Annotated in this window: 47 protein-coding genes, 1 pseudogene and 3 riboswitches (1 of these 51 only partly in view); of the genes and pseudogenes, 14 read left to right on the top strand and 34 right to left on the bottom strand. The window is 65.5% G+C overall.

The genetic code is table 11. The features are described 5' to 3' along the window. Positions 1–557, top strand: the 3' portion of a protein-coding gene (locus B4U45_RS29745; RefSeq protein ID WP_082275358.1) for a PPE family protein. 832 nt of this gene lie to the left of the window's left edge; 557 of the gene's 1,389 nt are visible here — the last part of the coding sequence; the start codon falls outside the window, past its left edge; it ends in the stop codon at positions 555–557. A gap of 86 nt (positions 558–643) precedes the next feature. Further along, the gene (locus B4U45_RS00545) at positions 644–2,305 is read left to right on the top strand and encodes an APC family permease (RefSeq protein WP_082275354.1); all 1,662 of its coding nucleotides are present in this window, start codon (positions 644–646) and stop codon (positions 2,303–2,305) included. 64 nt (positions 2,306–2,369) lie between these two features. On the opposite strand, the gene B4U45_RS00540 is transcribed toward B4U45_RS00545, so the two are convergent. Beyond that, positions 2,370–2,810 carry a PaaI family thioesterase gene (locus B4U45_RS00540; RefSeq protein ID WP_075546595.1) on the bottom strand — a complete coding sequence of 147 codons (441 nt, stop codon included), beginning with the start codon at positions 2,808–2,810 and terminating at the stop codon, positions 2,370–2,372. A 360-nt stretch (positions 2,811–3,170) separates the two neighbouring features. Between B4U45_RS00540 and B4U45_RS00535 the strand changes: the two genes are divergently transcribed. From B4U45_RS00535 to B4U45_RS00500, 8 genes are all read left to right on the top strand, one after another. Then, positions 3,171–3,587: a BlaI/MecI/CopY family transcriptional regulator gene (locus B4U45_RS00535; RefSeq protein ID WP_075546596.1), complete on the top strand. Its 417-nt coding sequence runs from the start codon at positions 3,171–3,173 to the stop codon at positions 3,585–3,587. A gap of 14 nt (positions 3,588–3,601) precedes the next feature. Further along, a complete protein-coding gene (locus tag B4U45_RS00530; RefSeq protein WP_075546597.1) occupies positions 3,602–4,552 on the top strand; it encodes a M56 family metallopeptidase in 951 nt (316 codons plus the stop codon). A 121-nt stretch (positions 4,553–4,673) separates the two neighbouring features. Further along, the gene (gene gndA / locus B4U45_RS00525) at positions 4,674–6,125 is read left to right on the top strand and encodes an NADP-dependent phosphogluconate dehydrogenase (protein ID WP_075546598.1); all 1,452 of its coding nucleotides are present in this window, start codon (positions 4,674–4,676) and stop codon (positions 6,123–6,125) included. A 33-nt stretch (positions 6,126–6,158) separates the two neighbouring features. Next, complete coding sequence (locus B4U45_RS00520; RefSeq protein ID WP_075546599.1) at positions 6,159–7,595, top strand: GuaB1 family IMP dehydrogenase-related protein; 1,437 nt, start codon at positions 6,159–6,161, stop codon at positions 7,593–7,595. A 200-nt stretch (positions 7,596–7,795) separates the two neighbouring features. After that, positions 7,796–9,178 (top strand): hemolysin family protein, encoded by a 1,383-nt coding sequence (locus B4U45_RS00515; RefSeq protein WP_075546600.1) that lies wholly within the window; start codon positions 7,796–7,798, stop codon positions 9,176–9,178. Next, entirely contained in the window at positions 9,175–10,224 is a 1,050-nt protein-coding gene (locus B4U45_RS00510) for a hemolysin family protein (RefSeq protein ID WP_075546601.1), read from the top strand. Before B4U45_RS00515 ends, B4U45_RS00510 begins: the two co-directional genes overlap by 4 nt. Before the next feature lie 310 nt (positions 10,225–10,534). Continuing rightward, on the top strand, positions 10,535–12,739 hold the full coding sequence (locus B4U45_RS00505; protein ID WP_075546602.1) for a malate synthase G: 2,205 nt from the start codon (positions 10,535–10,537) through the stop codon (positions 12,737–12,739). An 84-nt stretch (positions 12,740–12,823) separates the two neighbouring features. Then, positions 12,824–14,941 carry a substrate-binding domain-containing protein gene (locus tag B4U45_RS00500; protein ID WP_075546603.1) on the top strand — a complete coding sequence of 706 codons (2,118 nt, stop codon included), beginning with the start codon at positions 12,824–12,826 and terminating at the stop codon, positions 14,939–14,941. On the opposite strand, the gene B4U45_RS00495 is transcribed toward B4U45_RS00500, so the two are convergent. After that, a complete protein-coding gene (locus tag B4U45_RS00495) occupies positions 14,933–15,805 on the bottom strand; it encodes an alpha/beta fold hydrolase (RefSeq protein ID WP_082275355.1) in 873 nt (290 codons plus the stop codon). The two genes, B4U45_RS00500 and B4U45_RS00495, sit on opposite strands and share 9 nt — an antisense overlap. A 38-nt stretch (positions 15,806–15,843) precedes the next feature. On the opposite strand from B4U45_RS00495, the gene B4U45_RS00490 reads away from it, so the two are divergent. Then, positions 15,844–16,716 (top strand): haloalkane dehalogenase, encoded by an 873-nt coding sequence (locus tag B4U45_RS00490; protein WP_075546604.1) that lies wholly within the window; start codon positions 15,844–15,846, stop codon positions 16,714–16,716. Between the two features lie 14 nt (positions 16,717–16,730). Here B4U45_RS00490 and gcvP read toward each other — a convergent pair whose 3' ends face one another. From gcvP to B4U45_RS00430, 12 genes are all read right to left on the bottom strand, one after another. Beyond that, positions 16,731–19,556 carry an aminomethyl-transferring glycine dehydrogenase gene (gene gcvP / locus B4U45_RS00485; protein WP_075546605.1) on the bottom strand — a complete coding sequence of 942 codons (2,826 nt, stop codon included), beginning with the start codon at positions 19,554–19,556 and terminating at the stop codon, positions 16,731–16,733. Between the two features lie 31 nt (positions 19,557–19,587). After that, positions 19,588–19,711, bottom strand: a riboswitch (glycine riboswitch). Next, positions 19,712–19,809: riboswitch (glycine riboswitch) on the bottom strand. It lies immediately after the preceding riboswitch. Between the two features lie 62 nt (positions 19,810–19,871). Then, a complete protein-coding gene (locus tag B4U45_RS00480) occupies positions 19,872–20,507 on the bottom strand; it encodes a MerR family transcriptional regulator (protein ID WP_075546606.1) in 636 nt (211 codons plus the stop codon). A gap of 374 nt (positions 20,508–20,881) precedes the next feature. Continuing rightward, positions 20,882–21,376 (bottom strand): bifunctional nuclease family protein, encoded by a 495-nt coding sequence (locus B4U45_RS00475; RefSeq protein WP_075511557.1) that lies wholly within the window; start codon positions 21,374–21,376, stop codon positions 20,882–20,884. 106 nt (positions 21,377–21,482) lie between these two features. Then, positions 21,483–22,226: a transcriptional regulator FtsR gene (gene ftsR, locus B4U45_RS00470; RefSeq protein WP_075546607.1), complete on the bottom strand. Its 744-nt coding sequence runs from the start codon at positions 22,224–22,226 to the stop codon at positions 21,483–21,485. Then, on the bottom strand, positions 22,223–22,702 hold the full coding sequence (gene garA / locus B4U45_RS00465; protein WP_371687230.1) for a glycogen accumulation regulator GarA: 480 nt from the start codon (positions 22,700–22,702) through the stop codon (positions 22,223–22,225). The genes ftsR and garA overlap by 4 nt, the downstream gene beginning before the upstream one ends. A gap of 339 nt (positions 22,703–23,041) precedes the next feature. Next, positions 23,042–23,440 (bottom strand): glycine cleavage system protein GcvH, encoded by a 399-nt coding sequence (gene gcvH / locus B4U45_RS00460; protein ID WP_075546609.1) that lies wholly within the window; start codon positions 23,438–23,440, stop codon positions 23,042–23,044. Positions 23,441–23,464: 24 nt separating this feature from the next. After that, positions 23,465–24,346 (bottom strand): DUF881 domain-containing protein, encoded by an 882-nt coding sequence (locus B4U45_RS00455; protein ID WP_075546610.1) that lies wholly within the window; start codon positions 24,344–24,346, stop codon positions 23,465–23,467. Between the two features lie 16 nt (positions 24,347–24,362). Beyond that, positions 24,363–24,695, bottom strand: a complete 333-nt coding sequence (locus B4U45_RS00450; protein ID WP_023364046.1) for a small basic family protein — start codon at positions 24,693–24,695, stop codon at positions 24,363–24,365. 61 nt (positions 24,696–24,756) lie between these two features. Then, positions 24,757–25,680 carry a DUF881 domain-containing protein gene (locus tag B4U45_RS00445; RefSeq protein ID WP_075546611.1) on the bottom strand — a complete coding sequence of 308 codons (924 nt, stop codon included), beginning with the start codon at positions 25,678–25,680 and terminating at the stop codon, positions 24,757–24,759. Beyond that, the gene (locus B4U45_RS00440) at positions 25,667–26,302 is read right to left on the bottom strand and encodes a CDP-alcohol phosphatidyltransferase family protein (RefSeq protein WP_075546612.1); all 636 of its coding nucleotides are present in this window, start codon (positions 26,300–26,302) and stop codon (positions 25,667–25,669) included. Before B4U45_RS00440 ends, B4U45_RS00445 begins: the two co-directional genes overlap by 14 nt. A gap of 202 nt (positions 26,303–26,504) precedes the next feature. After that, complete coding sequence (gene secA2 / locus B4U45_RS00435; protein ID WP_083153840.1) at positions 26,505–28,841, bottom strand: accessory Sec system translocase SecA2; 2,337 nt, start codon at positions 28,839–28,841, stop codon at positions 26,505–26,507. A gap of 88 nt (positions 28,842–28,929) precedes the next feature. Beyond that, positions 28,930–30,573, bottom strand: a complete 1,644-nt coding sequence (locus tag B4U45_RS00430) for an acetolactate synthase (RefSeq protein WP_075546614.1) — start codon at positions 30,571–30,573, stop codon at positions 28,930–28,932. 103 nt (positions 30,574–30,676) lie between these two features. Between B4U45_RS00430 and bacA the strand changes: the two genes are divergently transcribed. Continuing rightward, positions 30,677–32,596 (top strand): vitamin B12 ABC transporter pemease/ATP-binding protein BacA, encoded by a 1,920-nt coding sequence (gene bacA / locus B4U45_RS00425; RefSeq protein WP_075546615.1) that lies wholly within the window; start codon positions 30,677–30,679, stop codon positions 32,594–32,596. A gap of 124 nt (positions 32,597–32,720) precedes the next feature. Here bacA and B4U45_RS00420 read toward each other — a convergent pair whose 3' ends face one another. The 3 genes and pseudogenes from B4U45_RS00420 to B4U45_RS00410 form a co-directional block, all read right to left on the bottom strand. Then, on the bottom strand, positions 32,721–34,193 hold the full coding sequence (locus B4U45_RS00420) for an FAD-binding protein (RefSeq protein ID WP_075546616.1): 1,473 nt from the start codon (positions 34,191–34,193) through the stop codon (positions 32,721–32,723). Next, a pseudogene (locus tag B4U45_RS00415) lies at positions 34,190–34,689 on the bottom strand (VOC family protein). Before B4U45_RS00415 ends, B4U45_RS00420 begins: the two are co-directional and overlap by 4 nt. 125 nt (positions 34,690–34,814) lie before the next feature. Beyond that, positions 34,815–35,501, bottom strand: coding sequence for a TetR/AcrR family transcriptional regulator (locus B4U45_RS00410; protein WP_075546617.1), 687 nt, complete (start codon positions 35,499–35,501; stop codon positions 34,815–34,817). A 127-nt stretch (positions 35,502–35,628) separates the two neighbouring features. Here B4U45_RS00410 and B4U45_RS00405 point away from each other — a divergent pair, with 127 nt between their 5' ends. Continuing rightward, on the top strand, positions 35,629–36,078 hold the full coding sequence (locus tag B4U45_RS00405; protein ID WP_075546618.1) for a nitroreductase/quinone reductase family protein: 450 nt from the start codon (positions 35,629–35,631) through the stop codon (positions 36,076–36,078). Here the strand turns inward: B4U45_RS00405 and B4U45_RS00400 are convergent. The 3 genes from B4U45_RS00400 to B4U45_RS00390 all read right to left on the bottom strand — a co-directional run bounded on the left by B4U45_RS00400 (position 36,075) and on the right by B4U45_RS00390 (position 38,449). Further along, positions 36,075–36,743, bottom strand: coding sequence for an Rv1815 family serine proteinase (locus B4U45_RS00400; protein WP_075546636.1), 669 nt, complete (start codon positions 36,741–36,743; stop codon positions 36,075–36,077). The two genes, B4U45_RS00405 and B4U45_RS00400, sit on opposite strands and share 4 nt — an antisense overlap. A 114-nt stretch (positions 36,744–36,857) precedes the next feature. Further along, entirely contained in the window at positions 36,858–37,805 is a 948-nt protein-coding gene (locus tag B4U45_RS00395; RefSeq protein ID WP_075546619.1) for a sterol desaturase family protein, read from the bottom strand. 77 nt (positions 37,806–37,882) lie between these two features. After that, a complete protein-coding gene (locus tag B4U45_RS00390) occupies positions 37,883–38,449 on the bottom strand; it encodes a hemerythrin domain-containing protein (protein WP_075546620.1) in 567 nt (188 codons plus the stop codon). A gap of 192 nt (positions 38,450–38,641) precedes the next feature. Between B4U45_RS00390 and B4U45_RS00385 the strand changes: the two genes are divergently transcribed. After that, positions 38,642–39,841 (top strand): NAD(P)/FAD-dependent oxidoreductase, encoded by a 1,200-nt coding sequence (locus tag B4U45_RS00385; protein WP_075546637.1) that lies wholly within the window; start codon positions 38,642–38,644, stop codon positions 39,839–39,841. A 23-nt stretch (positions 39,842–39,864) separates the two neighbouring features. On the opposite strand, the gene B4U45_RS00380 is transcribed toward B4U45_RS00385, so the two are convergent. The 14 genes from B4U45_RS00380 to B4U45_RS00315 all read right to left on the bottom strand — a co-directional run. After that, positions 39,865–40,593 carry an MgtC/SapB family protein gene (locus B4U45_RS00380; protein WP_036403108.1) on the bottom strand — a complete coding sequence of 243 codons (729 nt, stop codon included), beginning with the start codon at positions 40,591–40,593 and terminating at the stop codon, positions 39,865–39,867. Between the two features lie 238 nt (positions 40,594–40,831). Then, a complete protein-coding gene (locus B4U45_RS00375) occupies positions 40,832–41,155 on the bottom strand; it encodes a DUF732 domain-containing protein (RefSeq protein WP_075546638.1) in 324 nt (107 codons plus the stop codon). Between the two features lie 146 nt (positions 41,156–41,301). Beyond that, on the bottom strand, positions 41,302–42,717 hold the full coding sequence (locus tag B4U45_RS00370) for a PPE family protein (RefSeq protein WP_075546621.1): 1,416 nt from the start codon (positions 42,715–42,717) through the stop codon (positions 41,302–41,304). An 87-nt stretch (positions 42,718–42,804) separates the two neighbouring features. Next, positions 42,805–44,097 (bottom strand): PPE family protein, encoded by a 1,293-nt coding sequence (locus B4U45_RS00365; protein WP_122526449.1) that lies wholly within the window; start codon positions 44,095–44,097, stop codon positions 42,805–42,807. Between the two features lie 68 nt (positions 44,098–44,165). Further along, positions 44,166–44,324, bottom strand: a complete 159-nt coding sequence (locus tag B4U45_RS00360) for a hypothetical protein (protein ID WP_158006328.1) — start codon at positions 44,322–44,324, stop codon at positions 44,166–44,168. Between the two features lie 769 nt (positions 44,325–45,093). Continuing rightward, positions 45,094–46,299, bottom strand: a complete 1,206-nt coding sequence (locus B4U45_RS00355; protein ID WP_075546623.1) for a PPE family protein — start codon at positions 46,297–46,299, stop codon at positions 45,094–45,096. A 574-nt stretch (positions 46,300–46,873) separates the two neighbouring features. Next, a riboswitch (M-box (ykoK) riboswitch) is annotated at positions 46,874–47,049 on the bottom strand. Between the two features lie 373 nt (positions 47,050–47,422). After that, on the bottom strand, positions 47,423–48,679 hold the full coding sequence (locus B4U45_RS00350; RefSeq protein ID WP_075546624.1) for a PPE family protein: 1,257 nt from the start codon (positions 48,677–48,679) through the stop codon (positions 47,423–47,425). Positions 48,680–49,558: 879 nt separating this feature from the next. Continuing rightward, positions 49,559–51,394, bottom strand: a complete 1,836-nt coding sequence (eccA, locus tag B4U45_RS00345) for a type VII secretion AAA-ATPase EccA (RefSeq protein WP_075546626.1) — start codon at positions 51,392–51,394, stop codon at positions 49,559–49,561. Next, positions 51,391–52,602, bottom strand: a complete 1,212-nt coding sequence (gene eccE, locus B4U45_RS00340) for a type VII secretion protein EccE (protein WP_075546627.1) — start codon at positions 52,600–52,602, stop codon at positions 51,391–51,393. Before eccE ends, eccA begins: the two co-directional genes overlap by 4 nt. Continuing rightward, positions 52,599–54,371: a type VII secretion-associated serine protease mycosin gene (gene mycP / locus B4U45_RS00335; RefSeq protein WP_075546628.1), complete on the bottom strand. Its 1,773-nt coding sequence runs from the start codon at positions 54,369–54,371 to the stop codon at positions 52,599–52,601. Before mycP ends, eccE begins: the two co-directional genes overlap by 4 nt. Then, positions 54,349–55,860 carry a type VII secretion integral membrane protein EccD gene (gene eccD, locus B4U45_RS00330; RefSeq protein ID WP_075546629.1) on the bottom strand — a complete coding sequence of 504 codons (1,512 nt, stop codon included), beginning with the start codon at positions 55,858–55,860 and terminating at the stop codon, positions 54,349–54,351. Before eccD ends, mycP begins: the two co-directional genes overlap by 23 nt. Before the next feature lie 270 nt (positions 55,861–56,130). After that, on the bottom strand, positions 56,131–57,033 hold the full coding sequence (locus B4U45_RS00325; RefSeq protein WP_023363995.1) for an ESX secretion-associated protein EspG: 903 nt from the start codon (positions 57,031–57,033) through the stop codon (positions 56,131–56,133). A gap of 99 nt (positions 57,034–57,132) precedes the next feature. Further along, on the bottom strand, positions 57,133–57,417 hold the full coding sequence (locus B4U45_RS00320) for a WXG100 family type VII secretion target (RefSeq protein WP_023363993.1): 285 nt from the start codon (positions 57,415–57,417) through the stop codon (positions 57,133–57,135). A gap of 50 nt (positions 57,418–57,467) precedes the next feature. After that, the coding region (locus tag B4U45_RS00315; protein ID WP_219859280.1) for a WXG100 family type VII secretion target at positions 57,468–57,671 on the bottom strand (204 nt) is incomplete at its 5' end.

The following is a 57,671-nucleotide window of genomic DNA, read 5'->3' as shown; positions in this document are numbered from 1 at the left end:
TGACCGCGACCACGGCGTCGGACGTTTCTCCGCTGGCCGGGGACGGACTGGCGGGCGGGCTGGGTTCCACGCTGGTTGATTCGCATGGCTCGGGGGCGAGCGCCGGGGCGTCGGCCGGCCTGGGCCAGGCGATGTCGGTCGGCAAGCTGTCGGTCCCGCAGTCATGGGCCGGGTCCCCGGCGATCCGGCTCACCGCGAGCGCGTTGCCGACCGCCGCCCTCGACGGACTGCCGCAGGTCGCCGCGCCCGGCGGCTTCTACGGCATGCCCCCGATGGGCCCGGTGGCCAGCGTGGTCAACGCGCCACGGGGCGACCAGACGCGGCCTCGAGCCGGCTCACGTCAACCGGTGATCCCGGCCCTTGCCGGCGAGCCGGGGATGCGTGAGGATCCCGCGGCCCGGTGGGTCACGGCGAGCACCAGGGCCGACGAGGACGCCGCGGTCAGCGACCGCGATGAGCTCAACCAGCTGCGCAAAGCACTCGCCGACGTCTCTCGGCAGCGCGACGTACTCAAGCGCACGGCCGCGACATTGATCAAGGAGGCGAGGGACAAGTAGCACAGCCTGTCGCTTGTCGCGATTCGAGCGGCAAGGACGCAGCAGCACAACCGATTTGGCATATCGATGATGGGGAGTCCGTGCAGATGTTTTTCACGAAGCCACTGGCTGGGGGGCGAAGTTTGGACACCGATGTGGCGCTCGACGTAACCGGCCGAGTCACTCATGCCGCGCACAATGGCGCGGACCACCAGAAGGTCCATGCGGATAACACCGCCACGACATCCGGCAATATTCCGGAAGACGACGAGGACCTTGCCCAGCTCAAGGCGCTGGGGTTCCAGTCGGAGTTCCGCCGAGACATGAGCCCGTGGGCCAATTTCTCGCTCGGCTTCACCTACCTGTCGCCCGTGGTCGGCATCTATACGGTGTTCGCGTTCGCGTTGGCCACCGCCGGTCCGCCGATGATCTGGAGTCTGCTGATCGTCGGCGCCGGGCAGATGCTGGTCGTGCTGGTGTTCAGCGAAGTGGTGGCGCAATTCCCGGTGGCCGGTGGCGTCTACCCCTGGGCGCGACGGTTGTGGGGTCGCAAATGGGCATGGATGACCGGCTGGATCTACATGTTCTGCCTGTTGGCGCTGATCGCGGATGCGGCTTTCGGCGCCGGCCCGTATGTGGCGGCGATGTTCGGCTTCGCACCCACCGTTGAGGCCAAGATCTATTGCGGACTGGCCGTGTTGGCGGTGGCGACACTGATCAACCTGACCGGGACCAAAATTCTGGGTTACTTCGCCATCTTCGGCTTCTCCGCCGAGCTGATCGGCGCCCTGGTCGTCGGCGTCTGGCTGCTGGTCATGCACCGCCACCACGGGCTCGGCGTGCTCTTTCACAGTTTCGGTGCCGAAGGCAATCACAGTTTCCTGTATGCGTTCCTGGCTGCCGGCCTGATCGGTCTCTACCAGTTCTTCGGGTTCGAGGCGTGCGGAGACGTTGCCGAGGAGGTTCGCAATCCCGGAGTACAGATCCCCAAGGCGATGCGGCGCACCATCTACATCGGCGGGGCCGCGTCAACGTTCGTGTGCCTGAGCCTGATCCTGTCGGTCACCGACTTCGGCGCGGTGATCCGCGGCGAGGACACCAATCCGATCTCGACCGTTCTCGCCAGTGCCTTCGGCGATATCGGCTCCCGGATCGTGCTCGGCATCGTGTTGATCTCATTCGTATCGTGCGCACTGAGCCTGCAGGCCGCTGCCAGCCGCCTCATCTATTCCTATGGCCGCGACGGCATGATCGTCGGCTCGCGGCTGTTGGCACGGTTCGATCACAAACGACACGTGCCGCCGTACGCCCTGCTGGCCGCCGTCATCATCCCGGCATCGCTGATCATCGGCTCAATCGTCTCCGAACACCCGCTCAACAAGCTCATCAGCTTCGGCACCGTCGGGGTCTACCTCGGGTTCCAGATGGTCGTGCTGGCGGCCCTGCGCGCCAGACTGAAGGGCTGGGCGCCGTCCGGCAAGTACCGGCTGGGCCGCTGGGGAATGGCCGTCAACATCGGCGCCCTGGCCTACGGCGTCGCGGCGATCACCAACGTCTGCTGGCCGCGGACGCCCGAGGCGCCCTGGTACGACAACTACGTCGTACTGCTGATGTCGGGGGTCATCGTCAGCCTCGGCATCCTGTACATGATCTGCAGCCGGGCCTACGCCAACAGCGACGCCCCGCACGCTGACGCGATTCCGCGGCACCGCGAGATCGATCGGGCAGTCACAGCGAGGCCGGCAAGGCCGGCGGTGAAACATCACTAAAAGGTGAAACGCCGGACCTCGCGCGGTGTCGCGTCGACCCGTCGACACCGCGGCGACGCTGGGTTCAGGAGTCTGGCGACGGCTCCAGATTTTGCAGCCGCACCTGACCCCGGGCCACCACCCGATCGGTCTCGTCGGTGATGACGACCAACCACAGCTGTTGACGCCGGCCGCGATGCAATGGTTCGGCGGTGCCGTACACCATGCCCGACGTGATGGCATGCAGAAAATCGGTGTTGTTGTTGACGCCGACCACGCCCCCACCGCCGCGGGTACTGAGCCAGGTGAACGCCGCCACGCTGGCCATGCTCTCGATCATCGAGCAGTACACACCGCCGTGCACGAGGCCCATCGGCTGCAACAGCTCGGGTCTGACCTTCAGCTGCGCGCGTGCGCCGTCCGGGCTGAGTTCGGTGAATTGCAGACCCAGTTGATTGTCGAACGGCGCGGTGAACGTCGGCGGGCTGACACCTGTGTCCGGGTCGGGGTCAGATGGCACGTTCATGTGTCTACACCATCGGTATCGGCGGGTTCCCGCAGGTCTGCCGGCGCCATGGAACACCTCGGGGCGAACAACGGGCGAGCCCCGTGCACCAGCACGGGGCTCGCCGATCGAGTAGACCGGGGGTCACTGCAGCCCTCAGGACTCCGGCACGGTCATGTATTGCTCGACCACCCTTAGGATAGGCAAGGCTGCCCTAATTCTGCAAGCATCGAATGTGCCGAATTGCCTAAGGGTGTCGGAGGGTGTCGGAGGGTGCCGAACTCGGAGCCGGCGCTGACAGATGAATCAGGACCGCTTGGATACGACAGTCGGTAGTAAACCGGAGTACGCTTGGTGCAACGCTCAGGGAGAGAACGAACTATGGCCAAGCTGACGCGGTTGGGGGATCTGGAACGTGCAGTGATGGACCACCTGTGGTCCACGCCGGAACCCCAGACCGTCCGCCAGGTCCACGCAGCGTTGTCGGCGCGACGTGACCTTGCCTACACCACCGTCATGACCGTGCTGCAACGGTTAGCGAAAAAGAATCTGGTCTCACAGATCCGCGACGATCGGGCGCACCGCTACGCACCCGTGCACGGCCGCGACGAGTTGGTTGCCGGTCTGATGGTCGACGCGCTGGCCCAGGCCGAGGACTCCGGCAGCAGACACGCCGCACTAGTTCACTTCGTCGAGCGTGTCGGTGCCGACGAGGCCGACGCACTTCGTCGCGCCCTTGCCGAATTGGAAGCGGCACACCGCATTCCCCCATCTGCTGGCGCTCCGGCGGAGGACTGAGAGAGACTAGCAGCGTGTCCGCGCTGGCCTTCACCATCCTCGCGGTGCTGCTGGCTGGCCCGACACCAGCCTTGTTGGCACGAGCGACGTGGCCGCTGCGCGCCCCGCGGGCCGCGATGGTCCTCTGGCAAGCGATAGCACTGGCCGCGGCGCTCTCGGCGTTCAGCGCGGGCATCGCCATCGCCAGCCGGCTGCTCATGCCCGGCGCTGACGGGCGGCCTACGGCCGGTGTCCTCGACGCCCGAATCCGGCTCGGCTGGCCGTTGTGGGCGGCATATATCACCGTCTTCGCGCTGACTGTGCTGGTCGGGGCCCGGCTAATGGTTGCCATAGTTCGGGTGGCCATCGCCACTCGGCGCCGTCGGGCCCATCACCGTATGGTGGTCGATCTGGTTGGAGTAGGGCACGGCGCCGCGCTGGCCGAGCCTTGCGCGCGAACCCGGGATCTGCGCGTGCTCAACGTGGCGCAACCGCTTGCCTATTGTCTGCCCGGCGTCCGTAGCCGGGTAGTGGTCAGCGAGGGAACGCTGACGGCGCTGACCCACAAGGAAGTCGCCGCCATCCTCACCCACGAGCGGGCGCATCTGCGTGCCCGTCACGACCTGGTCCTGGAAGCATTCACCGCCGTGCACGCGGCATTTCCGCGGCTCGTCCGCAGCGCTAATGCGCTGCGTGCCGTGCAGCTACTGGTTGAACTGCTCGCCGACGACGCCGCGGTGCGCGCCGCCGGTCGCGCGGCGCTGGCCCGGGCACTGGTCGCCTGCGCCTCCTGCACAGCGCCGTCGGGCGCCCTGGCCGCCGGAGGCCCCAGCACGGTGGTACGGGTGCGGCGGCTGGCCGGACGCGGCAATAGCCGGGCGCTATCCGTGACCGCGTATCTGGCCGCGGCCGCGGTGCTGGTGGTGCCCACGGTCGCGCTGGCCGTCCCGTGGCTCACCGAGCTGCAGCGGCTGTTCGGCGTCTGACACAGGCCCAAACACCTTGGAAGACCGCGACCCCACTGTGCCACAGTGTGTCGGACCAGCCTTGCCGGACAGCTTCGGCAAGAATTCGCCAAACCTGACAGGCCCGACCGAAAGGCAGCACATGAGTTCGTCGGAATCGAGCACCGCCACCGCACAGATCGGCGTCACCGGCCTGGCGGTGATGGGTTCGAACATCGCCCGCAACTTCGCCCGGCACGGCTACACCGTGGCGCTGCACAACCGGTCCGTCGCCAAGACCGATGCGCTGCTGAAAGAGCACGGGTCGGAGGGAAACTTCGTCCGCAGTGAAACGATTACGGAGTTTCTGGCCGCACTGCAGACGCCCCGCCGGGTGCTGATCATGGTTAAGGCCGGTGACCCGACCGACGCCGTCATCAACGCGCTCGCCGACGCCATGGAGCCCGGCGACATCATCATCGACGGCGGAAACGCGCTCTACACCGACACCATTCGCCGGGAAAGGGCGATGCGAGAGCGCGGACTGCACTTCGTCGGCGCCGGGATCTCCGGCGGCGAAGAGGGCGCGCTGAACGGGCCGTCGATCATGCCCGGCGGGCCCGCGGAATCGTATGAATCGCTGGGACCGCTGCTCGAGGAGATCTCGGCGCACGTCGACGGCGTGCCGTGCTGTACCCACATCGGCCCCGATGGCTCCGGGCACTTCGTCAAGATGGTGCACAACGGCATCGAGTACTCCGACATGCAGCTGATCGGCGAGGCATACCAGCTGCTGCGCGACGGGCTGGGGCTGAGCGCACCGCGGATCGCCGAGGTGTTCACCGAGTGGAACAAGGGCGACCTGGACAGCTATCTGGTCGAGATCACGGCCGAGGTGTTGCGACACAACGACGCCAAGACCGGAAAGCCACTCGTCGATGTGATCCTCGACCAAGCCGAGCAGAAAGGCACCGGACGCTGGACCGTCAAGTCCGCCCTGGACCTGGGGGTGCCCGTGACCGGCATCGCCGAGGCGGTGTTCGCCCGTGCGCTATCGGGATCCGTGGAGCAGCGTGCGGCGACCCGCGGGTTGGCCTCCGGGCGGCTCGGTGACCGGCCGGCCGATCCCGACACCTTCACCGAGGACGTTCGACGGGCCTTGTACGCCTCCAAAATCGTGGCCTATGCGCAGGGCTTCAACCACATCCAGGCCGGCAGCGCCGAATACGGCTGGCAGATCTCCCCCGGCGACCTGGCCACCATTTGGCGGGGCGGCTGCATCATCCGGGCGAAGTTCCTCAACCGCATCAAGGAAGCCTTCGACGCCGAACCCAACCTGGCCAGTCTGCTCGTCGCGCCATATTTCCGCAGCGCCGTTGAGTCGGCTATCGACAGTTGGCGGCGCGTGGTGTCCACCGCGGCCCAGCTGGGTATTCCCACGCCCGGGTTCTCGTCGGCCCTGTCCTACTATGATGCGCTGCGCACCGAGCGGCTGCCTGCCGCCCTTACCCAGGCCCAGCGCGACTTTTTCGGCGCGCACACGTACGGGCGGATCGACGGACCGGGCAAGTTCCACACTTTGTGGGGCGCAGACCGCAGCGAGGTCCCGGCCTAGCCGGGCTGGAAGGGACTCAACCAAAGGCGAGCCATGAGGTTTCTGGACGGGCACCGGCCCGGATACGACCTGACCTATGACGACGTGTTCATCATGCCGAGCCGCTCGGAGGTGGCGTCGCGGTTCGACGTGGATCTGTCCACCGCCGACGGTTCGGGAACCACGATTCCGGTGGTGGTGGCCAACATGACGGCGGTGGCCGGGCGCCGGATGGCTGAGACCGTGGCTCGCCGCGGCGGCATCGTGATCCTGCCGCAGGACCTGCCCGTCCCGGCCGTGCAGCAGACCGTGCACTTCGTCAAGAGCCGTGATCTGGTGCTCGACACGCCGGTGACGCTGGCGCCCGACGACTCCGTGTCCGATGCGATGGCGCTGATCCACAAGCGGTCGCACGGAGTCGCCGTGGTTGTCTTCGAGGGCCGCCCCATCGGTTTAGTGAGTGAATCGTCCTGCCTGGGCGTGGACCGCTTCACTCGGGTGCGCGATATCGCCGCGGCGGACTTCGTGACGGCCCCGGTGGGCACCGAGCCGCGCAAGATCTTCGATCTGTTGGAGCACGCCCCCATCGATGTCGCGGTGGTCACCAGCGCCGATGGGACATTGGCGGGCGTGCTGACCCGTACCGGCGCGATCCGCGCCGGCATCTACACCCCGGCCACTGACGCCGGACGCCGACTTCGGATCGGTGCGGCCCTCGGCATCACCGGCGACGTGGCCGCCAAGGCTCGTGCCCTCGCCGAAACAGGGGTCGACGTGCTGGTGATCGACACCGCGCACGGGCACCAGCTCAAGGCGCTGGATGCGATAAGCGCGGTAGCGTCGCTGGAGTTGGGTGTGCCGCTGGCGGCCGGCAACGTGGTCTCGGCCGAGGGAACCCGCGAGCTGCTGGGCGCCGGGGCGAGCATCGTCAAGGTCGGCGTCGGCCCCGGTGCCATGTGCACGACTCGGATGATGACCGGCGTCGGCCGCCCGCAGTTCTCCGCCGTGGTCGAATGCGCTGCCGCGGCAAGGCAACTCGGTGGCCATGTGTGGGCCGACGGCGGAATCCGCCATCCGCGCGATGTCGCGCTGGCGCTCGCGGCCGGTGCGTCGAACGTGATGATCGGATCGTGGTTCGCCGGCACCTACGAGTCTCCGGGTGATCTGATGCGAGACCGCGAGGATCAGCCGTACAAGGAGAGCTACGGCATGGCGTCCAAACGGGCGGTGGTCGCCCGGACCACCACCGACAGCGCCTTCGACCGCGCCCGAAAGGCGCTGTTCGACGAAGGTATCTCGACGTCGCGGATGGGGCTCGACCCGGATCGCGGCGGTGTCGAGGATCTGATCGACCACATCACCTCTGGCGTGCGCAGCACGTGCACCTATGTCGGCGCCGCCAACCTGGCGGAGTTGCATGAGCGTGCGGTGATCGGTGTTCAGTCGGCGGCGGGCTTCGCCGAAGGCCATCCGTTGCCCACCGGCTGGTGAGTGCGGTCACCGGGTGGCGGGCACCGATTCGTGCCGAACGGTTTCGCTACGATATGGACTTCAGTCCCGCGACGCAGCGCCGCGGGATCGAGCGAAAGGGATGACGTGCCGCAGGCACCCGTCGAAGCCGTAGGCTTCGGGGGCGGGCCACGCCCGGCGTCGGAGCGGGCTGCGGCGACATCACGACCACCAGGCCGCCCATGATGTTCGCCGGCACCGTCGTCAGCATCGTCGCCATCTTGGCGCTGACCTTCGGCACCGCGGTGTTCGTAGCGGCCGAATTCTCGCTGACCGCGCTGGACCGCAGCACCGTCGATGCGAACGCCCGCGCTGGCGGCACCCGCGACCGGTTCATCCGGCGCGCGCATCGCCGGCTGTCATTCCAACTGTCCGGCGCACAATTGGGCATCTCCATCACCACTCTGACGACCGGTTACCTGACCGAACCCCTGGTGGGCGAGCTCCCGTACCCGGCACTCACCGCCATCGGAATCTCGGATCGGATGTCCGACGCAATCACGACGTTTCTGGCGCTGGTGATAGTGACATCGCTGTCGATGGTGTTCGGCGAATTGGTGCCCAAGTACCTGGCGGTGGCGCGTCCGCTGCGCACCGCACGCGCCGTCGTGCTTCCCCAATGGTTGTTTTCGGCGGTATTCACGCCGGCGATCCGGTTGACCAACGGAGCAGCGAACTGGATCATGCGTCAACTCGGGATCGAGCCGGCCGAAGAACTGCGCTCAGCGCGCACCCCGCAGGAGCTGGTGTCGCTCGTGCGTGCCTCGGCTCGCCGCGGCTCGTTGGACGACGCGACCGCATCGCTGATGCGCAGATCCCTGCAGTTCGGTGCCCTGACGGCAGAGGAGCTGATGACGCCGCGATCGAAGATCGTGGCGCTGCAGACCGACGACACCATCGCCGACATGGTCGCGGCCGTCGCGGCATCCGGTTTCTCGCGATTCCCGGTTGTCCGCGGCGACCTGGACGAGACGGTCGGCATCGTGCACGTCAAGCAAGCGTTCGAAGTCGCGTCGGCCGATCGGCCGCACACCCGGCTGACCGCTGTCGCCCAGCCGGTTGCGGTGGTCCCGTCGACCCTGGACGGCGATGCGGTGATGGCCGAGATTCGTGCCAATCCGTTGCAGACCGTGATGGTTGTCGACGAGTACGGCGGCACTGCGGGCATGGTCACTCTGGAGGACCTGATCGAAGAGATCGTCGGCGACGTCCGCGACGAACACGACGACGCGACACCCGATGTGGTCGCGGCCGGCACTGGATGGCGGGTATCGGGTCTGCTTCGTATCGACGAGGTGGCGATAGCCACCGGCTACCGCGCACCGGAGGGGCCCTACGAGACGATCGGGGGCTTGGTGCTGCGAGAACTCGGACATATCCCGGTGGCCGGCGAGTCGGTCGACCTTCCCGCCTTGGACCTGGACCATCTACCCGACGAATCGGTGTGCTGGCGCGCCAGGGTGGTGCACATGGACGGCCGCCGGATCGACTTGCTCGAGTTGACCGAACTGCGCGGTCACCGGCACGTCCATGGTGAACCCGGCGAAGAGCGGGGTAGCCGATGAATCCCATACTGGCCGTGGCGCTGACGTTCCTGCTGATCGGTGCCAACGCGTTTTTCGTCGGAGCGGAGTTCGCGCTGATCTCGGCCCGGCGTGACCGTCTGGAAGCGCTGGCCGAGCAGGGCCGGACAAGTGCGGTCACGGTGATACGGGCTGGCGAACAGCTCGCGCTGATGCTGACTGGTGCTCAGTTGGGTATCACGGTCTTCTCGATCCTGCTGGGCCGAATCGGCGAACCGGCGGTTGCCCAGTTATTGCACCCGCTACTGCACCTGGCAGGTATCCCTGACGCGCTGCTGCATCTGCTGTCTTTCGGGATCGCGCTATCGATCGTGGTGATGCTGCACGTGCTGCTCGGTGAGATGGTGCCGAAGAACATCGCCATCGCCGGACCCGAGAAGGCCGCGATGCTGCTTGTTCCGCCCTATCTGATCTATATGCGGGCCGCTCGCCCTTTTATCGCGCTCTACGACAAGTCCGCCAAAGCAATACTGCGTGCGCTCGGGGTGGAGCCCAAAGACGAACTCGACATCACGGTTTCCACGGTGGAGCTCTCGGAGATGATCGCCGAATCGGTCTCCGAAGGTTTGCTGGATCCCGAGGAGCACACCCGGCTGACCCGCGCACTGCGGATCCGCACCCGGGTGGTCGCCGATGTCGCGGTCCCGGTGTCCGACATTCGATCCGTGCCGGTGGCGGCGGCGGGATGGGGCCCGACGGTCGGCGCCGTCGAGCAGGCGCTGGCCCGGACCGGCTTCTCGCGGTTCCCGGTGGTGGATCGCGGCACATTCATCGGGTACGTGCACATCAAGGACGTGTTGGCGCTGGGCGAAGACGACCACACCGTGATCAAGGTGGACATGGTGCGTCCGCTGCCGCAGGTTCCCAAGGCACTGCCGTTGGCCGATGCCTTGTCGCGGATGCGTCGCAGCAACAGCCACCTGGCATTGGTAACTTCCGACGACGGCACCGTGGTCGGCATGGTGGCGCTCGAGGATCTGGTGGACGACTTGGTCGGCACCATGCGCGACCAGCGAAACCGCGACTGACCAGTTCGGCTGACCGGAACACGGACCCGGGACGATCGGCGGCCGAGCCGGCCGCCGCGCCCAGGCAGCGCGACAATGCCGCGAAAATGCCGCGAAAATGCCGCGAAAATGCGTTGCCAGCGCCCGGCCGGCGGGACCGGCTGCCTACCGTCGGCGGGGCTTTGGGCGCGCCGTGACCTGCCCTTGCGGTTGGCCCGATAGGCTCGTCAGGCTACCGATCGGTAGGCTGAGGGCCGTAGCCAGTGAGAAGCCAGTGGGGCCCAAGTACCGGCGAATACCGCCGAGTACCGGCCAATTTTGGAGGAGAACCATGACAGACCGCGTGCCGGCGGGGAACCTGCGCGTCGCTCGAGTGCTCTATGACTTCGTGAACAACGAGGCCCTGCCCGGCACCGGACTGGACCCGGACAGCTTCTGGGCCGGCGTCGACAAAGTGATCACCGACCTCACCCCGCAGAACCAGGAATTGCTCAAGATCAGAGATGATCTGCAGGCCCAGATCGACAAGTGGCATCGGCATCGGGTGATCGAGCCGCTGGACCCCGAGGCTTACCGGCAATTCCTCACCGACATCGGATATCTGCTGCCCGAACCCGAGGATTTCACCATCACCACCTCGGGGGTTGACGACGAGATCACCAGAACCGCCGGCCCGCAACTGGTGGTGCCCATACTCAACGCGCGCTTCGCGCTGAATGCGGCCAACGCCCGCTGGGGCTCGCTGTACGACGCGTTGTACGGCACCGACGTCATCCCGGAAGGCGACGGGGCCGAAAAGGGCACCAGCTACAACAAGGTTCGCGGCGACAAGGTGATCGCCTACGCACGCAAGTTCCTCGACGACAGCGTGCCGCTGTCCGGGGGCACTTACGCCGATGCCACGGGCTTCACGGTGGAAGACGGCCACCTGGTGGTTTCCCTGGGTGACTCGTCGTCAGGCCTGGCCGACGCCGGCCAGTTCGCCGGGTATACCGGCGCGGCCGAGGCCCCGACTTCGGTGCTGCTGGTCAACCACGGATTGCATATCGAGATCCTGATCGACCCGGAGTCGCCGATTGGCGCCACCGACCGCGCGGGCGTCAAGGACGTGGTCCTGGAATCGGCGGTGACCACGATCATGGACTTCGAGGATTCGGTAGCCGCCGTCGATGCGGACGACAAAGTGCTCGGGTACCGCAACTGGCTCGGCCTGAATAAGGGTGACCTGGCCGAGGAGGTCACCAAGGACGGCAAGACCTTCACCCGGATCCTCAACCAGGACCGCACTTACACCACACCCGACGGCGGCGAGCTCACCCTGCCCGGCCGCAGCCTGCTGTTCGTCCGGAATGTCGGTCACCTGATGACCAACGACGCGATCGTTGTCACCGACGGCCATGGTGACAAGAAGGGCGACGAGAAAGAGGTGTTCGAGGGCATCATGGATGCCTTGCTCACCGGCCTGATCGCAATCCATGGGCTGCGGGCCGGCGAGGCTAACGGCCCCTTGACCAATAGCCGAACCGGCTCCATCTACATCGTCAAGCCCAAGATGCACGGGCCGGCCGAGGTGGCCTTCACCTGCGAGCTGTTCAGCCGCGTGGAAGACGTGCTGGGGTTGCCGCAGGGCACCATGAAGGTCGGCATCATGGACGAAGAACGCCGCACCACCGTCAACCTCAAGGCATGTATCAAGGCCGCAGCCGACCGTGTCGTCTTCATCAACACCGGGTTCCTGGATCGCACCGGCGACGAGATTCACACGTCGATGGAAGCCGGTCCGATGATCCGCAAGGGTGCGATGAAGAACACCACCTGGATCAAGGCATACGAGGACGCCAACGTCGACATCGGGCTGGCCGCCGGCTTTACCGGCAAGGCTCAGATCGGCAAGGGCATGTGGGCGATGACCGAGCTGATGGCCGACATGGTCGAGCAGAAGATCGCCCAGCCCAAGGCCGGCGCCACCACCGCGTGGGTGCCCTCCCCGACGGCGGCCACCCTGCATGCGATGCACTACCACCACGTGGATGTGTTCGCCGTGCAGAAGGAACTGCAGGGCAAGACCCGTACCACCATCGATCAGCTGCTGACCATTCCACTGGCCAAGGAGCTGGCCTGGGCGCCCGAGGAGATCCGCGAGGAACTCGACAACAACTGCCAGTCCATCCTCGGCTACGTGGTGCGCTGGATCGACCAGGGCGTGGGCTGTTCGAAGGTGCCCGACATCCACAACGTGGCGCTCATGGAGGACCGCGCCACCCTGCGGATCTCCAGCCAGCTGCTGGCCAACTGGTTGCGACATGGCGTGATCACCAGCGAAGACGTGCGGGCCAGCCTGGAGCGGATGGCGCCGTTGGTGGACAAGCAGAACGCCGGCGATCCCGGGTACCACCCGATGGCGCCGGATTTCGATGACAGCATCGCGTTTTTGGCCGCTCAGGACCTGATCCTGTCCGGGGCGCAGCAGCCCAACGGTTACACCGAGCCGATCCTGCATCGCCGTCGTCGGGAACTCAAGGCGCAGCGCGGGTGACCATCAGCACCCACTGGAAACAGTCGCTGGCTCATTCCTGGTCGAACTCTGGGCAATCTTCGACGGAGAGGACGCTGACACCACATGGGTAGGCACAGTTTGCCCGACCCAGAGGATTCCGCTGACCAACCGCCTGACGAATACGCCGCGGAGCAGCAAGAACGGGGCGACCAGATAGCCGATCAGCCCGGTGGTGGCAGGCATTCAGACGTCGGATATCCCGGGTCGGCCGAGCCGTCGGCCGTCGAACCGCCAGGCGGCTACGGCCACGCATACTGGGACGAAGGTGGCCTATCCGGACAGGCTCCATACCCCGGCGCGGATGACCATGTCGACGATTATTCGGCCCACGGCGCAGATGAATATCCCGACTTTGGTTCGGGTCCGGCGGGTGAGGAGCCGCCGAGTCCCGAATCGGCGGCGGCTCCCCCACCACCATTGCGCACCGCCGGCCACCGAGGGCTGGGCAACTGGCAGGGCGGCCACCGCAGCGCCGACGGATGGCGCGGAGTCAGCATCGGCGTGATCGTGGCCCTCGTCGCGGTCGTCGTGGTGGTCGCCGGGGTGATTGTGTGGCGCTTCTTCGGTGACGCGTTGTACCACCGCTCCCGCACCGCCGCAGCGCGCTGTGTGGGCGGCAAGGACACCGTCGCCGTCATCGCCGACCCGACGATCGCCGAGCGGGTCAAGGAGTTCGCCGACAGCTACAACGCCTCGGCCGGCCCGGTCGGGGACAAGTGCGTGACGGTGGCCGTCAAGGCCGCCGATTCCGATGCCGTCATCGCTGGTTTCATCGGCAAATGGCCATCGGAACTGGGTGGCCAGCCCGGCCTGTGGATCCCCGGCAGCTCCGTCTCTGCGGCGCGCCTGTCCGCGGCCACCGGTAAGCAGACCATCAGCGACAGCCGTTCACTGGCGACCTCGCCAGTGCTGCTCGCGATCCGCCCCGAGCTACAGCAGCCGCTGTCAAGCCAGAACTGGGCAGCACTACCGCAGCTGCAGGCCAATCCGAACTCGATGGCCGCGTTGAACCTGCCGTCCTGGGGTTCGCTGCGTCTGGCTATGCCCGTCGCCGGCAACGGGGATGCCGCATTCCTGGCCGGCGAGGCGATCGCGGTCGCATCGGCACCGCCGGGAGCACCGCCGACCGCCGGAAGCGGCGCAGTGCGCACGTTGATGGCCGCCCAGCCCAAGCTGGCCGACGAGTCCTTGACCGAGGCGATGAACACGCTGGTCAAATCCGGCGACGCAGCGGCGGCGCCGGTGCACGCAGTGGTCACCACCGAGCAGCAGTTGTTCCAGCGTGCTCAGTCACTGTCGGACGCGAAGAAGATTTTGAGCTCCTGGCTGCCGCCCGGGCCGGTTGCGGTCGCCGACTACCCGGCGGTACTGCTCAACGGCTCCTGGCTGTCGCAGGAGCAGACCACGGCGGCCAGCGCCTTCGCCCGCTACGTGCATAAGCCCGAGCAACTGGCGAAGCTGGCCAAAGCCGGCTTCCGGGTCAACGGCGTCAAGCCGCCGAGCAGCCCGGTCACCAGTTTCACGGCGCTGCCCGCCCCGCTGTCGATCGGTGACGACGGGATGCGCGCCACCCTGGCCGACACCATGGCCACACCGTCGATCGGTGTAGCGGCGACCATCATGCTTGACCAGTCGATGCCCACCGACGATGGCGGCAAGACGCGTCTGGCCAACGTCGTCGCGGCGCTTCAAAGCCGACTGAAGACGCTACCGCCCAGCGCGGTGATCGGCTTGTGGACGTTCGACGGCCACGAGGGTCGCAGCGAGGTGCCGACCGGACCGCTGGCCGGCCCCGTCAACGGCCAGCCCCGCTCGGCGGCACTGGCCGCCGCGCTGGACAAGCAGTACTCGTCGGGCGGCGGCGCGGTGTCGTTCACCACGCTGCGGATGATCTACCAAGAGGTGCAGGCCAACTTCCGTGCCGGACAAGCCAATTCGATCCTGGTGATCACTGGGGGGCCGCACACCGACCAAACCCTCGACGGGCCGGGACTGCAGGACTTCATTCGCACCAGCGCCGACCCGGCCAAACCCATCGCCGTCAACATCATCGATTTCGGCGCCGACCCGGACCGGTCAACCTGGGAAGCCGTCGCGCAGCTCAGTGGTGGCAGCTACCAGAACCTGGCGACGTCGGCCGGCCCCGACCTCGCGACCGCACTCAGCATCTTTCTAGGCTGAGTCCACCAGCAACGACAGCGCCGCCCCGGCATATGCCCGGGGATCCTCCAGCTGCGGATAGTGGCCCAAGCCGGGCAGTTCGACGGCGGCGGCGTGCGGGCGCAGGTCCCGTAATCCGTTGAGCACGTTGGTCGTCGCCACCGGATCGGCGAGCCCCCAGACAAACCCCAGCGGCTTGGGCCAGTCGCGTACGGCGCCGTGCCAACGCTGCGCATACCGCACCCGCTCTTCGAGATAGCTGATCAGCAGGTGAGGTATCCGATGGCCGTCGTGGTAGGACAGTAGCTCCCACTGGGCCTCGGCTTCCTCTTCCGACAGCGGGTGCCCGGCGGAAAACAACCTGCCAAAACTGCGTTGGAAGGCGCCGCGGGTGACCAGGCGGGCCGCAACCGGCCCCAGCGGGCCGCGCAGCACCTTCTGGATCGGCCGCAGGCTGGCCCGTTCCAGGATCACGCTGCCGTTGCTCAGCACTGCGCGGCGCAGATCGAACGGCAGGCGCCCGTCCAGGTCCCGGGCGAGCAGTTCGGTGGTCACCGACGTGCCCATGTCGTGCGCCAGCACCACCACCGGGCCGGTGGTGGTTCGGCCAACCACGGCCTGCACCAGATCGGCCTGCTCCAGCAGGCTGTAGCGGTGCGGGCGAGGCTTGTCGGACAGACCGAAACCGAGAAAATCCATGGTCACCCACGCCTGACCAGCCAGGTGCGCAATGACCCCCCGAAAGTCGAAGGAACTGGACGGATAGCCGTGCAACAGCAACACGGTAGGCGCGTTGCCCGGCCCTGATCGGACGAACACCTTGCCTGTGGCGGTGTGCAGCCAGCGACCGCCGTCACGCCAGGCTCGAACACTCGGTGATGTCACTCCTCCGACATACCATCGTGAGCGACAAAAGGAGCGTAATGAGCCCGTATTTCAACCCGGTTTTCACCCCCGATCCCCAGTTGTATCCGTTCCAGTCGCGCTGGTTCGACAGCTCGCACGGGCGGGTGCACTACGTCGACGAGGGAGAGGGGCCACCAATCCTGCTGTGCCACGGGAACCCGACCTGGAGCTTCCTGTACCGCAATATCATCGTGGCCCTGCGGGACCGGTTCCGTTGTATCGCACCGGATTATCTCGGATTCGGCCTGTCGGAGCGCCCCGCGGCGTTCGGCTACCGGATCGACGACCACGCGCGGGTGGTCGGTGAATTCGTCGACCACCTTGGTCTCGACGGTTACCTCACCATGGGTCAGGACTGGGGTGGTCCCATCGGTATGGCGGTATCGGTGGACCGCGCCGAGCGGGTCCGCGGAGTCGTGTTGGGCAACACCTGGTTCTGGCCGGCGGACACGCTGACGATGAAGGTGTTCAGCAGGGTGATGTCCAGCCCGCCGTTGCAGTATGCGATCGTGCAGCGCAATTTCTTTGTGGAGCGGTTGATTCCGGCCGGGACCGAGCACCGCCCCAGCCCTGCGGTGATGGAGCACTACCGGGCCGTGCAGGCCAGCCCCGCGGACCGGCCGGGGGTGGCGAGGATGCCCAAGGAAATCCTGGCCGCCCACCCGTTGCTGGCGCGGCTGGCCCGCGACGTGCCGGTCAAACTCGGCGGCAAACCCGCGCTATTCGTTTGGGGTATGAAAGATTTCGCATTCCGGCCCGGCCCATGCCTGCCGCGGATGCGCGCCACATTCCCCGATCATGTCCTTGTCGAGTTGCCCAATGCTAAGCACTTCATTCAAGAAGACGCGCCGCAGGAGATCGCCGCCGCGATCATCGAGCGCTTCGGCTGAGACCTCAACTCGAGTTAGGCAAACGCCTCCACCGGAGGGCACGAGCAGACCAGGTTGCGGTCGCCGTAGGCACCGTCGATGCGGCGCACCGGCGGCCAGACCTTGGGCCGGAACCCGGCGCCCAGTGGATAGGCGGCCTCCTCGCGGGTGTACGGGTGGTCCCAGTCGGCCACCAGCAGGCACTCGGCGGTATGCGGCGCACCCCGCAATGGATTGTCGTCCACCGGCCACTGGCCGGCCCCGACTCGGTCGATCTCGGCACGGATGCTGATCATGGCTTCGCAGAATGCGTCGACCTCGGCCAGGCTCTCACTCTCGGTCGGTTCCACCATCAGCGTTCCGGCCACCGGGAAGCTCATTGTCGGCGCGTGGAAACCGTAGTCCGCCAACCGCTTTGCGACGTCGTCGACCGTGACTCCGGTTGTCTTGGTGATGGCGCGCAGGTCCAGGATGCACTCGTGAGCGACCATGCCGTTCTCGCCGGTGTAGAGCACCGGGAAATACTCGTCGAGGCGCCGAGCGATGTAGTTGGCCGACGCGATCGCGTTCAGCGATGCCGCCCGCAGACCGTCCGCGCCCATCATTCGGATGTAGGCCCAGGTGATCGGCAGGATCGACGCCGAGCCGTAGGGCGCCGACGATACCGGGTGTCCCGGTGGCAATTCAGGTGCGAACGGGTGGCCCGGCAGGAACGGGGCCAGATGCGAGCGCACCGCGACCGGCCCGACTCCCGGGCCGCCGCCGCCGTGCGGAATGCAGAACGTCTTGTGCAGGTTCAGATGGCTGACGTCACCACCGAACTTGCCCGGCCGGGCCAGGCCGACCAGCGCGTTGAGATTCGCCCCGTCGACATACACCTGGCCGCCGGCGTCGTGCACCGCCGCGCAGATCTCGGCGATGTCGTGCTCGTAGACGCCGTGCGTGGACGGGTAGGTGATCATCAACGCCGACAACCGGTCCGCATGGTCGCTGACCTTGGCGCGCAGATCGTCGAGGTCGACGTCACCGTTGTCATGACAGCCCACAACCACCACCTTCATTCCGGCCAGCGCGGCCGAGGCGGCGTTGGTGCCGTGCGCGCTGGACGGGATCAGGCAGATGTCACGGTGCGACTCACCGCGGCTGGCGTGGTAGTCATGGATCGCCAGCAAACCGGCGTACTCCCCCTGCGAACCCGCGTTGGGCTGCAGCGAGACGGCGTCGTAGCCGGTGATCGCCACCAGCCAACGCTCCAGGTCGCCGATCAGCCGGCGCAACCCGGGCGTGTCCGACGCCGGCGCAAAGGGATGCTGGCGCCCGAACTCCGGCCAGGTGATCGACTCCATCTCCGCGGCGGCATTGAGCTTCATCGTGCAGGAGCCGAGCGGAATCATGCTGCGGTCCAAGGCGATATCCTTGTCCGCCAGCGTGCGCAGGTAGCGCATCATCGCGGTTTCGGTGTGGTATTGCATGAACGCCGAGTGCGTCAGGAACGCCGAGGTGCGGTTGGCGATCCCCGCGCACATCGGCTCGGCAGGCTCCACCCCGAAGGCCTGCAGCACCGCAGCCACATGCTCGTCGGTGGTGGTTTCGTCGCAGGCCACCGACACCTGGTCGGCGTCGACCCGCCACACGTTGATGCCGTTGGCCTTGGCCGCGGCCAGCACCTGGTCGGCGCGCCCGGGCACTCGCGCCAGCACGGTGTCGAAAAACCGGTCGTGCACCAGCGCATCGCCGAGGGCAGCGGCGATGGTTGCGGCATGAGCATGCACCCGCCGCGCGATCGCGGTCAGCCCCGCGGCGCCGTGGTAGCTGGCGTACATCGCGGCCATCACCGCCAGCAGCACCTGCGCGGTGCAGATATTGCTAGTCGCCTTGTCGCGGCGGATATGCTGCTCGCGGGTTTGCAGCGCCAGCCGATAGGCCGGATTACCGTCATCGTCGACGGACACCCCCACCAGGCGTCCGGGCAACTGCCGGGCATGCTTGGCGTGCACGGACAGATATCCCGCATGCGGACCGCCGAACCCCATTGGCACCCCGAAACGTTGGGTGGTTCCGAACGCGACGTCGGCGCCGATCTCACCGGGCGGGGTGATCAGCGTCAGCGCCAACAGGTCGGCGCCGATGGCCACCAGCGCGCCACGGTCGTGGGCCTGCTGCACCAGAGCGGTCCAGTCGGTGATCCGGCCGCTGGCCCCGGGCAGCTGGGCGATAACGCCGAACAACTCCCCCTCTGGAAGACCATTACGCAGATCGGCGGTGACGATCTCGATGCCCAACGGCTTGGCGCGGGTGGCGAGTACGGCGGCGGTCTGACTGAACACATCGACGTCGACGGCCAGCCGGTTCGACCGGCTGCGGGTGGCGCGGTGCATCAGCGTCATGGCTTCGGCGGCAGCGGTGCCCTCGTCGAGCATCGACGCGTTGGCGATCTCGAGGCCGGTGAGGTCGGTGATCATCGTCTGGAAATTGAGCAGCGCTTCCAGGCGCCCCTGACTGATCTCGGGTTGGTAGGGCGTGTAGGCCGTATACCAGGCCGGGTTCTCCATGATGTTGCGTAGCAGCACGGGCGGGGTGAACGTGTCGTAGTAGCCCTGCCCGATCATCGATACCGCGACGGTATTGGCGTCGGCCAGTGCCCGCAGCTCGGCCAACGCCTCCGCCTCGCTGGCGGGCGGCGGCAGCCGGTCCAGGCCCGGTGCGGCACCGCCGTCGGTGAGGGCATCGAGGATGCCGGCGGGAACCGCTTTGGATGCTACGTCGTCGAGCGTGTCGACACCGATGACCGCCAGCATCGTTGCGACGGCGTCGTGGTCCAGCCCGATATGGCGGTCTGCGAACGTTGAATGGTCGGGCACGGTGAACTCCTGAAGGGCAAGGGACTAGCGGCCCTCTCCCTCTGTCTTCACCCGTGCACCAGGCGCCTGAGAGATTCGGTGCCAGGGCTGCGGGCACCTTTCCCCATCGGCGGGTGAGGACCCGCGTGGGTCGTCACCGCTTTCCAGAGGCATCGTTGTCCGGCGCGGTCCGGGTGCCTGAGAGGTTGACGGAGAGGTGTTGCTCCTTCGGCGTCCGTAGCTGGCGGCCACGGAACTCTCCCGCGCGAGAGCGATGCGGAAACCAGTTTACTCGGCTCGCCGATCACCGCCGCGACGGCGCATACCCGGCCCGTGTTAGCCGATCTTGCGATCGCGCTGCTTGCGGCGCGAAGCCAGCTCGTCTTCCGGGGCGGCGATGGATTCACCGCCGTCGGCGCGCTCACCGTGAAATTCGGCGATGACGCCGGTCAGCTCCCGCATCGCGCCCGAAACGGCGATACCGAACACACCCTGGCCGCCCTGGAGAAGGTCGACGACTTCCTCTGCGGAGGTGCATTCATACACCGTCGTGCCGTCGGAGAACAAGGTGATGTTGGCCAGGTCCTGGACACCACGCTGGCGCAGGTGGTCGACGGCAACCCGGATGTTGTGCAGCGAGATGCCGGTATCGAGCAACCGCTTGACGATCTTGAGAACCAGAATGTCCTTAAACGAGTAGAGCCGCTGGCTTCCCGATCCTGCCGCACTGCGGATCGAGGGGACAACCAGCGACGTGCGTGCCCAATAGTCGAGTTGGCGGTAGGTGATGCCGGCGATTTGACAGGCACTCGGTCCGCGGTAGCCGACCAGCTCATCGGGCACCGAATCGTCGGGAAACAGCCCCGGCTGAACGGGTTCGGTCGCGCCGCCATGAGCACCGTGAGCACCGTGGGTCGCGGTAGTCGCGTGGTCTGCAAGATCGAGCTGTTCTTGACGTGGCCGTTCGCTCACGGTGCTTCCTCTCGCCGATCGCGCTCTTGTCACTAGCTGCGTCATTGGCTGCCTCGGCAACCATGTGTGCTCAGGTCCGAGTGCTTGTGAGCATACGCTGTTGGACTGTTTCGGTGCGCCAGTTGATCATCAAGTCGTCATCAAAGTATCGCTGTTGTCTGACCCTCAGGGCGCCATCCGGCAGGCGTGTCGAGTTCGCATCACGTGAGATGAGACGCATCCGTGATGTAGCCGACTCGACCACGAGGTGCTCACGGCTGTGTATGCCGCCGGGTCAGGTTGCATTGCCCGACGGTCTCCGCCGCGGGTGTGGGTGTCGCCTGTGCGCCGGTGAGTGGCCGGCCACGCCCACGGGTGCGCGCGTTGTCGACAAGCTAGGTGGCCTTGAAATCGTCGGGTGACACGCTGTCGAGGAATTCCTTGAACTTCTCAACCTCGTCCTCGCGGACCGCGCTACCGGCTTCTTCGTCGCTCTCGTCGGGGATCAGCAACCCGGCCTGGGCCAGCACGGCCTCCTCGACGTAGATCGGAACTCCGACGCGCAGCGCGATCGCCACCGAGTCGGAGGGACGAGCCGACACCTTGATATCGCGGTCGAAGATCAGATCCGCGTAAAACGTGCCTTCGTGCAGGTCGACGATGCGCACCTCCTTGAGCGAATGCCCAAGTGCAGCAATGACATCCCGGATCAGGTCATGCGTCAGCGGTCGGGGAGGCTCGACGCCTTGCTGCTCGAGCGCAATGGCGGCCGCCTCCGACTGACCGATCCAGATCGGCAGATAGCGGTCACCGTCGGCCTCGCGCAGTAACAGCACCGGCTGGTTTTGCGGTTGCTCGACGCGAATGCCGACAACGCGAACTTCACCCATCTGTGTCTGCCCTCCGCCATGCCGCCGTTTCCGTTCAGCGCGGCGACGCGGTGAGTACGCTCCTTGCCGCGTCGTCGAATACACGCTGTCGAGGAAAGTCTAATCCTCAGCGATGCAGAACGTCGCGTACCGCGGACTTGATCAACGAGGTGTGCAAAGTAATCGCGAGCGCTGCGACCTCTCGGGCCAAGTCGTCGGCGCGGTCACGGGCTCCGGCCTTGTCCGCCTTGACCAACGGGCCGGCGATCTGGGCGATCAGGTCGGACTGACGATCGGCCGCGGAGCGAAATGCGCGCAGGTGCCTGGGCTCCACACCGTAGTCGGCGAGTGCGCGCGCACATTGCAGGATGACGACCGTGTGCTCATCGAAGAAGCCGCCCGGTCCGGTTTTGATCACTCCGGCTTTCAGGAGAGCGGTCAGCAGGTCGTCGTCGACCCCGGAGCGGTGCAGGAGGTCTTCGCGGCTGAGTCGAATGCGGGTCGGCGACACCGCCGCCGCGTCAGACCCCCTACTGGCGGTGCCGTCGCCGCTTACCGGGACCAATCGCGGTATGCCATAAGGGGATCCGAAGGGTGGCAGCTCACCGTCGGGCTGAGCGTCCAACTGCGCCCTAATCACCTTCAGCGGCAGGTAATGATCCCGCTGAGCCGTGAGGATAAAGCGCAGCCGCGCACAGTCGTACGCGGTGAACCTCCGGTAACCCGATGCGGCGCGCTGCGGCGTCACCAGCCCCTCGGCCTCCAAAAACCGAATCTTGGAGATCGTGACATCGGGAAAATCCGGTCGCAGCAGCTCCAAGACTGCGCCGATCGACATCCCGGCCAGGGCGGGGCTATCCGGTGCGCTCACCGGCTTCCGGCGCCCCCGTCGTCGTCACCTTGCTTGGGTCCGGTCAAGAAAACCAGGCGGAATTTGCCGATCTGAACCTCGTCGCCGTTTGCCAGCACAGCCGAGTCCACCGGCTCACGGTTGACATACGTGCCGTTCAGGCTGCCGACGTCGACGACGCTGAACTCGTTGCCTTCCAACCGGAATTCGGCATGGCGACGACTCACCGTGACATCGTCGAGAAAGATGTCGCTGTCGGGATGCCGACCGGCGGATGTGATGGGCTGATCGAGCAGAAAGCGCGACCCTGCATTGGGTCCACGCTTGACGACCAGCAACGCCGAGCCCGCCGGAAGGCCTTCCACTCCAGATACGGCGCTCTCGGTTCCCGCCTGTGCGGGAGCGTCCAGTTCGCTGAGGAAGTCGGCGCGGAAGACTGAGGTGGTCTCCACGGTGACTTCGTCAGATGTCTGGTCCTGCTCTCGTTCTGCGTCCATGTCCGTCACCCGCTGCTCCTCACTGGCCGCTGTGGCGTTGTTCGACCGGACCGATCGGCCGGTGCCTCCCTCGCGTTTACCGCCTGTATTACCTTTACCGCTTCTGGTACTGCTTCTCGTACTGCTTCACGTGCCTGCCAACGGCGTCTGACGCTGATGTCTCGACCGTACCCCGCCTGCGTCGGCCTTGGGGCGGCGACGTGCTCACCACTGCAGGATCGTAAGCCCGACACCGCGCCTTCTCCTAGCCTTCGCCGAAGCCTTCGCCGAAGCCTTCGCTGAGGCCCATCGCACGGTCCGCGCCGTGGGCGCACCCGCCGGCACGGACCTTAGCAACCGTCATTCGGTTATGGTGCCGCGGTAGGCCTCGGCGTCGAGCAGGGCCGCCAAGGCTGCGTCCACGGCGGCGGGGCTTTCGACCTGAAGGTCCAGCAGCCAGCCGTCGCCGTACGGGTCCGAGTTCACCAGTTGGGGTGTGCCTTCCAGATCGCTGTTGATCGCAGCGACCTTGCCGGATACCGGCGCGTACAGGTCCGACACCGATTTCGTCGATTCCACCTCGCCGAAGGATTCCCCCGCGGTCACCTCATCGCCCACCGCCGGCAATTGAACGAAGACGACGTCGCCCAGCGCGGACTGCGCGAAATCGGTGATCCCGATCCGCACGGTGGCGTCGGTGGTGCGGCGCACCCACTCGTGCTCGGCGGTGTAGTGCAGATCGGACGGGATATCGCTCACGGTAATCCTGTTCTGGTCGGGGGGTTATTTGACGGGCTGAGCGTATTGGTGCGGTTTCGGTTGTCGCAAGGCGGTCACATCCACCCGGTCTGCCTGTTGCACCGACATCCGTCCGCCGACGCGTTTGATGCTGTCCACCGCACCACCGGGGATGTTCATCGCCGCGGCCAGCGTCGGTGGATCGCCAATCGCCAGAACCGAATAGGGCGGGGACAACGCTTTGGTGTCGATGGTCAGCGCGCCCGGGGAACCGACCACCCAGGTGTCGACTCCGACCCGCACCGACTCGTGTGCGTCGCTGATCTGGATCGCCTCCGCTCCAGCAGCACGCAACTCGTTGATCACGTCGAGCATTGCGTCCGGGGCCACTCCGGGACCGGGATCTTCGATGTGCACCGTGACCCCGGGTCCGGTGGCGCCCACCGCGCCCACCAGGATCGACAGCGCCGCCAGTCTGGCCTGCGCGCTTTCGATGGCGGCTTGGTCGTTGTTGCCGGAGGCCTGCAATGCGTTGAGGGTGTTCTGCAGGTCGGCCACCTCGGTGTTGAGCGTAGCCTCACGCTGCCGCAAAGAATCGAGCAGCACCAACAGATCCGCGGGGCGAGCCGTGTCCAGCGAATCACCGGACTCGGTCTGGCGGACCTGAGTGACGATCGCGACCCCGAGCACCAGGCACAGCAAGATTGCCAACGCGCCGAACAGCATTCGGGAACGGCTACCCCGCAGCATCGCGGACAGTCCCGTCCGGCGCACCGGCCCGATCTCGGGGCGAGGACGGTCGGCGGGCAGTTCGTGACGGCCGCGCCGGGCCGCTTCGTGGGCGTTGCGCTCGGCTTTGGAGTGGTCGTGCTGGGTTGGTGCGCAGCGGCTTTGGTCGCCGGTGCTGTCGGGAGGGCCCTGGCTCACGCTGACCTCATCTTCGTCAGGCTCCGAACAGCCGCCGGCGCAGCGCGGCGGTATTGCCGAAGATGCGGATTCCCAGTACGACGATGATCGCCGTGGACAATTGCGTGCCAACGCCCAATTGATCACCCACATAGACGATCAATGCGGCCACCAGGACGTTGAACACGAACGACACCACGAAGACCTTCGGATCGAAGATCCGCTCGAGGTAGGCGCGCAACCCGCCGAACACCGCGTCGAGCGCGGCGACCACTGCGATCGGCAGGTACGGCTGGATCACCTCGGGCACGCTGGGGTGGAAAACCAATCCCAGCACGATGCCAAGGGCAAGGGCCGCGATACCGATCATGCCCGTCGCAGTCCCGTCCACGTCGGTCCCGCGGCAACCACTTTCACCAAAGTTCTTCTCACTAGGGCCCAATCTGTTTGGCGAACTTGACGTCCCGGACAGCGCCCGCCGGCAGCGCCAGACCGTCGGAGGCGTTGACGCTCACGCCGACGCCGTAGGAGACCTCCAGCAGCCGGAGCCGGTGCAGACCGGGACTGCGGTCGAAGACATCTTGCATCGCATGCGGTGGTCCAACCGCGAGGATGGTGTAGGGGCTGCTGGTGGGATTGTTGTCAACGAGGATCGCTCCACCGGCCTGGCGGATGGTGACATTCGGCCCGATCCGGGCGCCGTCGACCGAGATTGCCTCCGCGCCACTGGCCCACAACGAGTTGACCACCAGCTGCAGGTCGCGGTCGAGGATGATTTGCTGGCTGCCGCTGACCCGCTGTTTGGAGGCATCGGAGAGATTCGGCCCCGCTCCCGGATCGGTCACGGTCACCGTCAACCCCGGACCGATAACCGGTGTGCTGGCCGCAGCCAGGCCGAGGGCATCCAGACGGGTGAGCAGTCGCTGCCCCTCAGCGTCGTCGGCCAGCGCCAGCCGTTGCACGTCGTCGACCTTCGCCGAGAGCACGCTGCGCTGCTGCGCCAACCTAAAAGCAGCGGCCTGGGTTGACCGCACATTTGCGACAAGCAGTTGCTGGGCCGCGCGCACCCCGGGTGCCACGGAGCGGGCCTGCGCCACCGCGGCCGCGAATACCGCGGCGACCAGTGTCGCGGCCAATGCTTGCCACAGCCAGCCGAAAGCGCGGGCACGACCGTCTTTGGGTGCGACGGAGCCATCCCGTTTGGCGGCTGCCGCGGCGTAGCCGGGGTCGAGATGTTCGGACAGCAGCGCGCGAAGCAGTGACGGTATCGGGATGCGCTTGGGCCGCGTCGCCGCATGAGCGCTGTAGCCGGCGTTGGGATCATAACCGCCGAGCGCTCGGTCAACCTCGGCCATGGCCGCCCGCTTTTCGCGCGACCGGCTGATGCGTCCGGTGCTTGACCTTGGGCATCCGCCGAACCACCATCGTCATCTGCACCACGTACAGCACAAACGCCCACAGGTAGGCATACATACCCCAGATCAGAAACGCCCAGCCGCAGGCGCCGAGGACGCGGCTCCATAACGCGTCCCACTGTCCTAAGAGCAGTATCGGAAAGCCGGCCATCAGGGCAAAAGTCGCCGCCTTGCCAATGTAGGTGACCGGCAGGGCCGACAGGCCGCGGCTCCACAGCAGTGGCAGCGTCGCAGCCAGCGCGGCGTCGCGCGCCAGTAGCGTGAGCACAAACCACCACGGCACGGTCCCGCTCAGCGCCAACACGATGGGTACGGTCACCATGTAAAGCCGGTCGACTGCCGGGTCCAGCAGCACGCCCAGCCGCGACGACTGGTTGAGCAGCCGGGCGATCTTGCCGTCCGCCCAATCGGACGCACCGCTGAACACCAAGATCGCCACAGCCCAGCCATGGATGTGGGCAATGAGCATGACGTAGACGAACACCGGAATCAGCGCCAGGCGGATGGCGCTCAGCACGTTAGGTACCGTCAGCACCCGATTGTGGGTGAGTACCGGCTCCATGAGCCGTGACCTTAGCCCGGTGACGATCCGGTCCGCACGGCGGACCGGTGAGGAGCCGGGCGGTTAGGCCGGGCCCGGTGACGATCCGGTCCGCACGGCGGACCGGTGAGCAGGTACCCCCGGCCGCGGAGCGTAACGCTGTGTCGATTTCCGGCACCGATTTTCGCACTGACGTTACATTCGCGGCTCAAGCCCGACAGGCTCAGCGGAACACGCCGGGCAGGCTCAGTGTGGACAGCGTGTCGTCGGACAGTGGGTTGTCGTTGACCATGTAGGTCCACGTCGACGTCGGCCGCGCCAGCTTGGACAGATCCAGCCCGGGCTCTTCTTCGAGAACGTTGGCCGTTTCGAAGGTCTGCTGTGCGGCCTCGATCGCATCTGCGGCCAGCGACGCGAACGCATCCACCGCCAACCGGTGGAACTCGTCGAGCGGGTTCTGCCGACCCAGCGCTCGCAGGTGGATACTCTCCCGGATATCGGCCAGATACGCCAGGTGATCGGCCCAGCCGCGGTCCAGGTGGTACAGCATGATCAGCCGGCAGATCTTCTCGAGGCGCTCGTCGGACCCGTCCTCGGACATCGCCTGAGCCAGCTGCTGGTACCTCTCGGGCGCCAGTTCGGCCAGTTCCTCACGCGCGGTCGCGGTGCGCAGCAAGGTGTTTCGTCGTTCGACGATGATGGCGCGTTGTTGGGCGATCAACTGGTTGTAGCGCCAGGTGTTCGCATGCACATCCAGCAACCGGCCCTCGGCGACGCGCTGGGCATGGTCGAGCAAACTCCCGCTCTTCGGACTGACGATTCGGCCGTCCTCGTCGGTGTCCATCGGCAATTTGTTGGTGTCGAGGTTGGCCGCGACGACGTCGTCTTCCCAGCTCGAGAAGAACACCGACGACCCTGGGTCGCCCTGGCGTCCGGCCCGCCCGCGCAACTGGTTGTCCAACCGCTGGGTGTGATGGCGACCGGTGCCGACTACGTGCAGGCCACCCAGTTCGGCGACGCGGTCATGGTCGGCTTCGTCGGAGCCGCCCAGCCGAATGTCGGTGCCGCGTCCGGCCATCTGCGTCGACACGGTGACCGCACCGAATTTGCCGGCCTCGGCGATCACCTGCGCCTCCTCCGCGTCGTTTTTCGCGTTGAGCACTACCGCGGGAACGCCGCGCCGCAGCAGCCTTTCGTGAAGCTCCTCGGACTCGGCAACGTCATGCGTGCCCACCAGCACCGGCTGCCCGGTGTCGTGTACTTCGCCGATATGCGCGATGATCGCGTCGTTCTTTGCCGCCGCTGTGATGTAGACCCGGTCGGCCTCGTCTTCTCGGATGTTCGGGGTGTTGGGTGGTATCGGCGACACACCGAGCTTGTAGAACTGGCGCAGCTGTTCACCGGCGGCCAACGCGGTACCGGTCATACCGCATACCGTGGCGTAGCGGTTGATCAGCGCCTGCACCGTGATGGTGTCGAGCACCTCGCCGGTTTCGGTGGTCTCGATGCCCTCCTTGGCTTCGACGGCGGCCTGCAGCCCGTCCGGCCAGCGCTGCAGTTGTGCGATGCGCCCGCGCGAGGAATTGATCAGATGTACCGCGCCGTCCCGGACGATGTAGTGCACATCGCGCTGCAACAGGACATGCGCGTGCAGGGCGACGTTGACCTCGGTCAGCGTGGTGCCCACATGTTCCTCGGAGTACAAGTCGATGCCACCGAGCGCCTTCTCGACTTTGCGAGCGCCGGTGTCGGTCAGGTGCACGTTACGGCTGTCGGAATCGGTCTCATAGTCGGTGCCGGGTACCAACTCGGCAATCAGGCGGATGATTTCCAGCCGCGGTGTCTCCCGGTGGGTCGTGCCGGCCAGCACCAGGGGCACCAGCGCCTCGTCGACCAGCACGGAGTCGGCCTCATCGATGAGGGCCACGTCCGGATTGGGCGATACCAGGTCTTCCACGTCGGTGACCAGCTGATCGCGCAGCACATCAAAACCGATCTCGTTGACCGAGGCATAGGTGACATCACGGCCGTAAGCCGCTTTGCGGTCCTCGCTGGTCGACTCGGCGGTGATCCACCCGACCGTCAGGCCCAACGCCTCCAACAGCGGGCCCATCCACTCCGCGTCGCGGCGGGCCAGGTAGTCGTTGATGGTCACGACGTGGACATGCCGGCCGGCCAGTGCATAGCCGGCCGCCGCGATCGCGCCGGCAAGCGTCTTGCCCTCACCGGTCGCCATTTCGATCACGTCACCGGCGAGCATGCGCAGCGCACCCAGCAATTGCACGTCGAACGGACGTAGACCGGTCGCCCGCTCGGCTGCTTCCCGGGCGATGGCCAGAAATTGGGGGATGTCGGCGGCGTCCGCGAGATCGTCGAGGTTGAGCAGTCCGGCCGCGCGGCGCAGCTTTTCGTCGGTGAGGTCGGCGGCTTCTTCGTCGTAGTCGGCCGAAGCGATCACCTGGGTCAGGGACCGGTTTCGATTCTTTTCCGTACTGGCGCCGAGAAGTCGCCAAAATCGGCTGCTCAGGCGGCCTGGTTCAGCGCGTGTGGTCTTGGGCACACGTCAACGGTACGTGACCCCGCGGCAGACGCGAGCGGACGTGGTTACCGGCAACGCGCCCAGCCTCGACAGGCCGGATCTTTGCGCATCAGGCCAAGTTCGACCGCCGCGGGTACGCGACGGTCGGGTCGGTCAGCACGTTGACGACCGACGGCAGACCACTGGCGAAGGCCCGCTGCAGCGCCGGGCGCAGCTCGGCGGGCGTCGACACCAGCTCTCCGTGCGCACCCAGGGCCCGCGCCACCTCGTCGTAGCGGGTTCCCGGGCGTAGCTCGGCCACCACCGAGTAGCCGTACAGCGCCTCCATCGGGTGCTTCTCCAATCCCCAGATGCCGTTATTGCCGACGATCGACACGACCGGCACATTGTGCCGAACCAGGGTGTCCCACTCCATGCCGCTGAACCCGAACGCGCCGTCACCCTGCAGTAACACCACTTGACGCTCCGGTCGGGCCAATTTCGCGGCCAAGGCGTAACCGGGCCCCGAACCCAGACATCCGAAGGGACCGCTGTCGAGCCAGCAACCCGGCTGATAGCTGTCGATCACCCGCCCGGCGTAGGACCCGAAGTCACCGGCGTCGATCACCACGATGGCGTCGCGATCCAGTAGCGGAGCCAACTCGGCGTACACCCGCATCGGATGCAGTGGGATCCGTTCCTCGGCAAGCTCGACTTTTTCCGCGTCGCGCGCCGCGGTCTCGGTGGTCCGCAGCTCCTCGATCCAGTCCCGGTGGTCGGTGCCGCCGGGTCCGGTCAGCGCCGCCAGGATCGCCCGCAAATCCCCGTACAGGCCGGCCGCCACGGCACGCGGATGACCGCGCTCCGGTTCGGCGCGGTCGGCGACGACGAGCTGGGTCTGCGACCCGAAAACTCCGCCGAATCCCAGACGGAAATCCATGGGCACACCGACGATCAGGGCAACATCGGCCTGCCCCAACGCTTTCGATCGTGCCCGGGAAAAAGCCTGCGGGTGGTCAGCCGGCACAACGCCACGGGCCATCCCGTTCATTAGCACCGGAATCCGGCGTTTCTCGGCAAGACGCAGTAGCTCCGTCTCCGCGTGGCCCCACCAGACGTTGGTGCCCGCCATGATGACCGGACGTTGTGCCGCCGAGAGCAGGCCGAACGCTCGGTCCAGGGCTTCACCATCGGGGCTTTCGGCCGTGGGTAAGTCCGTTAGTGCGCCGGGGCGGCCGTCATCGTCGGACATGGAGAACACGTGGTCCATCGGAAAATCTACGAAAGCCACCCCCGCCGGGGCGCCGACCGCGGCCTGGAGGGCGTCGTCGACCAGCCGGCCGGCGTCGTCGGCTGACTGTGCGGTGGCGGCAAAGCGGGCCAGCGGCGCGACAAACGGTACGTGGTCGATCTCCTGCAAAGAGCCCATCCCCCACCGCAATGCCGGCGCCCGACCGCCGAGCACCACGAGCGGCGACTGGTTCTGTTGGGCGGCAGCCATCGCGCTCATCCCGTTGGTGACGCCCGGACCCGCGGTAAGTGCGGCCACCCCGGGCACCCTGGTCACCTTGGACCAGCCCTCGGCGGCGAAGGCGGCACTTTGCTCATGACGGGTGTCGATCAGCCGGATGCCCTCTTCGCGGCAGCCGTCGTAGACCGAAAACAGGTGTCCGCCCGACAGTGTGAAAACCGTGTCGATACCGCTGGCTTTGAGCCGTCGCGCTATCAGCCGTCCCGCATGCATTGTCTGGGCCGGGGCGGCGCCGGCGCTCATATCCGTCATATTTCGAAAGCCTATCTGCATCCTTCCGGTACCTTCGCCGAAGGATTTCTGTTCAGCAGCCGTCTGAACACCTCGTCCGTGAGGAGCATCGACCTTGGGCCCGAAGCCGTTTACTCCCTCGATCGACTGGTCGGGGGCATTTGTGGATTCGCTGTACTGGATCGGCAAAGCCTGGGCGATCAGCGCCGTCTGTGTCCTGGTCGTGCTGGTTCTGCTCAGGTTCCTGACGCCCTGGGGGCGACAGTACTGGCGGATCACCCGTGAGTACTTCGTCGGACCCAGGAGCATTGGGGTGTGGCTGATGCTGGGCGTGCTGTTGCTATCGGTGGTCCTGGCCGTGCGCCTGAATGTGCTGTTCAGCTACCAGGGCAACGACATGTACACCGCCCTGCAGAAAGCATTCCAAGGTGCCGCCGCCGGCGATGAGGTGGTGAAACGCTCAGGCGTGCACGGGTTTTGGATGTCGATCGGGGTTTTCAGCGTCATGGCCGTGATACACGTGGTCCGGGTGATGGCCGACATCTATCTGACGCAGCGCTTCATCATCGCCTGGAGGGTGTGGCTGACCGACCACCTCACCAGGGATTGGCTCGACGGCAGGGCCTACTACCGGGATCTGTTCATCGACGAGACGATCGACAACCCCGACCAGCGTATCCAGCAGGACATCGACATTTTCACAGCCGGAGTGGGTGGCACGCCCAACGCGCCGTCAAACGGCACGGGTAGCACGCTGCTTTTCGGTGCAGTGCAATCGATTATCTCGGTGATTTCCTTCACCGCGATCCTGTGGAACCTCTCCGGAACCCTGAATCTATGGGGTGTCTCCTTCCCGCGGGCAATGTTTTGGACCGTCCTTGGCTATGTCCTCGTTGCCACGGTCATATCCTTCGTCATCGGGCGTCCACTGATCTGGCTCAGTTTCCGTAACGAAAAGCTCAATGCCGCTTTCCGGTACGCGTTGGTGCGACTGCGAGACGCCGCCGAAGCTGTGGGCTTCTACCGCGGTGAGCGGGTCGAGGGCGCGCAATTGCAGCAGCGGTTCCGGCCGGTGATCGACAACTACCGCCGATACGTTCGCCGCAGCATCGCTTTCAACGGATGGAACCTGTCGGTGAGTCAGACGATTGTTCCGTTGCCGTGGGTGATCCAGGCGCCGCGATTGTTCGCCGGGCAAATCGAATTCGGCGACGTGAGTCAGACGGCCACCGCGTTCGGCAATATCCACGACTCGTTGTCGTTCTTCCGCAACAACTACGACGCGTTCGCCTCGTTCCGCGCGGCGATCATCCGGTTATACGGCCTGGTTGACGCCAACGAGAAGGGCCGCGCGCTGCCTGCGGTGCTGACCCGGCCAAGTGACGACGAGTCCGTTGAGCTCAACGAGATCGAAGTTCGCACCCCCGCTGGAGATCGGCTGATCGATCCGCTCGATGTGCGGCTGGACCGCGGCGATTCGCTGGTGATCACCGGCCGTTCCGGGTCCGGCAAGACCTCGCTGCTGCGCAGCCTGGCCGAACTGTGGCCGTATGCCTCGGGGACCCTGCGCCGTCCGGACGGCGACAACGAAACGATGTTCTTGTCGCAATTGCCGTATGTGCCGCTGGGCACTCTGCGGGACGTGGTGTGCTACCCGAATCCCCCATTCGTCATCCCCGACGACATCGTGCGCGACACGCTCACCAAGGTGGCCCTCGCGCCGCTCTGCGACCGTCTCGAAGAAGAACGCGACTGGGCCAAGGTGCTGTCCCCCGGCGAGCAACAGCGCGTTGCCTTCGCCCGCATCCTGCTCACCAAACCCAAAGCCGCATTTCTCGACGAGAGCACGTCGGCGCTCGACGCGGGTCTGGAATTCGCGCTCTACGAACTGCTGCGCCGCGAACTGCCGGATTGCATCATCGTCAGTGTCAGCCACCGGCCCGCGCTTGAGCGCCTGCACGACCAACAGCTTGAATTACTGGGCGGCGGGCCATGGCGGCTGAGCCCAGTGACGAAGGAGCCGGTGCGGGTCTAGTCGTTGAATCCCGCGCCGATATTGCCGTGACGGTTGTGGATTCGACGTGCGCCACGACCGTAGCCGCAATCTCGGTGAGTCGCGCCCCCGGCCCGCCGGGCCGCGTGCGCTCCGGCGCCCACACTCAACGCACCTGCGCGCCCCCGGCCCGCCGGGCCGCGTGCGCTCCGGCGCGGCGGCCGAAGTACGAGCCCTCGCCCAGCTGCGTACCACTGGCATAGCCCTTGCCATCCTGGGCGATGTTGGATGCACACGCTCCGGCCGCATACAGCCCGGGTATCACCGAGCCGTCTTCGCGCAGCACCTCGCCGTCCACCGACGTGGCCAGCCCACCGAGGGTGAAGCCGGCATACATCGCCTTACCCAGTGACATATCGAAAGCTCCCCACGGCCCTTTGTCTTGTGGCGCAAGGAATTCCGGCTGTTTGTGAAAGTCGGGATCTTCGCCGCGCGCGGCATAGGTGTTGTAGCGGTCCAGGGTCGCCGTGAGATTGCCTCGCGGAATGCCCAGCGCAGCTTCCATCTCGGCGACCGTTTCCCAGCCGTCGATCAACGGGACCAGCGGCATCGTGGGACGTTCCAGATGCGCCTCGTCGACGATCAGATACGCCGCGCTGTCCGGTTGTTCCATGATGAAACCCGCAGTCCGCGAGTGGTAGGAATCCTCGGCGACGAACCGCCGTCCGAGCTTGTTGACGATCACTCCGGTGAGCAGGATGGACGGCGGGTACGGCGGAGCCGTGATGAAAATCTGATCCATGTGCTCGGTGGCGCCGCCGGCCGAAACGCCCATCCGGATGCCCAGGCCGTCGTCATAAGTGTTGCCCAGCACGAAGGGTTTCTCGGCCAGTTTCGGGGTGTACTTGGCGACCATGTCGGGATTCATCACGAATCCCCCGGCGGCGATGATCACCGACTTGGCTTTGATCGCACCCGTTTCGGAGAATCGCTTCCACATCACTCCGGTCACTGCCCCCGAGCCGTCCACGATGAGCTCGGTGGCCCCGGTCTCGTAGCGGATTTGCACGCCCAAACTCGCCGCTCGCTTGAGCAGCAGGTCGATCACCATACTGGCGCCGCCGGTGTCGCCGGGCACGGGCACCTTATGGCCACGCGGCGCCGGCACCGCCTTCTCGAAGAAGGGCCAGACCTTCTCGTTGCCGGTGAACATCAGCCCCTCGGTGTTGGGCTGGATCACCGCCTTGCCCGGAAAGTAGCTGCGCTCGAACTGAAAGCCCAGGTCTTCCAGCCAATTGAAATGCTCCACACTGCCGTCGCAGTACGCCCGGATCTTGGCGCGATCGGGCCGCCGCGACACCGCAACCAGGTACTTATACATCTCGTCCGGCGAATCAGGATGACCGGTCGTCCGCTGGACCGCGGTCCCGCCGCCCAGGTAGAAATGCCCGCCTGCCAGCGACGTGGTGCCGCCCGCCGCGGCGGCCCGCTCGAGCACCAGCACGCGGGCGCCCGCCGCAGCCGCCGTCACCGCCGCACAGCCGCCGGCAATGCCGAAGCCGATCACCACCATATCGACGTCGTCCGACCATGACGCCACCGAGCCCGCGTTGACAGTCCCTGGTAGGTCGGTGCTCACCGTTGCTCCCGTTTGATGTAGTCGTAGAACGCCCTGATCTCCGGCGAGAAATACGCGATCTCCACAAACGGCACCCCGGCCTGCGGCGCCGCCAGGTAGGCAAACTGGATCCCGCCGGGCATCACGCCCCGCTGGACACAGTGGCGCCGTTCTCGGTCGCCTCAACCAGGGCGGCCTCCAGCCGCTCCGGGCTCTCGACTTCCATGCAAATGTGGTGCAGACCGGGACCAGAGTCACGCAGAAAATCACTATAGATATTCTCCCCGCGGACCGGGGAGAGGAGCTCTAACTGCATGTCGCCCAGGTAGCTCAGTGAGATGCTCGCGACGAAGTCGGCGGGCTTGTCGTAGTAGCTGCAAGTATCGGGAGCAAAGTGCACGTCGGGTATCCGTACCCACTTCCGCACACCCAATAGGCCGGTGAGCGCTGTTTCCGTGGCATCCAGGTCCGTGGTCACCCATGCGATCTGCCTCGGCGACGGAACGGGAAAGTTCATCGTCTCGCAGAATAGCTCAGCCCGGTGGCACCAGAAAGGGCCAGCAGGAACTTTGCCGTCACCGCCGGCAGCTGGCTCGAATGCGGCGGATGAACACGTTCTAATTCTTGGTGACTACCGCATCCTCAATGCTGAGCCAAGACGTCGACCAGTAGCCGCACCTGACTGTCGAAGACCTGGCCCGGCTCAGTCAGCGTGTCGGCGCCATACTGTCCGAACACCTCCAGGCCGATCGCACCCACCACGGCGGCCCACAGCAAGAAGCACTTGGCGACGACACGGTCATCGCCGGGAAAGTCGAACTCCCGGCGAAGCCGCTCGAAATCCGATGACATCGGCTGGGAAGCAACGTTATTCGTCAAAACGATATCGCCGGTGGCAATTGCCCCCGCAATTGCGTCGAAGAACGCTCGGACCACGCGGGTACCGACACCGACAGTGCGTTCTGGTGGCGCGTGATAGCCGGGGACGGGGCTGCCGTACAGCAGCGCCCACTGCGCCGGGTGCGCAACGGCCCAACAGCGGACCGCATGGGCGATGGCGATAACGTCGTCGCTCCATGAGTCGAGGCCGGCCGCGGCGCGAGCGCGGTCCACGGTGTCGGCCAGATCGGAGTATGCGTCGACAAGCAGCAACGTCAGGAGCTCGTCGCGGCTGGAAACGTACCGATATACCGCGGAGGACACCATGCCCAGCTCGCGGGCAATCGCACGTAGCGATAGCCCGGCTGCGCCGTGATCCACTAGGTGGCGGCGGCCGAGCTCGACGATCTTGGACTCGATCTGCTCCCTGGCCTCCTGACGTTTGCCCACGCCGCAATTCTGACATAACCGAGATCACCGCTCTTGCTTTTGTTTCGGAGTTATGGCAGCGTTTCCAGTATCGAGAGCAGTGCTCTCGGAAGGTTTCACAAGGCTCGAGAGGCTCAAAAGGAGCGCCATGACCACCCGCTACCAAACGCCCACCCGGACCGCCCGTGCCGCGAACACCGCTGTCCGTTGGCTGGCCGAACTCGGGATCGGCATCGCCGGCACCCGGGTGCTGCGCGTCCGGGGCCGCAAGACGGGCAAACTACGCCCCGTGGTGGTCAACCTGCTGACCGTCGACGATGTGGAGTATGTGGTGTCCCCCCGCGGTGACACCCAATGGGCGCGCAATGTCAGAGCGGCAGGTGTCATCGATATGGGTCCGTGTTGGCGTAGCAAGAACGCCACGGTCAGCGAACTGGCCGACGAGGCCAAACCGAAAATCCTCAGCCGCTACCTGGCCAGATGGTATTGGCAGGTCAAAGGGTACGTCGGAGGCTTGACCCCACAATCCGGCGATGACGAGTTGCGCGCGGCGGCACCGATGATCCCGGTGTTTGCCCTGGGCAAGGCCGACGGCTAGTTGGCGGCGGGGACGCCGAGATCCTGACGGAGCTGATCAGAGGCCGCTTGCCAGGAGACGGCGGCGGGATATTGCCCCCAAACGCTGTTGAAGATTCCGATGAGCTGTCCGGGCCCGTTGCCGATCAAATACACCGGTCCACCGGAATCGCCCTTCTGGCTGGCGACACCCCCGGTCATGGTGAACCACCCGTTGTTGACACTGTCGACGGTTCCGCAGGTTTCCCCGGTGCTGATGCCGAAATGGCAAACCGCTTGGCCCGGTTGGGCGACCACGCCGGGCCGCGACGTCAACTGCCGTCCGCCCGGCAGGACGTCGCTCACCCTGACGCCGTCGACCAGTGCAATCGCCTCGTAGTCGTCGATCGACTGGTCGGTGGCCACCGTGGAACCGCTCGGGGTGTTGTCACGAAACGCCCGCAAGTGCCCGATGACGTTGTTGTCGCGGTCGCTGACTGCTCCCTCACCCCGGCAGTGACCTGCGCTGAAAGCCATGTGCAGTTTGGTGTCCACATACGCCAAAGTGCAGATGTGGATATCCTGGTGGATTTCCATGCCCGGGAACACCAGCGGCGGCTCCGCATAGGCGGTCGGAGGCAGCCCGCACGCCAGCGCCGCGACAGTAGCCGATACCGCGAATGCGCGCAGTGCCAGGCGGCGCACCATGGACTCCATCCTTTCAGGGCCGGCATGCCGACCGGAATCTGAAATTACGGCGTACCCGACGGAATATTTTTCGTTATCGCCGCCGCCCGCGTTACCTTGACCGGCGGAGCGCCGCTACCGCGACGAGGCGACAGCCACGGCACCATCGGCCGCGGTGGCCGCCATGCGCGGCTGCCAGCCCGGAGGGCCGAAGACGTAGCCGAGCCGATCACGCAGCCGCGTCGCTGATCGGCAGTCGCGCGCAATCGCCAGGTATTCGTAGGTCTGCAGTTTCCAGATATTGAACGTGTTTACCTGCTTGGTCAGGCCATAATGGGGGCGGAAAACCTCGGCCTGGAAACTGCCGAACAGCCGATCCCAGATGATCAGGATGCCGCCGTAGTTCCTGTCCAGGTAGATCTGGTCCATCCCATGGTGTACTCGGTGATGCGACGGCGTGTTGAAAATGAACTCGAACCACCGCGGCAGCTTGTCGATCCGTTCGGTGTGCACCCAGAACTGGTAGATCAGGCTCACCGAGAAGGCGAAGAACACCATCCAGGGCGGTACGCCCACGAGCGGCAACGGCACCCACATCAGGATCTCGCCGCTGTTGTTCCACTTCTGGCGGAGCGCGGTGGCAAAGTTGAAGTATTCGCTCGAGTGGTGGGCTTGATGGGTGGCCCAGATCAACCGGACCCGGTGGGCGATCCGGTGATAAGTGTAATAAAGCACGTCGACACCGACGATGGCAATCACCCAGGTGTACCACTGGCCCGCCGAAAGGTGCCACGGGGCAACATAGGCATAGATTGCCGCGTAGCCCAGCAACGCCAGGCCCTTCCACCCTGCGGTGGTGGCAATCGAAACCAGGCCCATCGAGATGCTTGCCAAGGAATCACGGGTGAGGTAAGCGCCGGTGACCGGCCTGGGCCTTTCAGTGGCGCCCGCCTCGATTCGTTCCAGTTTGCGGGCGGCCGTCCATTCGAGGGCCAAAAGAAAGAGAAAAAAAGGAATGGCGAACAACGCCGGATCCCGCAACTCCGCGGGTAGCACGGACCAGAAGCCCGTCAAAGCACTCACGTGAGACAGACTACTGATAATCCAGTCGGTGGCCCAAGGATCGCTGCGCCCGCGGCCGGAAATGGATTCGGCTCGAGCTAGCCGATCGCCTTCGAGATCGCATCCCGGGCGCGGTCGAGCAGCGACGCGAACGGTCCAACGGCAAAATTCAGCTTCGCCGACTCCACGCCGGGGTGTGGCCTCGTCGGTGCGAGGGCCTCGGCCACTTGGACCGCCTTTGTCATGCGCTGACGCTCGCCGGCGTCGAGTTCCCGCTGCAATGTGGTGAACTCTTCGTTCTCCTCACGTTCGGCATGTTCGACCACCGCCTGCCGCAGCTTGGTGAGCTCGTCGATGAACTCCTGCGATGCGATGTCCAACTTTTCAATGCTCGACAGCAGCTTCTTGGCCTCGTGCTCTTCTCGTAGTCGCTCATCCGCGATGTCGTCACCGGCAGCCACCTCACGACGGACCCGGGGATGAATGATCATCTCTTCGGCGGTCTCGTGCACCGCCAAGAGCTGGCGCAAATCGTGAAAGGCGGTCTCGCGGGCTTTGTGGTCCGACGCGTGCAGCACGTCGTCGAACATGTCGTTGATCAGATCGTGCTGGGCTTTGAGAAACTTGACCACTTCTTGTGGCGTCTCGACAAGCATTTCGGCCATGCGACAGGACCTCCGGTGTGATGGGATTCGCGCTGTGGGCTGTGCGCGCATCAACTGGCCGAATACCCGCAGCGAGACCGGCCGAAACGGTCAAGCGCTCGATTCTGATCGACGGAGGTTACCCGGGTGGATGCTCTCGACCGGCCGCTGAGCCACTGCGATGTCAGCCCGGATGCCTCAGGCGCGGACCGGTTGACCCGCGTAGTGGTGATCGGCTCTGGGTTCGCGGGACTGTGGGCGGCATTGGGCGCTGCCCGACGACTCGATCAGCTCGCCGTCCCGCCGGGGACGGTGGACATCACGGTGTTAAGCGACAAACCGTTCCACGACATCAGGGTGCGCAACTACGAAGCCGACCTGAGTGCCTGCCGGATCCCACTCGCCGACGTGCTCGATCCGGCTGGCGTTGCCCATGTCACCGCGAACGTGACCGGAATCGATGCCGGCGCACGCAAGGTCACCACGTCGAGTGGCCAGACATACCGCTACGACCGATTAGTGCTCGCGGCGGGTAGTCGGCTGGTCAAGCCCGAGGTACCGGGTCTGCGCGAGTTCGGATTCGATGTCGATACCTACGACGACGCAATCCGGCTGCAGCACCAGATCAAAAAGCTCGCCGATGGCCCGGCGACGGCCGCGGCCGCGACCGTGGTGGTAGTCGGTGCGGGACTGACCGGTATCGAGACAGCCTGTGAGATGCCGAGCCGGCTGAGGGCGTTATTCGTCGGAAGTTCGGTGGCCCCCCGGGTGGTGCTGGTTGACCATAACCCGTTCGTCGGCTCCGATATGGGCGGCTCAGCGCGGCCGGTGATCGAGCAAGCCCTGGCAGACAACGGCGTCGAGACCAGGACCGCGGTCAGCGTGGCGAAGATCAGTGCATCCGGCGTATCGCTGTCGTCGGGTGAGCATATCGCCGCGGCCACCGTCGTGTGGTGCGCCGGCATGCGGGCCAATTCGCTTGCCGGGCAACTACCGGCGATCCGCGATCGACTGGGTCGTGTCACGGTCGACGACTACCTGCGGGTGGTGGGCGTACCGGCCGTCTTTGCTGCCGGTGATGTAGCCGTTGCCGAGGTCGATGACGAGCACGTGTCGGTGATGTCGTGTCAGCACGGACGGCCGATGGGCCGCTACGCCGGCTACAACGTGATCAGCGACCTGTTCGGCGAGCCGTTGTTGACGTTTCGAATCCCTTGGTATGTCACGGTTCTCGACTTGGGACCAGCGGGCGCCGTGTACACCGAAGGGTGGGATCGCGAAGTGGTGTCGTGTGGCGCCGAGGCCAAGGCGACCAAACAGACGATCAACACCCGGCGGATCTACCCGCCGCTGACCCGAAACCGCGCCGACCTGCTGGCCGCCGCCGCGCCAGAATTGCAGGCCCGGCCGTGAGCAGTCCCCGCTTGGACGTCGAATCAGTCCGACGGCGACATCGGCAACATCGGATTGGTTTGTTCGCCGGCATACCAGTGCACTGCGAATATGCCCGGTTGCAAGGATAGTTCGGCCACCAACCGCTCCAGCTTGGCCGGGGTGTGGCCGTCCATCAGCAGGTGAGCGGTCAACGCGATGTTGTCGTCGGTGGCTGTGCCGGTGTGGATTCCGCGCAGCGTGATGTCGTTTCGAGCCGTGTGTTGCACGATCTGAGCGCGCACATATTTCGCGGACTTGGGGCGGCAGAGCACCTGCAGCTGGTAGGGCCGCAGGCCTTCGTCTTCTTCGACGGTGTTGTCGTGGTCGATCAGCCGCCCCAGCGGGCGGCCGAAGAGATGGATGGTGACGACGGTGGCGGTGGCGATCAACGCGAACACCAAATGTCCAGAGGCGGCGAGCACACCGACTGCAGCTGAGCACCACAGGGTGGCAGCGGTGTTGAGGCCGCGCACGTTGAAGCCCTCCCGCAGAATCACCCCACCACCCAGAAACCCGATGCCCGACACCACATACGACGCGACCCGGGTCGGACTGCTGTCCTCGGTGGCGGCCGCATACAACACGAAAAGGGTCGCTCCGGTGGCCACCAGAGCATTGGTACGCAGTCCGGCCATGCGCGCCCGCCACTGCCGCTCGAGGCCGATCAGGGCCCCACAGCCAACGCCGACGGCGAGCCGGAGCGTGAATTCGGCGATGCTCAGGTTCTGCACGGCACTGCGTTCCCTTCTGTCCCGGCGCGAGGCGACGGCAGCTAAGCATATGGTGGTTAACGATGGGTGGCGAGCCGGCGAACCGGTTGCATTGCGGCGCTGACCAACACGCGAAATATGCTGGACCTCAAGCAATTTGAATCCCGGGCAAGGCCGCGTAAGGCGCATGCATAGTTGGCCGGAGCGGCATGGGCCGTGGCGGCCGGGCCCCCACCGGGGCTCCTCGCTCAGCCCCGTATCAGACGTGGCTCAAATGATGCGGGCAGTAGTATTTCGCTGAAATCACCGCGAATTGCGATGCGGCTTCCATATCGAATCCGGGATTGCGGACCTTGACTTCGTGGACCACTTCCAGTCCCGCTTCGCCGTTGTCCAGGCACCCGCATACCGCCTGGGCGGATCCGATGACTGCCGCCGGACTGGTATAAGTGATGCCGGCTTGTTGCAGCGCGGCCAGGAAGCCCGCGTCGTCGGCGCCGCTGGGCTCCTGCGGATCGGCATGGGCAGGCGCCGTGAGGCCGACCATGGCCGCCAGGGTTAGTAGCGCTAGCAGCTTCTTCATGATTTCCATTCCTCCGTCCCCGGCAGTCTTGCGGTTGCCCGGTCCTGACTTCGACTCCCGAACTGCCCTGTCCGGTAACGTTTTTGACTACGCCTCTGCTAGGCCCTGGCATCACGGTTGATCACCTGTATAGCTCCAGCCACGTGTCAGCCCAACTGTGAATCCGAGGGCACCACTTTGGGTTTGTCGCCCTTGGACAGGTGCACGGCGTGGATGCCCGGTTTCTTCGCCAGTTGCTCGAGCAGGCTGTCAAGGCCTTCAGGGTCGACGCTGTGATGCTGGACGCTTTCGGGCTTCTCCGATATCTGCGCGACCAGACGCTTGAGTTTGTCCGGCGAAGTGGCGTCCTTGAGGCCTTTGAACGGGGCGATACGGCCGCGGACGCCGGTGCCGCTGACGGCGCTGGGAGCGCCGGCGCCGAGGGCGCTTCCGAGCATGCCCGCTAGCGCCGTCGAGCTGAGTAGCCCTCCCTCGCCGAGGGCGGCAGCCGGCACGGCCTCCGGACCGGCGGCCGATAATGCGGCCGCCACGGTCCTGATAGCGGGGGTGGCCGTCGCCCAGCTGGGGGGAACGCTTAAGGACCCGACGAGCGTGCCGCGCCCCCAATGCGCCGTCACATCGCCCGATGTCGCGCCGGTCAGCCAGCCCCGGCCCCAGTGTGGCGCCAGTCCAAGCCCGGCGCCCAGCCCCTCTTTCGGGAACTCGCCGAGCCCACCGGCAGCCGAATGCGGGCCGAACTTGAGGAACTGCGATACGGGGAAGTTCACCAGCAAACCGATATCGTTGAATCCCGTGGTAAAACCCAGCGGACCCCTGATGGCGAGAAACAGGCGGACATAATCCGCGGCTGCGGTTGGTCCGAAGATGCCGTTCACCAGGTCGTTCATCGCCTTTGTGTAGGCGGTGCTGAGGTCGGCACCCAGTTGCAGCAACCACGAAATCGGATCGGCCGAGGCCAGCACCGACTGCGCGGCAGTGCCGGCCGAGGTTCCGGCGGCTTGGGCCGCCGCAGCGGCTTGGCCGGCCAGTCCGGCCGCGTTGGCGACTTGGGGCGGCTCGGTGAACGGCGTCAGCTGGCCGGCAGTCGCCGAGGAGCCGGCGTAGCTGTCCATCGCGACGGCGTCTTGGACCCACATCTGGCCGTATTGCGCCTCGGTCGCAGCGATCGCCGGGGTGTTTTGGCCGAAGATGTTGGTCGCCACCAGCGACGCCAGTTGGCTGCGGTTGGCCGCGATCTCCACCGGCGGCACATGTGCGGCGAACGCTGTTTCGTAGACGCTGGCCGCCGTGGCGGCCTGGGCGGCCGCGTGCGCGGCCTGGGCGGCGGTGCCTTGCAGCCAGGTCACATACGGCGCGGCCGCGGCCGCCATGGCCAGCGCCGACGGACCTGCCCACGGCCCGCTGGTCAGGCTGTCGATGACCGATGAGCACGCTGCAGCGGTGGATTGTAATTCGGCGGCCAGCGCGTCCCAGGCCGCCGCGGCCGCACGCATCGGGCCCGACCCGGGACCGGTGTACATCCGCCCCGAATTGATCTCCGGTGGAAGTGCTGCGTAGAACACGTCTCTACCCCTTACCTGGCCGGGTGCTTTGAGTGGCCCTAGCTGGGCTATGGCCCGTCGTTGCGCCGATCATCACCGTCACCGCCGTCATTCGTCGAGCGCCGGGATCACGATGATGGTGGCGGTGGCGGGGTCTGCGCCGGCGACAACGCCGCCCAATGAACTTGCCGTACCAGTGCCTGCGGAGCCAAACGTGGTAGCAGCCAGGGCGCGGCCGGCCAGGCTCGACAGGGCCATCTGGCCGAATACCCCTGCCTCGCCGGAAAATGCCGCGGCCGGGGCGGCGGCCAAGTTGGTGGGCAGCAGCGAGGAGACCAGTCGCATCGCGGGGGCAGCTTGCGTCCACCCCTGCGGCACCGACATGCTGCCCACCAGGGCCGCCCGCCCCATCGCCCCGCTGACCGGTCCACCACTACCTGCGCTGCTGGAGGTCAGGTTTGCGCCCAGCGAATCAGCGATCGGCGCCAGGGCCCCGGTGATGGGCTTGGCGGGGGCGAAAAAGGCCTGCAAACCCTGGCCATTCTGGGCGTAGGCATAGACCTGTCCGAAGGACAGGAACGGGCCGCCCGGAATGGCAGCGAGGCCCTGCAGCGAATATGGCCCGTTGAGGGCCGCCATGATGATGTTCCAGTTATCGATATCGGTTACCAGCCATGGCGGCAACGCCGGCAGCGGGAATATGGATCCCGGCAACGCCGGCGCCGCCGTCGGCAACGACGTGGTCGAGGCGAGGCTTTGCAACGCATTTGGCACCGAGGCGATCAGCTGGGACAGCTGGGGCGTGATGTCTGAGGCCGCAGCAGTGCCGGTTGCCGGTGCCACCGCGGCGGATTGGACCGCCGCTGCCGACGGGTTTGTGGTCGGTGGCGGCTCGGTAAACGGCGTCAGCTGAGCGGCCGTGGCGGAGGAGCTGGCGTAGGCATACATCGCGGCGGCGTCTTGGGCCCACATTTCCAGGTATTCGGCCTCGGTGGCCGCGATCGCCGGAGTGTTCTGCCCGAAAATGTTGGTGGCGATCAACGTCATCAGCAGCGCTCGGTTGGCGGCGATCACCGGCGGCGGCACCGTCGCCGCGAACGCCGTCTCATAGGCGGCGGCGGCCACCGTCGCCTGGGCGGCGGCTTGCTCTGCTTGAACCCCCGTCGAGTGGATCCAGGCCAGGTACGGCGCGACCGCGGCTGCCATCGCGATGGACGACGGGCCCGTCCACGGTCCCACGGTCAGACTCTCGACAATCGACCGATACGAGGCGGCCACGGACTGCAACTCGGCGGCCAACTCCTCCCAGGCCGCGGCCGCGGCCAACATCGGACCAGCACCCGCCCCGACGTACATCCGCCCCGAGTTGATCTCCGGCGGAAGCGCCCCAAAATCTATCATTTGCTGCCTCCGGTTCTTCGCTGCCCGCCATAGTAATCACGGCCGTGTAGTTCCGTACGCGAGTTAGGTCAGCTCTTACCGAACTCATTATTCATCCCCGTCGACCACTGCACGTTTGATTCCCCGTGATTGACGCCGATCTGGGCTGTCCCGGTGTGAATCTTCTGCTGGTCAAGGTGCGCCACCAGCGCGATTGTGGCGGCCCCTAATCCGGCCATCACCGTCACCCTGCACAATAATTATTTGCATTACGTTCCCGGCGTGTAATCATGACGTTAAAAGTAACTGTCACCGCATCGTTGATCGCTGGAAAACTCTCAGCTTAGCTATCACTTCAGCCGTCCAGATCACCCAGTGAGCGCCCGCGGCTATTGGCCCGAAGAACAATGAATTAAACGGTTAGATCACTCCATGCGCAACACCGGCAAAACCGTGAACAGAGGGAATCCGGCGATATTGTACGTATGTCGGTCAAAACGATTGGCCACTATTGCCGAGGAGCATCGACATGCCACCTGAATCACCAAATTATGATTTCTACCCAATCGTATCGCCCCGGAAATCAAAGACCGCAAATAATTGGATCATTACGCGGCATTCTTGGGGTAAACGCCGCCTCGCGACCTCCTGGACTTGATCCTGCTGGCAAGAAATCGATTGCTAGTTCGTCAGCAACTGAATGTCATGTCACCCGGCGGCGACTGACTGGAGTCCATCGCGCACCACCGCCGCGGCTCGGTAGACCGACCACCTTCCTGGGCCCCATGGTGTGCCAGGTGTCAGGTCGGTGACGTGGACGTCCACCGACCTGACCTCTGATCGCCATGACGTGCTCCTGTTTGCTGAAATAGAGGACGTTACCGGTGACCTCGGGAACGTACTGGAAATTTCGCTGTCACTCCGCTGGGTGGTTGCTGGAGAATCCCTGAAAGGTTGAAGGTCGCGTCGCCCTGAGGGGCAAACCCCTGCATCGGGTGCGCGCCGATGCACCGATGACTAGCCCGCGGCGGGAGGTCGCGCGACAAAGGTGGGGCGGAAGCCGTACTGGGGTACAGCACGTCCGAAGGGCTGACCGGCCATATTGCCGAACGGCATACCGGGCATTCCGGCCGCCACCGCCGGCGGAGGTGCGACCATCGGCGTGCCTCCCAAGGCCGAACCCAGCGGGCTGTGCAGTGGCGCGGCCGCGGTCCACGCCGGCGGTACCGACAGCTTGCCGACAATGCCCGCGTTGCCCAAACCGGCCGAAACGGCGCTTCCGAGGCTGCCAGCGGACGCAACCGGGCCCGCCGCCAGCCCACTGCCGACTCCAGCGGCGGCCGCACTCGCATCCTGAGCCGCATCCGCAGCTACTGCGCCGGCCAGCACGCTAGCCATGAAGGGGGCAAACGTGCTACCTGGGACGAAGAGCCCAGTCGACGTGATGGTATTCCAGACATTCGCGTTGGGCCCCCAGACGTTCCACAGGGTCTGCCACCAAGCAGGTCCAGATCCGGTGAGCAGGTCCCAGATCACCTGTAGCCATGATGTGCTGTTTGGTCCCGAAAGTCCCTGCAAAGCACTAGGAACCATGGAAATCAGCCCGGACAGCGTGCTCGACTGATTGCCGGCCGAGTTGCCGGACGCCTCGGTGACCGCAGCCGCCTGGGCCGCCAGCCCGCTGGGGTTGGTCGCCTGCTGAGGCTCCACGAACGGGCTCAGCTGAGTGGCGGCAGCCGAGGATCCGGCGTAGCCGTACATCGCCATGGCATCTTGGGCCCACATTTCGGTGTACTGTGCCTCGGTCGCTGCAATGGCGGGGGTGTTCTGGCCCAGGATATTTGTGGCGATCAAGGCCATCAGTTGAGCACGGTTGGCCGCGATCACCGGCGGAGGGACAGTCGCGGCGAAAGCGGCTTCGTAGGCTCCCGCGGCTGCCTCGGCTTGTACCGCGGTCTGTTCTGCCTGGACCGCGGTGGTGTTCATCCACGCCACGTAGGGGGCGGCGGCGGCTGCCATCGATGCCGATGCCGGTCCGTACCATTCTTCCCCTGTGAGCGCCGCGAGCACCGAATGATAAGACAGCGCGGTGGCGCGTAATTCCGCGGCCAAGCTCTTCCAGGCTGATGCCGCGGCAATCATCGGGCCCGAGCCGGGCCCCGAATACATGCGAGCGGAATTGATTTCGGGTGGCAGCATCGCAAAGTCCAGAGCGACGGTCATCGCTGGCCTCTTTTCTCATCGGCTGTGGTAGTGCTGTCGGCGCCGGTGGCCGCAACTGAACCGGCGCCGGAACCCGAAGTCGCGGTACCTGATCGGTGGACTGCCGTCATCTGTGCGGCCACCCCCAGATCCGGACTCGGGCATTGAATCGTGTTGTGCTCGAGTGTGATTCGTCGCTTGCAGGCGTTGTCCTCCGAAGTGGCAATGGGCAGTTGCCGGATGCGGGTGCGGTGTTCGGGTGGCACGGCGCCGGGGGCCCTAGACGGCACAGCTGCACGGGCGATCGCAAACGACATCGAACTACTCCAGGACGAAGGACCCAACCCGGATCAATGGTGCTTTTCGCACGCTCTATCGCCACGTCTCCGAAATGCGGAGCCGGGCAACGTAGAGAATCAGGCGAACCCGTTCAGCAGGCGAAAAAGGCGCCGGGGTCGGATCGGAACGAAATGCTCGTCGGACTCGGATACGGACTATCGCCGGGACTCATCTCGCTCTCACCTCCTCAGGGCCAGGGCACACGGGGATGCCAGGCAAACTGCACACGGGTGAGAGCCCAGCAGAACAACTGGGCACGGCACCCCTCTCGTCAGAGCTTTGGCACCACACGGCGTATCCAGCTAGCCAAAGCCGGAAGCCACTTGGGCTCAACCCTTAAGCCGGGAAGAGCTGTCCTGACCCTGGGCGTCTTTCGACGTTCGAGGTCAGTGGCCTGTATCCGTGCAGACGCCTCACCTAGCGAGGTGCATGCAAGGGCAATGGTGACACTTGTGGCGATGGGAGTCAACCCAACCCGCCGATAACGGCAATACCCTGCTGGTTAGACAGCCGGCAACTATTCGTCGTATCAGGTGGCGGTATGGCAACTCACGCATATTGCGGTGACCGGTCAAGCCGGCCGTACCGATGTCTGGTCGCAAACCGCCTGTGCGACAAGGCATCCCGGAACACTCAGGGCTGCGCTGGCGATATCCTGGCGACAACGCCGATGATGACGAGCCGGACCAACTGCCCCGGCCAGGATCCGGGTCTCGTTGCGGGACACCGGCACCGGAGCCTTGTGGACCGGCCGGCACCTGGGCGTCCTTGCCTGCGAACTTCACCGCGAACATCGGCCTCGTCGTCAGCCCGCGGCGGGGGGCCGGGACATAATCGTCGGCCTGAACCCGTACCGGGGGCCGCTGCCGAAGCTGTGTCCGTAAACACCTGGGGCGGGCATCCCGGGCACGCCAGGTGTGCCGGCTGCGGCGTCGGGGACACTGGCCGTGCTGGTCCAACCACCACCCGGGGCGGCGGCACCGGCGTGGTTCACCACCTGGGTGGCCGCCGTCCAGCTCTCCGGCACGGACAATCGACCGACCAGCGCCGCGCGATTGAGCCCGGTCACAACGCTGCTCACACTTGTCGGCGCCGGCGCCGGGGCCGACGTCGAGGCCAATGCGGGGAAGTTGAAATGGCCGCTGTCGGGTGGCGAGATGACCGGCAGCCCGCCGGCCTGCAGCGAATTGAGGTCGGCCATTGCCCCGGTGATTGCCGGGGTGATCAGGTCCGGACTTACGTACCCGGCTGAAGTGAAGCCGTTGACCAGCGAGGAGTTGAGAAAGATTCCGTAGGGGTTGCCGTCGTTGCCGTCCAGGAAATTCAAGATATCGGCGAGTATGCCGCCTGGCACCGGAAGGGCGGCCGCAGGATTGGCGGCTGCAGCGCCCGATAGGGCCGACGCCGGCGACGCGAGTCCTTGGAGCGCAGACGGCACTGCCGACATCAATTGCGGCAGCTCCGACTGTGTCAGTGTGCCCGCCGCACTGCCCGCCGCTTGTGCGACGGCCGCTGCCTGGCCGGCCGGCCCAACTGGGTTCGTAGTCTGCGCCGGCTCGGTAAACGGTGTCAGCGTCGCGGCCGCCGCGGCGCCGGCAGCGTAGCCATACATCGCCGCCGCATCCTGCGCCCACATTTCGCCGTACTCGGCCTCGGTGGCCGCGATCGCGGGTGTGTTCTGGCCGAAGATATTGGTGGCGACCAGCATCATCAACCGAGCTCGGTTGGCCGCGACAACAGCCGGCGGCACCGTCATCGCAAAAGCGGCCTCGAATGCACCCGCCGCCGCTGCTGCCTGAGCGGCAGTCTGCTCGGCCTGGATGCCCGTGATGCTCATCCACCCCATGTATGGGGTGACTGCGGCCGCCATCGATGCCGATGCGGGCCCCAGCCAGCCTTCGCCGGTCAGCTCCGAGATCACTGCGTCGTATGAGGCTGCCGTCGAACGCAGTTCCGCTGCCAGCCCATCCCAGGCCGCGACAGCAGCCAGCAGGGGCGCCGATCCCGGTCCCGAATACATCCGCAGCGAATTGACTTCCGGTGGAAGCGCTCCGAAATCCATCGCCTTCACCTCCCTTAACCGACTAGGGCTTCGGTGGCCGCGTGGGCGGCATCGGTCGTGGTGTGGCGACCAACGTCCTTCGGCGTGGCGGCCGTGCGCGATTTGTGATCAGTGGCAGCCTCCACGACTGCTCGTTGCTCGTGGGCGGCGAATCGTGTTGCGCTCACCGCGGTTACGTCGCCGGCGGTGGTGTGCAGCGATTCCGGTTGTGTGCCAAGCAAATACATCGGACTTTCTCCTCTTGGGGGATAGTCCAACCCGGCTACGGAGCCTCGCCGCTGTGGGTGGTGTCGGGGTGTTACCGAGAGCACGTACGTGTTACGTAGCGCGCGCCGGGGTACTCGGCGCCAGCCGATTCAGACGGCGGACAAAGCGCCGTGACCAGATCGGGGTGAGTGGTCATAACTTTCATGGGGCACGCGATTGATCGGGTCCGTTCAGCCCACCTCCTGTCACGATCGGGGCACGTCGGGGTGCCACAGTGGTAGCAATATCCCGGATGAAGTCACCCTCGCGAATTTGCCAGGAGCGCCACCCCGGTCGTCCGAGCTTTTAGCACCACACAGCGTATCCGGCCACAGCCGCCCCGGAAGCCAGTTGGACCTAACCCATAGGGGTAGCATCGGGAAAATCTCGACCCGCTTACCGGCGGCGTGGGTCAATATCCTTTTTCCGTGCGGAAACGCAAGCTCACACCGGTACCGCCGTCCGGCAGTGGTACCCCGGGCAGTGGGTCACCGTCGTCGTTCCACGGCGGGGTGACTCAGCAGACAGGTCGAGCTTTCCCGCACGGGAATCCGGTTACGATGGCGGCACGCTGGGCTAGTGTCCGGGTCGTAAGGTTAGCTGTTGGCGGCCAACCAGACGGCTACATCTCGGCTAACTCGTCGTCTTCTTCTCCGCCACTGCAGCGCTGAGGCCTTCGGCAAGGTCCTCGCGGGTCAGCTCCTTGAATCGGAGCATCTGGTGCTCGCTGAAATCGGTCAGATCGCTGTTCAGTACAGCATCCAGATCTGCGTCGTCCAAGCGGAAACTACGGTGATCACGGGCTTTCTCGACGACATTGCGCACGAAGCCGGCGTTGCCGAGCATGTCGATGCCCCGGATCAGATCACCGTCTTCGGAGTAGGTCTGGTCGTTGTAGAACTTGGTGTACGACGGCAGTAACACCTGGGCTGCCGCGTCGGTGATGACGTCTTCGTTCTCCTGGCCCATCAACCGGGTCAGCGCGATCAATTCTTGCGGGGTATAGCTGAAGAACTCGATTACGGTCGAAAACCGCCGTCGCAGACCCTGATTCACTTCGAGCATCTTCTCCATCGCCTTGGCATAACCGGCGCCGAAGACCACGAGCTCGTCGCGGTGGTTCTCCATGTAAATCAGCAGGGTGTTGATGATCGCGTTGCCGTAGGGATCACCCTGGGAATAGCCACGCTCGTGCAGAGTGTGCATCTCGTCGAAGAAAACCGCGCCACCCAGCGCACCCTCGAGCATTTCTTCGGTGTTCTTCTCCGCATCGGCCATGTACCGGCCCAACAACTTGGTACGACTGGTCTCCACCACCAGCGGCTTGCGCAATACCGTCAACCCGCAGAGCTGCTTGGTGAATGCCCTTGCCACCGAAGTCTTTCCAGTACCCGGCGGCCCCAATAACAAGGTGTGACGCGATGTCACCGGGACGGGAAGCCCCATCTTGGCCCGCGCCAAGTTCACCTTGGTCGTCGCCTTGATGAGTTTGATTTCTTTCTTGGCCTTTTCCATGCCGAGCATCGCATTCAGCTCGGCGTCCCCTTCAGCCAAATACTTCGCGGCCATCTCGGCATGGCGAGCAGCCTCAGTTTGGGCGCGGGTCGGCGCACTATCCGGATCCCACGGATCTTTGCGCGCCTCAATCGTTTCCGGATCGGTCAGTACCAGCCGGAAGTTGGGATTGTCCAGAGCCTCGCGGGCCGGGGTGAACTTGGGGTCGCGCGAATACACCCGGCGCAACAGTTCAACGGCTTCCTCCTCGCGGCCGACATGCCGCAAGCACATGCCCTGCGTGTAGAGCGCAATGTTGGCCGCACCGGGCACCCGGTCCCCTTCAATGGCTTCTTGCGCTCGCCGGAACGCCTCCTCGAACACGCCCAGTGACGCCAACGCGGTGGTGGCCATCGCCGCGCCGGCGGCCTTCAGTTCCGGGTGACGCCAGGGCGTTGCCTCGGGAAACTGGTTGAGCACATCGGGCCAGCGTTTGGTGCGGAAGTAGAGCACGCCCCGCACATAGCTGACCAGCTCGGTGTCGAAAGGATGGCGGGGGTCGGTGGCGTCGAGTAGTTCGGCCGCCTCCTGGTAACGCCTGTTCTCGGCGAGGACCGCAGCGTATGCGCATGCCAGCGAATCAACGCTGGTGACGGCCAGCCGCAGAAACAACCCGTCGGAGACCTCGGGACGGAACTGTAGGTCCGTCACGCCGAGACGGCGGGTCTCCCAACCGAATGTCCTGACCGCCGCCCAGGCGCCGGCGAGCACCTCGATGCTCTGGTCGCCGGCGAGGATCCGGGCCAGCCAGGCATCGCACATGCCCGGATCCAATTTGGTGGCGGTGGTGAACATTTGCGCTGCCACTTGTGGGTTGTGGCTGGGCTGCAGGCTATTGACCGAGATTCCAGAGGCGAGCAGACCGGCGACCAGGGCGTTGCGGGCATCTTCAGCGGTTGACTGCGGGCGAGTCATTGCCCTGCGGGCGAGCTCGTTGCGTGCTCCTGTACTTGATCCACAGGCAGTTCAAGCTCGTCGTAGTCACGCAGTTCGCGACTGGGCACGACCAGTCGGGAACGTTTCCCCGGCACCGGCAGGCTCGCGCGCACGGCCGCCAACTGACGCCCGGTGAGGCGGTTGAGCCCCGGCGTGAGCTCCTTGGGCAGACGTGAATCGCTGTGATAGCGAACCCACGCCGACATCTGCGGCCGACCGGCTCGCATCGTCAGCCGTACCGTGATCACAGTGGCGCCCACTTCCGGGGTGTCAGGCAACCACAGGTGGTCCAGCGCATCGGAACTGATATCTGACGGCGTCACCCAGAAACTGGTGACGAATCCGTTGAAATGCTTGAGACGACGCCAACCCGGCCGGCTCCAGGTTGGCTCCAAATCTGCCAACACCGCGCTGTCTACCTCGGCCAACTCATCAGCGGTCAGCGGCCGCGCGGCACAGGTTTGACCGTCCAGATCCTGAACCAGCCGCTCGGTAGCCGCAACCAAAGTCGCGGCCAACGAATCACGGGAGGCGACCGCGGCCACGTTGCGCTGCGGATCCATCCGTAACACCAACCAGGTACGGCGCCGGTTGGCGGCGGGTTTGTCCCCCACCATTCCCCAGTCCTCAGGACCCCACTCGTCCAACGAAGCCGACGCTTTGGCGGCCTCGGCGCCGCCGCGCACTTCCACCGACACGATGTCGATGCCATCGAGTTGGATGTCGAATTGTCGCAAGTTTTCAGCAACCGCGCTCACCGGCAACACCGCCGACTGCGAGGTCCGATGACGATGTCGGCCAGGCTGGTCGCCCTCACCACCGTCGACCTCGATCACCGTGACCAACTGGCCCTGATATTCACGCACTCCGACGGTGTCACGTCCGAAGTGGCGCTGGTGATCGATCGCCGGCGTACATCCCGCGCCCAGTGCCGTACCCGGATCGGCCGACCAGTCCCACACCCAGGTGGCGATACCCGAGGTCACGGTGATCCCGTGATAAGTGACGATCGACAACAGTGTCAGCACCACCGCAAGGCCCACCCCGACCCACCATGCGACGCGGTACTGGCCTTGCCATGAGTCCGGGAAGTGGCTGGCGACCACGAGTATGACCACGTCGGCCAGGAACACCGTCGTCAACCGCGGCCACGACAAAGCTAACCCGAACCTATGCTGAGCCTTCATCGCTGCTTCCGTGATCGTCGCATCAATGTCGCCGTACCGAACACCGCACCGCCTATCAGTAGCGCCCCGGTCAATCCCCCGGCCGCCACCCAAACCGGAACCATATTGCGTTCGGTGGGTGGTTTCGGCAGCGCCAGTGGCGCTGACAGTTGCTTCGGCGGCTGGACAGGCCCTTCTGGCACATCCCAGGTCAGGGCTGCCACCGGGTCCACCACACCGTAGCCGACCTGGTTGTCCACACCGCGGGCGGGCGGCCTGGCGGTGTGAATCAATCGGTTCTTGATCTGGTAGGCCGACAATTCGGGGTACTTCGCCCGGACCAGGGCCACTACTCCGGACACGATCGCGGCGGAGAAACTGGTGCCGGCCGGAACCAGCAACGTGTTGTCCGGGCCGTCAATCGCGTTGATCAAGCCGTCGTCTCTCGGCGAAAGGCCGACGACGTCGGTCCCCGGTGCGGCAATCGAGACCCATGGCCCCGCGATGCTCATTTGACTCATCGGCTGACCATTGGCGTCGACTGCGCCGACCGTCAGGACGTAGTCGCTGAACCACGACGGGGTCACCACCGTGGTGACCGCGTTCCAGTCACGGGGATCGCTGGGCTGCAACGGATCGAAAACCGGGTTCTGCTTGCAATCCTTCTTGCTGCTGTCGCCGGCCGCGGCCACGATGACCGCGTTCTTGTCGACTGCCGCGTAATGGACCGCCGCACCCAACACCCGTTGATCGATCACATTGCGCGCGCTCATGCAGGTCACGTCGGAGATGTTGATCACCGAAGCACCCATATTGGCAGCATGCACGATCGCTCGCGCCATGGTCTGGACATTGTCGATCTTTTGTGCCGTCTGCGGATCTTCATCGCCGGTGTACGGGTCTTTCAGGCCGAAGGCCTGACTTGATTGGCGGATGGAAATCAGTTCGACATCCGGGGCGATTCCACTGAATGCATCGGGCGGCGGAGCTGGTGCGGGCGGCGGGTCGAGCGGACGCGGACGGCTCGTGTTGTCGACACCAACTACCCGCCGGCCACCGGAGTAGCTCGGGATGGTTACGGTTCCACCACCGTGGGTTCCTGCCGGAGCTTGACCCGGAGCCTGACCTGGAGCCGCCGGAGGCACCGGCCCCGGCGCCGGGGCGGCACCCGGGGCCCCCTCCTCCGACGGTGGAGCCGGAACCACGGTGATCGTCTGGGTCTGCGGCGGGACCGGGGACAGCGTCACGGTCTGCGGCGGTGGCGGCTTCTCCGTGGTCGGGATGGTGACGGGCCGGCGCGGAACCGCCGGAGGCGGCGCCGCCCCATTGGCCGGAGCCGCGCCGATCATCGACGCCACGATGGTCCCGTGAGCATCGCAGTCCGACAAGCCGTCACCGCCGGCCATCACGTAGTCGCCGCCGGGAATCAGGTGCGGAAACCTGGGGTGCGGCGTCACGCCGGTGTCGATGACGGCGACTTTCACCCCCTCGCCCCGGCCGAACTGCCATGCCTCGGTGAGGTTCAGCATTTCCATGTATTTGGGGGGCAAGCGGAAGTCGGTGCCGGGCAACGTTCCGACTTCGGTGCAGTAGGAGTTCTGCTTCATCGGGGCGACGGGGCCGGGCGGACCATCAGGTGGCAACGCCGCCGGGTCGATCGTCGGGGGGGAAATCGCATGCGCCGGCGGCAAACCGGCTAGCGCACCCGAGGCAAGCAGAATCGCGGCGACGGCCGCGGCTGGGCCACGACCACGCCGCAACCTGTCGTTACCGGTACCGGATCGCTGCATAGACATTCATCAACCACAATGCCAGCGGGAAGATCGGCATCAAGCACAGATATTCGATCCATTCCACGAACTTGCGGAACAGCGGGCTATAGATGGTGTTGGGCACCACAGCCGCAGCTGTCAGACCCGCGGCCGGCAGCAGCACCAGGATGGCCGCGGCGATCGACACGGACAACGGCGAGGCCAACACCAGCGCATACCGGATAACCACCGCGGCGACGACGATCACGCCGGTGGCGGCCAGGGTGGTCGCCTGCCAGCGGTCGACGTATGAGCGTCCACGCAACAGCAGGAACCCGGCGGCAAATCCGGCAAGCAACAGCGGCAGCCAGCGTTGCCCGGTGTGCGGATTGCACAGCGCGGTCAGACATACCACCATCAGGACGCCGAGCCCCACCAGTAGGCCGCTCAGGAATGACCGGGCACGTTCGGCCTGCAGCACCACATCGCGTACCGACGCCGGCCCTTCGAGGGTCGCCGGACCACCACCGGACCTCACCACCGTGGTGGGCAGGTCGGGACGGGCCTCGAAGACCCACCTGCTGGTGGCGGACGGGAACACGGGCAGCCGGATCCCGGCCAGCCGCCGTGACAGCGCCGGAGCCGCGTGATAGAGCAGGACGCTGGCCAGCACCGTGCTACTGAACAACGTCACCGCACTGGCTGCCGCGACCATCCGGGCCAGACCCGCAAGCGTCGCCACCGCGCTGATGGTGACGATCGCGGTGTAGATCCCAAGCCGGCGACCGGTAAATCGCAGCGCCAACGTGGCGGCGACTGACAGCACCCCGAAACCCAGCACCGCTTGCGGCGACCCGACCGGACCGGGAGGCGCCGCCGCGGCGGCCACTGCCAGTGGAGCGAGACCGCTCATCAGCATGATGTCGGCAACACGGCGATCCGGGTCAGTCTTGGCGCGCATCAACAGCAGCAGCGACACCGCCAACACCAGTACGGCGACCACTGACGCGAAAATGGTGGTCAACCACGTGTTGTGGTGCCACCTCCACCAGCCGAGTACTCCTGATGCCAGGACGACGCCGATGGCCACCATCGAAGCCCCGACCTGGACGGCGACAACCGGGTCGATCGAGGCGAATCGCTTGCTGAGATTGGACGCAACCGCTGTGGAGATGTGCTCGATGACTTGCGACCGCTTCTCGGTGTCCGGGATGAAACGGATCCACAGCCGGTCGCCGTCATAGACCTCTTGTTCGGTCAACGACTGCGTGGCCCGCAACGGCGAGCCATCGACCAGACACAACGCCCACCGGCCGCGGCCGGTGGCCTCGAGGGGAGGCTCGCCAAGCTCTCGGAGCCTACTGTTCACCACTTTCAACAGCGGTTCGGTCATCACCGAAACCGGGGCGTTGGCATCCAGCAGCACGCCGATCTGGACGCCGACACCGGCCATGATGCCGACGACGACTGATCGGGGCGACGAGACGCCCTCGATTTCGGTCTGTGGCGCATCAGCTACTGCGGTCATCGTCCTGTACCCCCTGCCGTGGCGAACGTGGTAGCCCATGACTTCAGCCGCGCCCGGGGCACCGTCGGTGTACTCACCGAGGCGTCACCCCAGGTGAGTTGCGGATCGACCAACTCCGAATTCATTTGCCTCGCCTCGCGACTAAATGGTTGTGGTTGACGTTTGCTTTCAATTTTTGCAGCCGCTACCAGAGCAGTATGCCCGGTCCGCATCTGGCTCGCATTCTATGTTTGAAAGCGTTGTAACACTTCGTTATTGGTAACAGCGTTGTTAAACCCTGCTGTGTGTTTTCCACTCGCCGTACGGCAGCGTGTCCAACACGGTCTTCACCCCGACTTGCACCAATTGCGGGGTTGCCGGGCAGATAGCCAGCCACGCCTCCCCGGAGCCCGCGGTTCGCGCCTGCTGGTAGAGCGCGATGCGCCCACCAGATCCGTCCTTAAGAGACAGCACCGAGGCGCTCGGACCCTTGGCATCGTCTCGGTACTGCCGCGCATAAACCGCGACCTCGGCTGCAGGATCGGATAATGCCTGGCCCAGCGCGGCCACCGTGGAGGCGCTGATACCCATTCGCCGGAGGTCCCCGCCGGAAAAGACGTTGAAGCCGGATTCCTGCCATGACTTGGTGGCCTCCAGCATCTCCTCCAAAGGCACGTTGACCGCATTGATCGCAGCTGGGTCGGCGTGGTGAATCGATTCCAGCCCGTCTATCACCAGTGCGGCGATCGATGCGCTGTCGGTTACCGAGACGTCGTCGACGGTGATGTCGTTGCCCACCCGCACCGCGGACACCCAGTGTTGGCCTCGGCGGGCCAGCACTACCCGGAATTCGTTGTCCGGAATGTCGCGCGAACCGGGCGGCTGGTTCTCGTCATCGACTACCCCGTACAGCAACTTGCCTCGGGAAAGCAGGGCGACGACCTCGAGGTCGGGCGCGGCGAGCACCCTCATTCGGGCTGCTACCTGTTCGTTGACCGTGTCTCCGACGACAATGCCCTGCTCGCGCATGACCGCCATTCCGGGATGCTCATTCAGCCAGTCGTTGTTGTCGGTGGATACGTACGGCCGGCACCGCAGTTCGGGCGCAACGTGCCGGATATCCAGTAGCGCCTGGAGCATCCAGAAGCCGTCGACGTTGACGGTGATATCGGTGCGCGTGCTCTGTTGATCCATGCCTAACCTCAGGGGTTTTCAGTTGTTCGACTGCAGGTCAACTGCAGGACACGGCAGCACACCCGGTAGTTGGTGTGCTGCCGCGCCTGAAGTTCGTTTTTAGGCCCAGCTGGAGCCGACGGCGCTGTCGGTCTGCGCCATGTTGCTGCCGGCGGCCTGGACCTTCTGACCGTGGGCGTTGGCCTGCTCGTAGATCACCTGGAAGTTGCGACCCAACTGGGTGATGAACTCCTGGCAGGCCACCGAACCGGCGCCGCCCCAGAAGTCGCCGGCAGCCAGCACATCGCGAACGATGGCCTGGTGCTCGGCCTCGAGCGACGCCGCCTGGGCACGAATCGTGGCGCCGTGGGCGTCGACATCGCCGAACTGGTAATTGATGGTCATTGTGGTGTTCTCCTAACCAGTGAAAGCGTACGCAGCTGTGGCTTTGGGCGCTAGCTGCTGAGGATCTGCTGGGAGGCCTGCTCTTGCTGCTCGTAGTTGTTGGCGTCGCGGATCAGCCCGTCACGCACTCCGTGCAGCATGTTCACAATGTTGCGGAAGGCCTGGTTCATCTGGCCCATGGTGTCCAGCGAGGTGGCCTCGGCCAGACCGCTCCAGCCCGCGCCGGAGATGTTCTGCGAGGACGCCCACATCCG

It is taken from the genome of Mycobacterium persicum (genome assembly GCF_002086915.1).
Taxonomy (GTDB): Bacteria; Actinomycetota; Actinomycetes; order Mycobacteriales; family Mycobacteriaceae; genus Mycobacterium; species Mycobacterium persicum.
Note: the sequence above shows the minus strand (reverse complement) of the source record. Positions and strands in the feature narration are given on the sequence as shown.

Coding starts and splice junctions, on each gene's coding strand:
- B4U45_RS00540 (WP_075546595.1), bottom strand. CDS start 2,810: ATGAACGTGCCATCTGACCCCGACCCGGACACAGGTGTCAGCCCGCCG.
- B4U45_RS00505 (WP_075546602.1), top strand. CDS start 10,535: ATGACAGACCGCGTGCCGGCGGGGAACCTGCGCGTCGCTCGAGTGCTC.
- eccE (WP_075546627.1), bottom strand. CDS start 52,602: ATGAAGGCTCAGCATAGGTTCGGGTTAGCTTTGTCGTGGCCGCGGTTG.
- B4U45_RS00400 (WP_075546636.1), bottom strand. CDS start 36,743: ATGGTGCGCCGCCTGGCACTGCGCGCATTCGCGGTATCGGCTACTGTC.
- B4U45_RS00350 (WP_075546624.1), bottom strand. CDS start 48,679: ATGGATTTCGGAGCGCTTCCACCGGAAGTCAATTCGCTGCGGATGTAT.
- B4U45_RS00355 (WP_075546623.1), bottom strand. CDS start 46,299: ATGACCGTCGCTCTGGACTTTGCGATGCTGCCACCCGAAATCAATTCC.
- B4U45_RS00430 (WP_075546614.1), bottom strand. CDS start 30,573: ATGAGCGCCGGCGCCGCCCCGGCCCAGACAATGCATGCGGGACGGCTG.
- B4U45_RS00375 (WP_075546638.1), bottom strand. CDS start 41,155: ATGAAGAAGCTGCTAGCGCTACTAACCCTGGCGGCCATGGTCGGCCTC.
- eccA (WP_075546626.1), bottom strand. CDS start 51,394: ATGACTCGCCCGCAGTCAACCGCTGAAGATGCCCGCAACGCCCTGGTC.
- gndA (WP_075546598.1), top strand. CDS start 4,674: ATGAGTTCGTCGGAATCGAGCACCGCCACCGCACAGATCGGCGTCACC.
- B4U45_RS00500 (WP_075546603.1), top strand. CDS start 12,824: ATGGGTAGGCACAGTTTGCCCGACCCAGAGGATTCCGCTGACCAACCG.
- B4U45_RS00325 (WP_023363995.1), bottom strand. CDS start 57,033: ATGGATCAACAGAGCACGCGCACCGATATCACCGTCAACGTCGACGGC.
- B4U45_RS00510 (WP_075546601.1), top strand. CDS start 9,175: ATGAATCCCATACTGGCCGTGGCGCTGACGTTCCTGCTGATCGGTGCC.
- B4U45_RS00440 (WP_075546612.1), bottom strand. CDS start 26,302: ATGGAGCCGGTACTCACCCACAATCGGGTGCTGACGGTACCTAACGTG.
- B4U45_RS00390 (WP_075546620.1), bottom strand. CDS start 38,449: ATGGCCGAAATGCTTGTCGAGACGCCACAAGAAGTGGTCAAGTTTCTC.
- B4U45_RS00365 (WP_122526449.1), bottom strand. CDS start 44,097: ATGATAGATTTTGGGGCGCTTCCGCCGGAGATCAACTCGGGGCGGATG.
- B4U45_RS00445 (WP_075546611.1), bottom strand. CDS start 25,680: ATGGCCGAGGTTGACCGAGCGCTCGGCGGTTATGATCCCAACGCCGGC.
- B4U45_RS00450 (WP_023364046.1), bottom strand. CDS start 24,695: ATGATCGGTATCGCGGCCCTTGCCCTTGGCATCGTGCTGGGATTGGTT.
- B4U45_RS00475 (WP_075511557.1), bottom strand. CDS start 21,376: ATGGGTGAAGTTCGCGTTGTCGGCATTCGCGTCGAGCAACCGCAAAAC.
- B4U45_RS00515 (WP_075546600.1), top strand. CDS start 7,796: ATGATGTTCGCCGGCACCGTCGTCAGCATCGTCGCCATCTTGGCGCTG.
- B4U45_RS00545 (WP_082275354.1), top strand. CDS start 644: ATGTTTTTCACGAAGCCACTGGCTGGGGGGCGAAGTTTGGACACCGAT.
- mycP (WP_075546628.1), bottom strand. CDS start 54,371: ATGCAGCGATCCGGTACCGGTAACGACAGGTTGCGGCGTGGTCGTGGC.
- B4U45_RS00535 (WP_075546596.1), top strand. CDS start 3,171: ATGGCCAAGCTGACGCGGTTGGGGGATCTGGAACGTGCAGTGATGGAC.
- eccD (WP_075546629.1), bottom strand. CDS start 55,860: ATGACCGCAGTAGCTGATGCGCCACAGACCGAAATCGAGGGCGTCTCG.
- B4U45_RS00320 (WP_023363993.1), bottom strand. CDS start 57,417: ATGACCATCAATTACCAGTTCGGCGATGTCGACGCCCACGGCGCCACG.
- garA (WP_371687230.1), bottom strand. CDS start 22,702: ATGGACGCAGAACGAGAGCAGGACCAGACATCTGACGAAGTCACCGTG.
- B4U45_RS00520 (WP_075546599.1), top strand. CDS start 6,159: ATGAGGTTTCTGGACGGGCACCGGCCCGGATACGACCTGACCTATGAC.
- B4U45_RS00405 (WP_075546618.1), top strand. CDS start 35,629: ATGACCACCCGCTACCAAACGCCCACCCGGACCGCCCGTGCCGCGAAC.
- B4U45_RS00490 (WP_075546604.1), top strand. CDS start 15,844: ATGAGCCCGTATTTCAACCCGGTTTTCACCCCCGATCCCCAGTTGTAT.